A 54,664-nucleotide genomic window follows, 5' to 3' on the forward strand; every position below is an offset into this window, starting at 1 on the left:
AAAAAGCAGTAAAAGATTTTAAAACCGCATTAGCCCAACGTCCTGATGCACATGATTATGCCTGGTTAGCAGATGCATTGGATAAACTGCGTAAACCAGAAGAGGCCGCACAAGTTCGTCGCGAGGGATTAGTACTTACTTTAAAGCGTGAGAGTAATGTAGTGAAGAGTGATTTAGCTAATAACAATAGTGTCAGCTAACACTGTAACCTCTCACCCATCGCCATCCTTATTAGCAAGTCTTCATGCCGCTGATTAAAAATGCCCCACACGGGGCATTTTTCTAACCATATTTTCTAGCAAAATCTTCATCGGAAGTGCAAAGATAAATAATAAATTCAATAAATGAGATAAGTGCCGGGATAAATGTCCAACAAAATAGCAGATATAAAATCCCCATACCGATTTTGCCCAGATAAAATTTATGGGCGCCAAAGGAGCCAAGAAAAAACGCCAAAAGTGCAGCAACAATTCGGTTTTTACTACCAGAAGAATAAACCTTTATCATCGCGCCACAATGTGGGCATGATTGTGCAGACTCATGCAACATTCGACCACAACCAAAGCATCCAATCATTTTTGACATCAATATTCCCCTTAAGATAAGTTTAAGAATGAAAATAAGTAGCTAAATTAATTTTATATTAAAAAAACTAACCATCATATTTTCAGTTCTGCTTATATTAGATAGTAATATCTAAACAGTATATAAACCTACCAGATATATCTCTTAGGAATAAAAAAAACACCTACCTTATAAAACAAAGATAGGTGTACAAATACAATCAGGTCTACAGACGGATAGTGCCTCACTCAACGTTGAGTCCGGTCGGCGATGAAAAGAAGGTTATATCTTACTCATCTGTGACATGGACAATAGGCACCGATAATCGGCTCTGCATCATCCCTGGGTTTATGAAGCATAGGCAATCATAAGAAATAGGATGAGCATCTACGTTTGTAATAATGCATTTAGTGTGCCAACTTTTATTCAAATGAAAGCTGCCTCGCTTCATCAGCTATTTCTCTATTTATTACAACAAGAAATCGAATCATCACAAAATCCATTTTATACACTGTCTCTTATTTGAGACAAAACATAAGGTATTTATTATTTTCATTACAATTCAACTTGTTATAAGTCTCTTATTTGAGACAGTTAATATATCAATTGTCGTCAAAATACAAAAATAAAAAATTTACATATAAAACAAATAGTTATTTTAAAAAAACAATCCCCTAAATCTGAATCAACAGAACACAACTTGAAGGTATATGGATAGAAAAGGAAATAAAAAGTCAGGGGGAACAAAAAAGGATAAAGCGCAAAAAACCCTGCATTGCAGGGTTCTTTTAGAATTTGGTCGGCGAGAGAGGATTCGAACCTCCGACCCACTGGTCCCAAACCAGTTGCGCTACCAAGCTGCGCTACTCGCCGAAATTTTCCATTCTTTCTTTTCTCTTTTTTATGGTGCGAAAGGGGGGACTTGAACCCCCACGTCCGTAAGGACACTAACACCTGAAGCTAGCGCGTCTACCAATTCCGCCACCCTCGCGTGTCATAAAAAAGATGGGGTGGCTAATGGGACTCGAACCCACGACAACTGGAATCACAATCCAGGGCTCTACCAACTGAGCTATAGCCACCATAACAACTATTTACTACTAAACACTTAACTACCAACAGCGTAATACATCACCGCAGCTCTTGCACGCAAATAATGGCGCACCCGACAGGATTCGAACCTGAGACCTCTGCCTCCGGAGGGCAGCGCTCTATCCAGCTGAGCTACGGGCGCTTAACGCCGTTGCGGATGGGGATAGTACGGATTTAATGATCTACTGTCCAGTGCTTTTTTAAAGAAATGATGCGTTTGATTACACCTTGTTCATTTCGTAGATAAAGCCAGCCCTCAATTTCCCTACTCATTACCACCCTGATAGTAAATCAGTCGATCAAGCTTTGAGTTTCTTACCGTTCAAAAGCTTCACCAACCAATAAATCAACGACACTATCAACAAAAATCCCCCACCTACCAGCAATGAGAAACGGGTATCTGGGTTAATTGCCATACCTATCAACACACAACATAAAAATGCCAATGTCAGATAATTTACATAGGGGAACAGGATAGATTTAAAACCATGTTGTTTCAGTGCTTGTTGGTGATACTGACGAAAACGCAATTGGCTTATCAGAATAACAAACCACGGCACCATTCCTGGCAATACACTGGCACTGTAAACATAAACAAAAACCGCCTGCGGATTTGGGATCAAGTAATTCAAGCTAGAGCCCACCGTCAGGCACAGGATTGTAATGGCAATACAGAGTACCGGTACCCCATTCTTTGACAATTTAGTCAGGGATGAAGGTAACTGATTGTTTTTCGCCAACGCATAAAGCATCCGCCCACCACTGTACATACCACTGTTACAGCCGGAAAGTGCAGCCGTCAATACAACAAAATTAATCACGGCTGCCGCTGAGGTGATCCCCACTTTGGTAAATGTCATGACAAACGGGCTGCCCTGTGAACCCACTTCTGTCCACGGAAATAATGTAACTACAATAAAGATCGCACCCACGTAGAAAATCAGAATACGCCAGAGAATATTGTTAATCGCTTTTTTCAATGTCACCTGAGGGTTCTTCGCTTCCCCCGCAGTGATACCAACCAACTCCACCCCTTGATAAGATGCAACCACAATACAGAGCGCAAATAAGAACCCTTGCCAATCACCCGCAAAAAAACCGCCATGCGCAGTCAGGTTATCCAACCCAATAGGCTGCCATTGATTACCAATACCGAAAAATATCAATCCCAAGCCAATCAGGATCATGACGATAATTGTGGTCACCTTAATCATCGCAAACCAAAATTCCAGCTCACCATAAAGACGCACCGCCGCAAGGTTAGCCAAAGCGACCAATGCCACCGCAATCAATGCTGATACCCACTGAGGAAGTCCAGGGAACCAGAACTCAGCATAAACCCCGATAGCCGTTATTTCTGATATTCCTACCGCCACCCACATAAACCAATAGCCCCAAGCGGTGAGGCATCCCCAGTATGGGCTGAGATATTTATGACCAAAAGAAGCGAAAGAACCCGTAACAGGTTCAAGAAACAACATTTCTCCCATCGATCGCATAATGAAGAAAACAAAAATTCCGGCAATGATGTAAGCCAGCAAGACGGAAGGACCAGCCCACTTCAATGTACTGGCCGAGCCCATAAACAGGCCGACACCAATTGTGCCGCCTAATGCGATCAGCTCTATATGACGGGCTTCTAACCCCCGTTGCAAGCTATGTTGTTGATCTGCCATAAATTCCCTGTCCATTGTTATATTGTTGTAATGTGTAATAGTAAAAACATACAAGACTGATGTTGATCAGCCATAAAAAGGTCAGGGATCAAAACATGTTTTTCCACTGAGTGGAATAAAAAATTATCCAATAATTAACTACAAATAGTGAAAATCCGGCAGGATCAAACTGTTAGATAAATATTGTGGAATAAATTCATTATATCTACTGACGAAAGTGTCGCCTGTCGAAAATTCACACGACAGGCAAGAAGCGGGTTTACAGACGGCCACTGTAATAATATCCAAGAAATTTCAGTAAATTGAACTGGCGACGAATACGGCTTGGTTGTGATAACAGGCGATAAAGCCATTCAAGCCCCAAATTCTGCCATGCTTTTGGCGCACGTTTTACATGGCCGGTAAATACGTCATAAGTACCGCCAACCCCCATATACAACGCATCCGAATGAATTTTTCGACAATCACGCATAAAAACTTCCTGTTTAGGCGATCCCATTGCAACTGTCACAATCGCCGCACCGCTAGCATGAATCCGTTCAAAAACAGTATTACGTTCTTCTGGTGTGAAATAACCGTTCTGACTGCCAACAATATTGACGTTCCACTGAGCCCGCAGTTTACTTTCCGTCTGTTCCAATATCTCTGGTTTACCACCAACTAGAAAAACAGGTGTGCCTTCTTTGCCAGCACGCTCCATGATGGCTTCCCATAAATCAGCACCTGCTACACGGGAAACTTCAGCAGCAGGGTATTTACGGCGAATAGCTCTTACAATGCTGATACCATCAGCATACAGATATTCTGCATCACTCAGCAGTGTACTTAAATCTTGGTTTTCCTCTGCCGTTAGAACTTTTTCCGCATTAATCGCAACCAGAGTACCTGTTTTTACCTGTCCACGTTGAAAAATATGGTCAAGAAAATGCGCCATATCGCGGAAGCCCCAAATATTCAGACCACGAATACTGTATTTAGGAATATTATTTAGCTCCATTTTCTTTCCTTACATTGCAGCGGACGTTTTTGTGATACAACCAGGTTGCTAGTCAGATACTTTTTAATCAGCCCTGTACTCTCAAATAGCCAGTACAACAACTTAGCCATTACCAGACATAAGCCAAAAATAATACAGAAAAACACCACACGGGACACAAATGAATCCACGCCTTCGCGAGCTAACACAATCATGTTGAAGATCGCGCCAAAGCAAAACGCCTGCAAAATAGCGGCTTTATAACGATTAGTCTCCTGTTTCCCTAATTCATAAATCCAGTCAAACCACTTAATTATCAACCCAACTACAATCGCGCCAACCGGGATAAACAGCACGCCCCCCATCACAACCAAAGAACCTATCAAAGTTGGGGAGATTGCCAGACCAGAGTGGTTATCCAGTACTTCCCAGGTAAAATAATTCGCAGAATTCAACACAGCATCAGGGCGTCCCGGCCAAAGCCAGCTTGGAATAAAGACATAGAAATCACGGATAATAGGCGCCAACCCCTGAAAATCAATTTTGTCGTAGTTATTCAGCAGTAACGCAAGATTTTCCCACGGGGAGAAAGTATCCCTTGTAAGGTAGAGAAAAGTATAAAACGCTTCTGCACCACTGACATCCAAACTATAGCGTTTGAGCGCCAGCCAAAACATGCCGACAATCCCTATTGCGCCCGCCGTTACCAACATCCACAAGGTTATCCAGCCACGCACAATGCCAATAAACAGAAACAACGCAAATGCAATGATAATATTAGCCCGTGTTCCACCAACAATGACATAAGTCAGTATCCCAAAAGCCACTGTGCTCATCAGAAAAAACAACCAGCGTAACTGTGTCGGCTTCAAGAAATAAACCACCAACATGGCAGGAATAAAGAAATAAAAGAATCGCTTTAGAGCAACACCAGAAACCTGACTGGAAAAAATTTGACTGTACGACTGTAACTTAAATAGTAGAAAACCGTTTTGCATAAAGAACAGCCCTACTGTCACCACCGCAACTGATGCCAGTAGTAACCATGTCAAGTTAGTTTCTACCCGGTTCATGGTAAATACCGGAACTTTAGGCTGCATAGACGACTTTCTTAGCCGCGTTTTATAACTAACGTAATAAATACTATAAAAACAGGTCGAAGCCAGTAGAGCGTGTAGTAAGGCGTCTACAGGCACCACTTCAACATCAAATTGGAAAACCAACAAACACGTCAGTGGAAAGCCAAAATAGAATGTCAGCAAATAAAGCAATGAGAAGAATATATTAAAATTAAAACGTACACGCCGAAATTCCTGATAGGTCAACGTCAGGATGAAAACCAGCGATATCAAGTAAACAGCAAATAATCCGCCAAACTGCGTTAAAGTCATTGCTGCTCTCCCGCCGCTTTAGCCAGCGCCTGACGCCAGCCATCAATAAAGTTCGGGCTAAAGAAAGCTATCGCATTTCTGTCTAGAGAGAGCATCTGCCGTTGTGCTTCCATAATCAGTTGGTTATCTAAAGGATCACCAGAGAAAAATACCGGCACTTGCTGTTCTGTCAAATCCTGCCAAAAAAGATTCTGACGACTAAGTACAAATGGCACCCCAAATTGTATCAACAGACAAATTGTTCCAATCCCCTGCTGGCGATTAAACATAAAATACCCTAAATCACAACGGCGCAGTAATGCCAGATAATCATCAAACGCCATATTTTGCTTAATAATGTTCAAATTTTCTGGCCGGAACAGCGATAAAGCAGCCTGTTCGACCTGATTAATATAAACCTGATTATTTTCAGGATAACCCATTGGAATAATGATTCGCACCTTATCGCTAAACTGCTTATGAATCGTTTTCAATGCCGTAATATGGCGGTTCGATCGATCACCAGAATTCCCCAACAAAATTGTCATTTTGTCATCTTTAACAGGTATTCTTTCTGCAATTGTCAAAGCAGGTTCCATTCTAGTTGGAAAATAGAGCAATGATGTTGGTACGTTTGGATGATGTTGAGAATAAAAATAGAGATCTCCACGAACTGCAAACACATGCCCTACCCGACGCTGCGCCAGACGACGCAAGAAATAGAATAGACGGAATTTTAACTGATTGGAGTCTTCATACAGATCAGCTCCCCAGGCATGCCACCAAAACTGATTACGTTTGATTTTTCCTGACAACAGCGCCAACCACAAACTCACATTAAATTGGCCGTGAAAAAAAAATCGACAATCTCTATCTGAACGCGCTTGAGCAATAACAGCCTGCGCCAGAGATTTTTTACTGTCGAAAAATGCCATATCCAATGCCGGGCAATCATCCAATAAAGCGCGATTTCTGGTCACCACCATAAACTTCGGTTTGGCTAAAAACCCCACTTTTTGTGCTAAGACGTCATTAAAAAAGCGCAATATTGTTCGATTATGATGTGGGATATCAGATCCCAAAACGTGAATGAGGGTTGTCATGCTCGCCTACGATAAATAAGAAATGCACCACAACAAAGGGTGAAATAAATAATGTAAGTTGCCATATAGGATTGCGCTGCACCTAACGCCCCATTTACAGGAATAAGCCAGTGGGCAAAACCAGTAAGCAATAAAAACTGACTCACTTCTGTCAACACATAAAAACGCAACGCAGCCTTGGCAATCACCAGATAACCAAAAACATAAGCGCCCACTTTTAGAACATCCCCCACCAACTGCCAAGCAAATAAATCACGCATAGCAGTAAATTTGTCAGAAAACAGTAACCAAATGGCAAAATCACGCAGCAGCCATACAATAAAACTTGCAACAGCCACAGCAGGCAAAACAAATTTCAGCGCTTTAATTATCTCATTTGATATTTCGCTCTTACCCTGCAACCGTGAAAGCGTTGGCAACAGATAAACAGTAAAAGATGCCGTGATAAATTGCAGGTAAGCATCGGAAATACTGCTTACACCTTGCCAAATACCCACATCATGCCAACTATAATGCGCTGCCAGCAGATTTCGCATCATAATGTAGGCAACCGGTAAGGTAATAGAAGTCAGCAGCGCCATAAGGGTAAATTTGCCAAGCTGACTAGCCAGTACCTTATCCCACATGGGCTTAAAACTTGAAATCGATACCGCTTTGAGACGACAAACCATCAATCCCGCGGGAAATATGATTAACGCTGGCACTAAAGCCAAACCCGCCAAAGCACCTTCATACCCACCAAGGATAAAGCAGAGATAATAGGCCATCACGCCAATCACGCTACCAAAAATAATCGCCAGCGCATTCCTCTGCGCATCTCGGTATCCTTTCAAAATAGCTAAAAAATAGTTGGCAAAAGCAATCCCCATTTGAATAAAGGCGAGTGCCTGCACAACTGGCTCATAATCTTGATGACCAAATAACCCAATACTGATAGACCCGCTAAACAGCAAAAAAATTACTGCCAACAGCGTGGAAAACCCCAGGATAATGGCAGAAGATGTTCCCAGTACCGCACGCAATCTTTCCGGCTGCTGCTGGTACTCAGCAATATATTTAGTCACACCATTAAAAATACCGGCGCCAGCCAACACCCCAAGTACAGTGATAAGCTGACGGAAATTACCCGCCTGCCCAACCCCACTGGGACCAAAAGCAACTGCTAGTAATTTAACGATTAAAAGCCCCACACCGATTTTTATCAGTGTGGAGCCCGCAGTCCATATTGATGCTTTAGCCAACGACATATCAGGCGAAGTATTCTCGAATATGTTTAATGACGATCTGCTGTTCAGCGTCTGTTATGTTGTAAAACATCGGCAAACGCACTAGACGATCACTTTCACAGGTAGTAAAACGGTCTTCTCCGTGAAAACGGCCAAATTTTTCACCACCGGGGCTGGTGTGCAGAGAAACATAATGGAATACCGCCAATACACCCGCGTCCTTCATATAGCTATTGAATGCTGAGCGTTCTTCAACATCTTTCAGCTTGATATAGAACATATGAGCATTATGCTCCAGCCCTTCCGGTATAACAGGCAATGTCAGGAGACCAGCATCAGCCAGCGGTTTTAATGCTTGATAATAGGTATTCCACAAGGCAAGACGACGCTCATTGATTTTTTCAGCTTCTTCCAATTGCGCCCACAAATAAGCAGCCTGAAGCTCCGACATCAGATAACTCGAACCGATATCGCGCCAAGTATATTTATCAACCTGACCACGGAAAAACTGGCTACGATTAGTCCCTTTTTCGCGAACAATTTCCGCACGGGAAATCAGTGATTGATCATTGATAAGCGCTGCGCCACCTTCACCACCAGAGGAGTAGTTTTTGGTTTCGTGGAAACTGTAGCAACCAATGTGTCCGATAGTTCCCAGTGTACGCCCTTTATAAGTAGACATTACCCCCTGTGCAGCATCTTCCACGACAAACAGGTTATATTTCTCGGCCAGTGCCATAATGGTATCCATTTCACAGGCCACGCCAGCGTAATGCACTGGAACAATCACGCGTGTTTTCGCTGTAATTGCTGCTTCAATTTTGGTTTCATCAATATTCATGGTATCCGGGCGAATATCCACGAATACAATGGTTGCCCCACGCAATACAAACGCGTTAGAACTGGAAACGAAAGTGAAGCTCGGCATAATAACTTCATCACCGGGTTGAATATTCAGCAAAATAGCTGCCATTTCCAGTGAAGCTGTACAGGATGGCGTCAATAGAACTTTCGGGCAATTGAAATGTTGTTCCATCCACTCTTCACAACGTTTGGTGAAACCACCATCCCCGCAAAGCTTACCGCTCTCCATTGCTTGCTTCATGTAATCTAATTCAGTGCCAACGACTGGTGGTCTGTTAAATGGAATCATTTCATCCCCTATATAACCAATAAGCAGTGCTTTCAACAAACGCACCACTGCGTGTATAAAGGCGCAAAGCAGCAATGTTGCTGGTTTGTGTCGCAATTCTTAACTGATGTATTTGATGGTGCTGACACCACTGCTGCGCCGCCAATATTAATTTTGAACCAATCCCACGGCCAATATTTCCTGGGAATACGGCTAACAAACCTATACGAGCCTCTCCTGCTCCTATATCCCGTAAGGTAACAAATCCTGCGGGTTGCCTATTATCTCCATTTACCAGTAAACACTGATGATCAAATGTCCCCAGTACCGCTTTTTCAACCCAAGTAGCGTAGAAACGACCACTATCCTGCGGTTGATACCACGGGGTTCGGAAACGACTCAAAGGAAATACGTTGGAAGCTACCTCCTTCAACATCGGGATATCTCGCCGCTCAGCCGACAGTAGCTTACTCTCCGAGTTGTCATCATTAGCATTTTTTATGCCAATCATTAAGGAAAGGTCTACTTCTCCTTCCACTAGCGAAAAGCCCAATGCGGATAATCCATCAATAAGGTCCAATCGCTGCGTAGGTACTTTAGCTTGCACTAAAGCATGCTGATCTAACTGAGATGAGGTTAGCAAACTGGCATCAGGTGTGAAATTAAGGCGAGCGGTGGACAGCCCAAAATAGTGGCTATCCCACTCTAATGGTTCAATATTGGCGCGCACGGACATGGAGCAGATCCAGCAGATATTGACCATAGCCAGTTTTTGACAAGGATTTTACTGTTTCTCTTAACTGTACATCATCCAGCCAACCATTACGCCAGGCGATCTCTTCAAGACAGGCAATCTTGAAGCCTTGACGTTTCTCAACGGTCTGCACAAAAGTGCTGGCCTCAATTAAACTGTCATGAGTGCCAGTATCCAACCAGGCAAAACCACGCCCTAACAACTCAATATTTAGTTCGCCACGTTCTAAATACATCTGGTTAATACTAGTAATTTCCAGTTCACCCCTGGCAGAAGGCTTGACCTGCTTGGCAAAATCTACTACTTGATTATCGTAGAAATAGAGACCTGTTACCGCCCAGTTAGATTTTGGCTTTTCTGGTTTTTCCTCAATGGAAAGAACACGGAATGCGTCATCGAACTCCACCACCCCAAATCGTTCAGGATCCATCACTTGATAACCAAAAACAGTCGCCCCTTTTCCGCGGGAAACCACATTCCTCAGTTTCGGGCTGAACCCTTGTCCAAAGTAAATATTGTCTCCCAATACCAAACAGCAAGGCCCGCCGTTGATGAACTCCTCACCAATCAAAAATGCCTGAGCTAAACCATCCGGTGATGGCTGTTCTTTATAACTTAAGTGAATACCAAATCGACTACCGTCCCCCAACAACCGACGAAAAGAAGGTAAATCTTCTGGTGTAGAGATAATCAGAATATCACGTATCCCTGCTAGCATCAGTACTGACAAAGGATAGTAAATCATTGGTTTATCATAAATTGGCAGTAATTGCTTGGAAACACCCTGTGTTATCGGATGCAACCGGGTTCCTGATCCACCTGCCAGAATGATCCCTTTCATCTTTACTGCCCCCATCGTCATTCAGTTTTTACCTAATCCAAGGCGCTCACCGGCATAAGAGCCGTCTTGAACTTTACGCCACCAGTTTTCATTTTCCAAATACCATTGAACTGTTTTACGAATACCTGATTCAAATGTCTCTTGCGGTTTCCAGCCTAGTTCACGCTCAACTTTCGCCGCATCAATGGCATAGCGCATATCATGGCCCGGGCGATCCGCAACATAAGTAATCAAGTCTCGATAATAAGCAATTCCCACTGGTTTCTCAGGACAAAATTCTTCCAGCAATTCACAAATCGCACAAACCACATCAATATTTTTGCGTTCATTATGACCGCCAATATTGTAGGTTTTGCCCGGTTCAGCTTTTGTCACAACCAAATAGAGTGCTCTGGCATGGTCTTCCACATACAACCAATCGCGAATTTGTTTCCCTTCACCATATACCGGTAAAGATTTTCCTGCTAATGCATTTAAGATCATCAGTGGGATCAGTTTTTCCGGGAAATGGTAAGGACCATAGTTATTTGAACAATTGGTGATAATGACCGGTAAACCATAAGTCCGGTGCCATGCTCTTACCAAATGATCGCTGGATGCTTTGGACGCCGAATACGGGCTACTTGGCGCATAAGGTGTTGTTTCGGTAAAGAAGCCCTCTTCATCATGTAAATCACCATACACTTCATCTGTTGAAATATGGTGAAAACGGAAAACAGACTGTTTCTCTTCACTGAGTTTCTGCCAGAAAGTACGCGCAGCTTCCAACAAAGTATAAGTCCCCACAATGTTGGTTTCGATAAATGCAGCAGGACCATCAATAGAGCGATCCACATGACTTTCTGCCGCCAAATGCATCACACAATTCGGCTGATATTGTTCAAAAACTCGATCCAGTGCTCCACGTTGACAGATATCAACCTGTTCAAACGCATAACGAGGGCTATCCGCAACCGGGGTAAGAGACGCCAGATTACCGGCATAAGTCAGGCTATCAACCACAACTACGCTGTCTTCTGTATTATCAATGATATGCCGCACAACCGCGGAACCAATAAAACCTGCACCACCTGTGATTAGAATACGTCTCAACGCCAGACTCCTTTTGTATCCACAATCCACTTCTGTTTAATTTCATGACTGTTTACAGCTTTAAACTGATGATGATCCACCAGCATCAACAGGATATCTGCTTCTTCCAGCGCCTTTTCCAGATTAACTAATCGAGTTATTTCCTTCAAGGAAGCAGGTAATTCATGAACATGAGGTTCTACAGCCAGCGTTTCACCTGCATGCCATTGCGCAATCATATCGGTGATATGTACCGCTGGGCTCTCACGCAAATCGTCAATATTTGGTTTAAATGCCAGACCAAAACAGGCAATTTTCACTTCGCTTGCACGTTTTCCACTTTCAGCCAAACAATCCGCAACAGCCGCTTTTACTTTATCCACAACCCACAATGGTTTGTCATCATTAACCCTACGTGCTGTATGAATAAGACGTGATTGTTTCGGGTTTTGAGAAACAATGAACCACGGATCAACAGCAATACAGTGACCACCCACACCAGGACCCGGCTGGAGAATATTTACGCGTGGATGACGATTTGCCAAACTGATCAGTTCCCACACATTGATACCTTGATCAGCACAAATCAAGGAAAGTTCGTTGGCAAATGCAATGTTTACATCTCGGAAACTGTTTTCTGTCAGCTTACACATTTCTGCTGTCCTTGAATTAGTAACAACACATTCACCTTCAAGGAAAATTTTATACAGCTCGCTCGCTCTGGCCGAAGATTTTGACGTCATACCGCCAACAACGCGGTCATTCTTAATTAATTCAACCATAACTTGTCCTGGCAACACACGTTCAGGACAGTAAGCGATATCAATATCAGACTCTTCTCCAACCTGCTGTGGGAAAGTTAAATCAGGGCGAGCTGCTGCTAGCCATTCCGCCATCTGCTCTGTCGCACCTACTGGTGAGGTAGATTCCAGAATAACCAGATCACCTTTTTTCAGCACCGGCGCCACAGATTCGGCTGCGGAACGGACGTATGCCATATCCGGCTCATGATCGCCTTTAAAAGGCGTCGGAACAGCTATCAAAAAAGCATCTGCTGGTAACGGAGCAATCACTGCTTTCAGGTAACCGCCTTCTACGGCAACTTTCACCACTTTGTCTAGATCTGGTTCTACAATATGAATTGCACCACGGTTGATGGTTTCTACTGCACACGGATTAACATCCACACCAATGACTTTCTTATTACGGGATGCAAACGCTGCCGCCGTTGGCAAACCAATATAACCAAGACCAATAACAGAAATAGTTTCAAAGCTCATAGTGTCACCTGATTTTTTTCAAAGCGTCGAGAATACGTTGACAGGCATCGCCATCGCCGTAAGGATTATGAGCGCGGCTCATTTGCTGATAGGCAGCATCGTCTGTCAACAATCGAGTCACCTCTTCCACGATAGTTTTTGTTTCTGTCCCTACCAGACGCACCGTTCCAGCATCAACCGCCTCTGGCCGTTCAGTCGTATTACGCATTACCAATACCGGTTTTCCTAAAGAAGGAGCTTCTTCTTGAATGCCGCCGGAATCGGTCAGGATCATATAGGCATGGTTCATTAGATAAACAAATGGTAAATAATCCTGGGGTTCAATGAGAATAACGTTATCAATATTATGCAAAATGCGCTTTACTGGTTCACTGACATTCGGGTTTAGATGAACCGGATAGACTACTTGCACATCTGGATGAGCACGGGCTATCTGTGCCAAAGCTTCACAAATTCGCTCAAATCCGCCGCCAAAACTTTCACGACGATGCCCCGTCACCAGAATCATTTTTTTATTAGTATCAATAAATGGATAGCGTTTCGCTAGCTTACTCCGCATAGCCTCATCATTCATTATTCGATCACGTACCCACAGCAACGCATCAATCACTGTATTTCCGGTAACAAAAACCCGATTATCTGCAATGGATTCTTTCAATAAATTATTGTGGGAGTTTTCTGTCGGAGCAAAATGATACATTGCCAGATGCCCAGCAATCTTACGGTTTGCCTCTTCCGGCCAAGGAGAATAAAGATCTCCCGTTCTTAATCCAGCTTCAATGTGACCAACAGGGATACGCTGATAGAACGCAGCCAAACTGGTTGCCATCGTTGTGGTAGTATCCCCGTGAACCAATACAACATCAGGCTTAAATTCTGCTAAAACGGGCTTTAATCCTGCCAAAATACGACAGGTAATATCCGTTAGATCTTGCCCTGATTTCATAATATTGAGATCAAAATCGGGAGTGATCTCAAAAAGGTGTAACACCTGATCCAACATTTCCCGATGTTGGGCAGTAACACATACTTTCGCTTCGAAGGCTTCATCCCTTGCCAATGCGTGTACTAGCGGAGCCATCTTGATGGCCTCCGGCCGAGTACCAAACACAGTCAACACTTTCACAGTGACTCTCTTATAGTCAGTAACTTGCAGATTTTCCTGCAAACAATACTCTCAATGCTATTTACTCCTGCTGCTAGAGTTGCAGAAGAGATCCCTTAGAAGCCGTTATTCCTAAAATTATCTGATTATTTACGCGAACATCTAACCAATGCCACGCCGGCCCCCACTAAAGCACCAACGGCCCCCCACATGATCATCAAAAACATTCTGCGAGGGCTGTCTCTGGCAACAGGCTCCTCTGGTGTTCTCAAATAGCGGTAAGACTGAAATTGATCCTGTAATGTCGGGTGAACATTCAATGCTGCTAACATTGCAATATTCTGGTCATAGTCCACATCATACTTAGGCCCTGTTGCTTCTAAAGTCTCAAGTTGAGCCTGTAACAACGGCGCCCCTAACATAAACATTTTTGAATCGGGCAACTGATCCACCGGCGTATCCGTTTGGTTGCGCCGAATCCCTTGTTTTTCCGCAATTTTCAGAGATTGCTGTAATACATTCATTTCACGGTTATAAACCGCTTTAGCGACCATTTCCTGGCGTTTAACCAGTGCATTCATAGATTGGGCACGGGTAACCCATGCGCCTTCCACTTCATCATTTAAATGAGTACTAGCACGACTATTGGCAAAAGCAATGTACTGACGCAGGAGTTGATTTGCTTGTCCAGAAGACTCTGCGGTCAGTTTAATACTGTCATTTAGTACTTTTTTATCATCATGAGGAATAAACTGAATATTATTGACTAATTCATCTAATAAAGCCGCATCGGCTCTGGTATCGCCCTCCTGATGCTGCTTGTAATAATCAGATTTCAACCAGAATTCACGGCGAGTATCATATGCAGCAACCTGAGTGATAAACTCCTTATAGGCTTCCTCTGGAATAGACGGTAACTGCGTTTCCGGTGAAATGTTAATGTGAGTATCCAGATTGCGCAAAAACTGCTGCTGAGAGTAATAACTTCCCAATTGATTAATCGTAGGCAGATCAGTGATTGCTGTGGCACTCCATTTCTGTTGCATCAGATAAGATGCCCCTAACGCCGCAGTTGCGAAAATTATTGCAAGAACAACAATCCATATCTTTCCACGCCATAGCGCACTGCACAAAGCTCTGATATCCAGTTCATGCTCCAGAGCTTGTTTATCCTGAATAGACTTCGTTTCTGATTTTATCACTGCACAGAACCTCTGCTGATAATCGATGTTTAATGGTTAGCTGAACGGCGCATACGACGCTTTTGCCGTTTGATAAAACGGGCTACCTTCCATACACGCTTGAGGCAATAGCCATACAACACAAATGCAAGCAAGAACAGTGCCAACATTACCCACTCGGGCACAAATTCCAGCCATTCTCCGGTAATGCCGATAGCGGCTAATAAAGCGGCGGCAACAGTGATTAAAATAAAAGCCTGACGTGATGAGAATCCAGACCGCATAACTAGATGGTGAATATGTTGCCTATCAGGAGAAAATGGACTCATCCCTTTCCGTAACCGGCGGTACATAATAGCAACCATATCCATTAATGGAATGGCAACAACCCATAACGCAGTCACTGGATTAACCGGATGCTCATTCCCCTGAGTAGACTCAATGAGCAGCCAGATAATGGTAAAACCAATCAGCGTACTGCCCGCATCTCCCATAAACACTTTGAAACGCTGGCTTAATAAACCAAGATTAAGAACAATATAAGGGATAATGGCGGCAATAAATGCAAAACACCATAATGCTAGCGCCGTATTGCCACTTTGATACAGTAAGATCCCCAAAGCACCGAAAGAGACACAGGATAATCCACCTAATAATCCATCTATCCCATCAACCATATTGAATGCATTGATAGCAGCCCAGACAGCAAATAATGTCACAACATAACTAAACGGTCCAAGTGTCATGTCCCAGGGGCCAAAAGCATAACCAAGACTATCTAATTTCAGACCGGCAAAATACATCATCGCAATACCAACCAAAGCTTGGATGGTTGCCCGGACCTTAACGCTGATATCAAAACGATCATCCAATGCGCCGACAAATACCAACACACCGGCACAAACTAAATATAACCACTTGTGAGGAATAAATTCTTTTGTAATAACAAAAGTAAAACATATCCCAACAAATATTGATATTCCTCCAACCAGAGGCACTAACCCCTGATGACACTTACGATAATTGGGCTTATCAACAAGGCCAACTTTCTTTGCTATTTTGCGTGCCATAAACAAAAACGCAAAAGAAAACAAAAAAACATAAAAAATTTCAATATTCATGCTAAGAATATTCACGATGATAACTCTCTGTAAAAAGTAAACACACCCTGGTCATTTATCAACCGAAAACATATGATTTTCTAGCCAGAATCTACCCTCACGAGCACCCTAACTTGCGAAAACACTGCTTATTATGAAAAAATTAATGGCCTTTATACTCTTACATCATTCTTTTAATACTTATTTCAAATATATGGCAGCATATACAGCCTGCAAAATACATGCCATATATATGCTATAACAGTACAGTAAATACAAAAAACGCCACGAAACTGTGGCGCTGATTAAAATGATCATGAACTGAGTTAAAACTACGAACGTTTCATCATGTCAAAGAAATCGTCGTTCGTTTTGCTCATAGCCAGTTTGTTGATAAGGAATTCCATCGCATCAATTTCTCCCATCGGGTGAATAATTTTGCGCAGAATCCACATTTTCTGTAGCTCTTCAGAGGTGGTGAGTAGCTCTTCTTTTCGTGTACCAGAACGGTTGTAATCGATGGCCGGGAAGACACGTTTTTCAGCAATTTTACGGGAGAGATGCAGCTCCATGTTACCAGTGCCTTTAAATTCCTCGTAAATCACTTCATCCATCTTAGAACCCGTATCCACCAACGCAGTCGCAATAATGGTCAGGCTGCCGCCCTCTTCCACATTACGCGCAGCGCCGAAGAAACGTTTCGGACGATGTAACGCGTTAGCGTCCACACCACCAGTCAATACCTTACCGGATGCAGGGACAACCGTGTTATAAGCACGTGCTAAGCGAGTAATGGAGTCAAGCAGGATAATCACGTCTTTTTTATGTTCAACCAGACGTTTTGCTTTCTCAATAACCATCTCTGCCACTTGAACGTGACGAGAAGCTGGCTCATCAAAAGTAGAAGCAATAACCTCACCTTTTACCAGACGTTGCATTTCAGTGACTTCCTCTGGACGTTCATCAATCAGAAGTACCATCAATACACAATCTGGATGATTGTGAGCAATGTTAGCAGCAATATTTTGCAGTAACATCGTTTTACCTGCTTTTGGCGGCGCAACGATCAGACCACGTTGTCCACGGCCAATCGGTGCTGCCAGATCCAGAACACGGGCAGTCAGATCCTCAGTGGAACCATTACCACGCTCCATACGCAGACGGTTGTTAGCATGCAGAGGTGTTAAGTTTTCAAAAAGAATTTTACTGCGAGCATTTTCTGGTTTGTCAAAATTAACTTCGTTAACCTTCAACAGGGCAAAATAGCGCTCACCTTCTTTAGGCGGACGAATTTTACCTGAAATTGTGTCACCGGTGCGGAGGTTAAAACGACGGATTTGGCTAGGAGAAACGTAGATATCATCGGGGCCGGCAAGGTAGGAACTGTCTGCTGAACGGAGGAATCCAAATCCATCCTGCAATATCTCCAGCACGCCATCACCGAAGATATCTTCTCCGCTTTTCGCATGCTGCTTAAGGATAGAGAAGATAATGTCTTGTTTACGCATACGGGCTAGATTTTCCAGCCCCATATTTTCGCCGAGTGTAATCAGTTCAGATACCGGCGTATTCTTTAATTCGGTAAGATTCATAATGGTGGGTTCTTAAACTCGGGGTATATCTCGAACTATGAACGTGAATAGTATGGCAGCGTCATCGATCGGTGCCTGTTTATTTTGTACAAAAAACAAATCAGACCTTTAATACATTACTCATATAAAAAGGTAATAATTTGAAGTACTAAGATTGAGCTCAAATAAGACTGACAGGCTGTCAAAAACGCTGTTGAGATAATGCTGAAACATTACTGATTTCTATAAAAACTATCTCAACGTAACGAGCTATACGCCAGATTATTCCCGTATAACCCATTGGATATTTTAGACTATCCAGAGATAACAGACTTATCAGACACTACAGATTATTCAGTATGCAACATACTTCTAACATGATGTATGTGATACAAGCAGTGGCGCTAACTTATCACGCTTCTTTACGGACGTCTAGCGGTCAATGAAATAAATAATAATATACGCTAAACGCCCGGTATTAATGTGAGCTAACTTCAATCAGAGATTAGTATCCAAAAATTCTTTCAATTGAGTTTTTGACAGTGCTCCCACTTTAGTAGCAGCAACCTGACCATCTTTAAACAACAACAGTGTAGGAATACCACGGATACCATACTTAGGAGCAGTTGCCGGGTTTTCATCAATGTTCAATTTAGCAATCGTCAATTTGCCTGAATATTCTGGGGCAATTTCATCTAAAATAGGCGCAATCATTTTGCATGGTCCACACCAGGCAGCCCAAAAATCGACAAGAACCGGACCTGCTGCGTTAAGAACGTCAGTATCAAAGCTAGCATCACTCAAATGAATAATTTTCTCGCTCATTTTTTACTCCAAAGAATAATTTTTTACCATGCTAGTGTAACATTACTGATATAAGGTTGCCTTTATTTCAGCGGATACACTTTCGTAAGACAATGGTTAACTGATATTCTACCGCACTATGAGTAAAACACACTTGACAGAAAAGAAGTTTTCCGACTTCGCCTTGCACCCCAAGGTTATAGAAGCTCTTGATAATAAGGGTTTTTCTAATTGTACACCGATACAAGCACTGACATTGCCTTTCACTGTCGAAGGTCGTGATGTCGCGGGGCAAGCGCAAACCGGTACGGGGAAGACGCTAGCATTTTTAGCGTCTGCTTTTCATTATTTACTGACTCATCCCGCAGCGGAGGAGCGTCAAACCAATCAGCCAAGAGCGCTGATTATGGCTCCTACCCGTGAACTTGCTGTACAGATTTACTCGGATGCAGAAGATCTGGCACAGGTAACAGGTTTAAAGATGGGTCTTGCCTACGGCGGCGATGGTTACGACAAGCAGCTAAAAGTACTGGAATCTGGTGTTGACATTGTTATTGGCACTACCGGACGTCTGATCGACTACATCAAACAGGGGCACATTAATCTGAGTGCGGTTCAAGTTGTGGTTCTTGATGAAGCTGATCGCATGTACGATCTCGGTTTTATCAAAGATATCCGCTGGCTATTCCGCCGGATGCCACCCGCCAACGAACGTATGAACCTACTGTTTTCTGCCACTCTCTCTTACCGAGTCCGAGAATTGGCATTTGAACAAATGAATCATGCAGAGTATGTCGAGGTGGAACCGTTACAGAAAACAGGACACCGTATCCGCGAAGAGCTGTTTTACCCTTCTAATGAAGAAAAGATGCGCCTGCTGCAAACGTTATTGGAAGAAGAGTGGCCTGATCGCTGCATCATTTTCGCCAATACAAAATATCGTTGTGAAGATATCTGGGCGCACCTGGCTGCTGACGGACATCGAGTTGGGTTACTAACCGGTGATGTAGCACAAAAAAAACGGTTACGCATTCTGGAAGAATTCAGCAACGGCAATATTGATATTCTGGTTGCAACTGATGTCGCAGCCCGTGGATTGCACATTCCTTCAGTCACTCATGTTTTTAATTATGACCTACCCGATGACTGCGAGGATTATGTCCACCGTATTGGCCGTACTGGTCGTGCAGGTGAAAGCGGCCACTCGATCAGCCTGGCCTGTGAAGAATATGCCCTAAACCTGCCAGCGATTGAAAATTATATTCAACACGCTATCCCGGTCAGCAAATATAACAGTCAAGCCTTGCTGATAGATTTACCGGCTCCTAAACGCCGCCACCGTTCACGTTCAGGAAACCATCAGCGCCGTAACAATTTGTCGCATCGTAATAATACACCACGTAATAACCGTAAACGTTCAGGCTGAATAATGATGCTGAGTTCTTCTTCGCTCTATGCGGCTATCGACCTGGGTTCAAACAGTTTTCATATGCTGGTTGTGCGCGAAATATCCGGCAGTATGCAGATACTGGCACGAATCAAGCGTAAAGTCAGGCTGGCCGCCGGATTAGATAAAAATAACCGCTTATCTCAACAGGCAATGGAGAGAGGCTGGCAATGTCTCAGGATTTTTTCTGAACGCTTACAGGATATACCACCATCACAAATCCGCGTTGTTGCTACGGCAACTTTACGTATCGCTGAAAATTCAGACGAATTTGTGAAAAAAGCATCAGAAATCCTTGATTGTCCGGTTAAGGTAATCAGTGGCGAAGATGAAGCTCGGCTTATTTATCAAGGCGTTGCCCATACAACCGGCGGCCCTGAAAAACGCCTGGTTGTCGATATTGGCGGCGCAAGTACAGAGCTGGTTACGGGGAATGGAGCAAAAGCCACTCAGTTATCCAGCCTAAGTATGGGCTGTGTTACCTGGCTTGAAGGCTACTTTAATGACCGTAGCCTGACGGAAGAAAATTTCGCCAAAGCCGAAGCTGCCGCACATGAAACGTTGAAACCCATTGCTCCAAAGCTGATCGAACAAGGCTGGCAGATTTGTGTAGGCGCTTCCGGCACCGTTCAGGCTCTGCAAGAAATCATGATTGCTCAGGGTATGGACGAGCTGATCACTTTACCAAAACTTCAAGAGCTCAAACATAAAGCGATTGAGTGCGGTAAGCTGGAAGAATTGGAAATAGAAGGATTGACGCTGGAACGGGCTTTAGTTTTCCCAAGTGGTCTGGCTATCCTGATAGCAATTTTCCAAGCATTAAATATTGAAAGTATGATCCTTGCGGGCGGCGCCTTACGGGAAGGTCTTGTTTACGGCATGCTGGATTTACCAATAGAGCCAGATATTCGTACTAGAACATTACGTAATATACAGCGCCGTTTTCAGTTAGACGTTGAACAGTCTCAACGGGTTAAACAATTAGCTGAACACTTCCTACCACAAATTGCTAAACCTTGGGAGCTTGATAACCGATGTCATGAATTATTACAAAGTGCCTGTCTGATACATGAAATTGGCCTGAGCATTGATTTCCACCAAGCTCCATCACATGCAGCCTATCTTATCAATTATCTCGCTCTCCCCGGCTATACGCCCGCACAGAAAAAACTCTTAGCCACATTACTAAAGAACCAAAGTGGCCCGATTGATTTGTTTTCCTGTAATCAACAAAACGCCTTACCTCTGATACAAGCTCAACGTTTATGTCGTCTGTTGCGGTTAGCTATCATCTTCGCCAATCGCCGCCGGGATGACACACTCCCTGCTCTACATTTAAAAGTGAGTGGTGAAACGTTAACAATAACGTTACCTCATGGCTGGCTAATGCAACATCCTCTACGGGCAGAATCTTTACAGCAGGAAATTCAGTGGCAAAACCATGCTCAATGGCCGCTTATTTTAGACGAGCAGAACACTTAAAGCTGACTTAAACCATTTTTCCTGTATCGCTGTGATACAGGGAGTTTTCGATATAATTTACGACTTATTTTTTTGTCCAAGCCCTAAACGCGATCTGATATCCGCGATACGCGATTGCCCTTTTTGCATTCTTTCTTCAGCAGTCACTATTTTTTTATCTTGCGGCCAATGTAAGTCATCCTGCGGCAACTCATACAAAAAACGACTGGGTTCTGGACGGATTAACTCGCCATATTGACGACGCTCTTTACATAAAGTAAAGAATAACTCCCGTTGAGCACGGGTGATCCCTACATAAGCCAATCGGCGCTCTTCATCAATATTTTCTTCATCAATACTGCTCTGATGAGGCAATAGCCCTTCTTCCATGCCGACCAAGAATACATAGGGAAACTCCAACCCTTTGGAAGCATGTAGAGTCATCAATTGCACCTGATCAAACTCCTCACCATCCTCGTCTCGCTCCAGCATATCCCGTAATGTGAAACGCGCGACCACCTGAGATAAAGTCATTGCTTCGTTCAGTTCATCACCTTCCAGCATTTCACTCATCCAAGTGAACAACTGATTAATATTTTTCATCCGCATCTCAGCCGCTTTTGGACTCGGTGATGTTTCGTACAACCAACTTTCATAATCCATAGCATGTAGCAGATCACGCACAGCTAGCAAAGGATCTCGTTCAACTTGACGAGTTATCTCATCCATCCAGTGAGTAAAACGCTGTAGTGCCGCCAAACCACGGCCGGTTAGATGTTGTTCCAGACCAAGATCAAAACTAGCCTGATAGAGACTTTTATTGCGCTGATTCGCCCATTCACCTAGTTTTTGAATGGTAACCGCACCAATTTCACGTCTTGGCGTATTAACAATTCTTAGAAATGCGCTGTCATCTTCAGGATTAGTCAGCACCCGCAGATAAGCTAGCAAATCCTTAATTTCAGGGCGGGCAAAAAAAGAAGTGCCACCAGAAATCCGGTAAGGAATGCGGTTTTGCATCAGCATCTTTTCAAACACCCGGGATTGATGATTTCCTCGGTAGAGAATGGCGTAATCTTTATATTGAGTCTTATTGATAAAGTGATGCGCCATCAGCTCCCCAATAACCCTTTCCGCCTCATGCTCTTCATTATTAGCGGTAATCACTTTCAACGGATCACCATACCCCAATTCAGAAAAAAGCCGCTTTTCAAACACGTGAGGGTTATTGGCGATCAAAATATTGGCTGCTTTCAGAATACAGCCAGAGGAACGATAGTTCTGTTCCAGTTTAATCACATTAAGCTTTGGGAAATCCTCTTTCAGTAACACCAAATTTTGTGGTCTTGCGCCGCGCCATGAATAGATCGACTGGTCATCATCGCCCACCACAGTAAAACGAGCCCTTTGTCCCACCAACAACTTAACCAGTTGATATTGACTGGTATTAGTGTCCTGATATTCATCTACCAACAGATAACGGATACGGTTTTGCCAACGTTCCCTGACTTCTTCATCATGCTGCATCAGCAAAGTTGGTTTGGTAATCAGATCGTCAAAATCCAATACATTACAGCTCGCCAGATGTAAATCATAACGGCGATAACATTCAGCAAACTGATGCTCCTGAGCAGAACGGGCCAATGCCAAAGCTTGCTGTGGAGAAAGCAGATCATTTTTCCAGTTTGAAATGGCAGAGATCAATTTTTGCAATAGATCTTTATCTTCCTCCAGTAAATCGGCTGTTAAATCTTTCAACAGAGCCATCTGATCCTGCTCATCAAACAACGAGAAATTGCTTTTCATTCCTAACGCTTTGTACTCGCGCTTAATAATTTCCAATCCTAACGTGTGGAAAGTCGAAATCATCAGCCCCCTAGCCTCTTTGCGCCCTAGAGTTTGAGCTACACGCTCTTTCATTTCCCGCGCAGCTTTATTCGTAAACGTCACAGCGGCGATATGACGAGGCTGATAGTCACAAGTACGGATAAGATGAGCAATTTTATTGGTGATCACTCTAGTTTTACCAGAACCTGCCCCCGCCAAGACCAGACAAGGACCGGTAACAAATTCAACTGCTTGCTGTTGGCTAGGATTTAATCGCATGATGTTTAATAAGCTATATCAGGACAGTATCTCAGAGGATGGAATTGTAACAGAAAGGGGGGAAAGGAAACGCCGTTTTCTTTATGAAGGAAAAACACTTAATTGGTTGGTAAATCGTGACTTATCCTTCAAGGCTTTAGCAAACGGTCTCAACAACCATTTCATTGGATTCAAAGAGGGAGGATTTCTCCCCCTTATCTTTATCAACATCAACCGCCAACAGCAATACGTTTCATATCTGTCATGTAACCACGTAATACGCGGCCAACAACTTCAATTGGGTGGTTACGAATAGCCTCGTTTACATCGCGTAATTGGGCGTTATCAATACCGTTATCTGCAACGGACTTACCTAAATCACCCGCCTGTAGCGAACCCATAAACTTCTCTTTCAGCAACGGAACCGCAACATGAGAGAACAAATAGTTACCATATTCTGCGGTATCAGAAATAACGACATTCATTTCGTACAGGCGTTTACGAGAGATAGTATTCGCAATCAGCGGTAATTCATGCAGAGATTCATAATAGGCAGATTCAGCAATAATACCGGTATCAACCATAATTTCGAATGCCAGTTCAACCCCGGCTTTCACCATAGCAACCATTAAAACGGCGTGATCAAAGTATTCCTGTTCACTGATTTTGCTATCATATTCAGGTGAATTCTCAAACGAAGAGTTACCCGTTTCCTCACGCCAGCCTAACAGCTTTTTATCATCATTGGCCCAGTCAGCCATCATCCCGGAGGAAAATTCACCAGAAATGATATCATCCATATGTTTCTGGAACAGCGGCGTCATAATTTCTTTCAACTGCTCAGACAGCGCATACGCTCGCAATTTTGCCGGGTTAGACAGACGGTCCATCATCAAGGTGATACCACCTTGTTTCAGTGCCTCTGTGATGGTTTCCCAGCCAAACTGGATCAATTTTCCTGCATAACCCGGCTCAGCGCCATCTGCCACCAATTTGTCATAACACAGCAGAGAACCAGCCTGTAACATACCGCACAGAATAGTTTGCTCACCCATCAGGTCAGATTTCACTTCAGCCACGAAAGAAGATTCCAGAACACCAGCGCGATGCGCTCCCGTTGCCGCAGCCCATGCCTTAGCGATTGCCATGCCTTCACCTTTCGGATCGTTTTCCGGGTGAACTGCGATCAAAGTAGGCACACCAAAACCCCGTTTATATTCTTCACGCACTTCAGTACCAGGACACTTAGGCGCAACCATCACCACAGTGATGTCTTTACGGATTTGTTCACCTACTTCAACAATGTTTAAACCGTGAGAATAACCCAGCGCAGCGCCTTCTTTCATCAACGGTTGAACTGCGTGAACAACAGAAGAGTGTTGCTTATCCGGCGTCAGGTTAATGACCAAATCAGCCTGCGGTATCAACTCTTCATAAGTGCCGACTTGAAAACCACTTTCCGTCGCTTTACGCCATGAAGCACGTTTTTCTTCAATGGCCTCTTTACGCAGGGCATAAGCGATATCCAGACCGGAGTCACGCATATTCAGGCCCTGATTCAGCCCCTGCGCTCCGCAACCGACGATAACCACTTTTTTACCTTTTAAATACCCTGCTTCATCAACAAACTCTTCCCGCGCCATAAAACGACATTTACCTAACTGCGCCAACTGCTGACGCAAATTCAGCGTATTAAAATAATTAGCCATTAGTGACTCCGTTATCATGTTGTGCTCAGCAATGAAGTGCTGCGACTGTTTTTTAGATTTCCCCACCCTGTGAGGCGGTTATATATTTTCAATATATGACATGAAAGCCATTGCTTAAATTGATATATTAACAATACTACATTGCACTTTATGCAATACAGATTATTAGACAGGAAAAGGAGAATAGGCTATGGATATACGCGATCTCAAACTGTTTCTACATCTGGCTGAAAGCTGTCATTTTGGCCGTACAGCAAAAGCAATGCATGTCAGTCCATCCACATTATCTCGCCAGATTCAGCGTATTGAAGATATTTTGGGGCATCCATTATTTTTACGGGATAATCGCACCGTAAAACTGACCTTTGCCGGCGAGCAATTTAAACAATTCGCCCAACAGACATTGTTACAATACCAGCAACTAAAACACTCACTGAATCAACAAAGCCCATCTCTAAGCGGCGAATTACGTCTGTTTTGTTCAGTCACCGCGGCCTACAGTCACTTACCACAGATCCTAGACCGTTTTCGTGCAGAACATCCTATGGTTGAAATCAAACTCATCACGGGTGATGCCGCAGATGCAGTCAATAAGATACAGTCTAATGATGCCGATTTAGGCATCGCCGGTAAGCCGGAAAAACTTCCAGATAATGTCAGCTTCACCAAAATCGGTGAAGTCCCACTGGTACTGATCGCGCCTTCCCTTCCCTGCTCTGTACGTGCGCTTGTCATACAAGAGCACCCTGACTGGAATAACATTCCCTTTATTTTGCCGGAACATGGCCCTTCGCGTAAGCGCATTGAATATTGGTTCCGCCGCCATAAAATTAACAACCCTTTGATTTACGCTACTGTGTCCGGTCATGAAGCTATTGTTTCTATGGTTGCATTGGGTTGTGGAGTAGCATTAATTCCCAATGTCGTTGTAGAAAACAGCCCTGAACCGGTACGCAATCGCATATCTTTATTAGACAATATTTCCCTAGTAGAGCCGTTTGAGTTGGGTATATGTGTACAGAGAAAACGGCTCAATGAACCCCTGATTAAAGCATTTTGGGGATTGTTATAACAAACTGCGCTAACAGGTCTTTTTATTCATTACAAGCCTGATGCAACTTATTCTTGGTATTATGCCAATATACGTATACCCGTCATCTTTCAAGTTGCCTCTTTGTTGGCTGCACTCACTCACCCCGGTCACATAGTTCTCTATGCTCCCGGAGATTCGCTCCCTTGCCGTCGCGATGCAGCTTGAAATCCATAGGGTATATAATTTATGTGGCCTAATTCACAAAGAACATAAAAATATAACCATATTGTTCTCATGATAATATGTTTAATATAAGTTATAACCAATCAAAATAATTATATGGAAATATTGGCCCCGCATTAAATTTTTGGTCATTAATTATGTTACAAAAGAAAATACTTTTAATTATATCAAGCAGATAATAGCTATTTAACATTAAATAATTTAGATATTGTTAAGATTGGCTAGCAAAAATTGAATATTCCACCAGCAGAAAACAGAGTGGAAAATAATTCTTTACGCCATGCCATAACAATATTTTCCAATAATGAGATTATTTTTCCCTAGATACCAAAGGAGGCAACTTCATAATAATAATTTAATAATATTGCGATGACATAATAACTAATATTAATTATTTAACGAGTTAATATAGTTTAATTAAAAAATAACACCAAGGATTTATAATAATTAAATAAAATAATTAATTAAAATACACACAACAATTTAATAAAGGACACCATCATGTTACACAAAATAGACAAATCACCGTATTTTATTAAATTCTATAAATTCCATCTACAAGATCTGGTTTTCTCTTACAATATGCAAACAGAATGGCATCATCATCCTTGTATCCAATTAAGTGTATCACCACATAATTCACTCATGAGGATTGATACCGAAAATGAATCGAGGCAAGTACATGGATTCATTATTTCCTCTAATATTAGACACAAATTACACTCAGAAGGGCAACTCTGTTTTAATTTACTGATAGACTTAGCCAACCCGCTATGTCATTTATTACTACATCAAATGAGAGGTTCAGACATAATATATTTAAACCAAGAATCATCTGGCTTGATAGCAAACTATTTTAGTCACTGTTTACAATCAGAAACCTCTCCAGATATTTTCATCTTAAATAACCTTTTAGGTAAAATAGAAGATTGCCATTGTTATCAGGATAAACGAATCATGAAAGCAGCCTCTCTTATTACTGAATTACCGGTTAAATGTATATCTTCTCGTGAAATATCAAATCAACTCTACTTATCCGAAAGTCGATTCTTGCATCTATTTAGAGAAAAAATGGGCACTAATTTCCGTAGTTATCTATTATGGAAACGTCTGCATCATGCTATTGATGAGATACATTCATCAGATTCACTAACTTTATTAGCTTGTAATAGCGGATTTTCCGATGGCGCACATTTCAGTCGTACCTGTATGACGCTATATGGATTAAGGCCCTCTGAATTAAAACATGCCAGTAAGAACAGAATCCAACAAGCACAACAAAAATATTTCAATTTATCATCAACATTAACAGGTCTAAATTCTACAAAGCAAAATATCTGTGTTATGAATAAATAGCATTTTTGATAAATTACCTAAAATAAATAATTTATATTTATAACCGTTATTATCAAAGTCAGTATGTTAGAGATTCTGTATCATTTTATTCCTAATAGCACATTTAGTACCTATCCCAATAGGCGTAATTGTTGCAGGCAGTTTGAACACGGACAGCGCGGAAAAACCGGAGCGTACACGTAGTACGTGAGGATTTTGAGCACTGCCCAGGTTCAAAATGGCAAATAAAATAGCCCTATTGGGATAGGTAGTTACTATATTATGCACTTTTAATAATGATACAGAATTCAGAATAATGCCATAACAATACTACCGAATAAATCATCAATCCACGACAAATAAAACATACAGAGTAAAATATCACTATTCTGTATTAATAATTCATTTTAATGATATACCCTTCATCTTTCAAGCTGCTGCTTTGTTGGCTGCTTTCACTCACCCCAGTCACATAGTTATCTATGCTCCTGGGGATTCGTTCACTTGCCGCCGCGCTGCAACTCGAAATCTATTAGGTATACATGCCCTTTCAGATAATTTTCTACCCATTTAGCGACGCGACAAGTGTCTTTATAAGCCCCTAACATCAGTTCAGAACCACGGCTACTCAACCATTTCCGCCCAACGATAAATAACCCAGGATAAGGGGTTTTCCCACCTTCCGCATGGCCATTTTTACAAACGAATCCATTAGCATCCGCAGCGCCGGGAAGCGTTAACCATGCCGTATCATCTTTATATCCCAAACACCAGATAACGGTATCCACCTCATATTGATTGCCAGACAAATCACATAATTTATTGTCTTTTATATCAACTAACCTATTTGCTATTTTTATATCCAAAGCGGCTAACCGATGGTTTTTCAGATCGCCACAAGGGATAGGATTACGCCGCCGCATGATTTTCCCTACCAAACTGTCATAATTGGCAAATAACAGACCACTTTTGCTTAACCACCAAAAGATATCTTTGCCCAGTATTCTATTAGGTAAGAGAGGACGGGAAGAACCGCAAAATAACGTCACCTTCGTCGTTGCCGCTAAATCCTTAGCAATCTGACGGCCACTCGCACCATCACCAATGATAGCGACTCGGCTGCCCGCTTTAATTTGCTTAGGCTCACGATATTGATCTGCTGCGATTTGCTGTATATCGGTAGAAAGCTGTTCAGCAAACGCCGGAATATCAGCTAATTGATTAGCCCCTGTTGCATTAACTAGACAAGGCGCATGAAATACTTTTCCGTCTTTTGTTTTAACGCGATAGCCATTTGTATCATGCTTCACTTCAACCACTTCGGTTTGCGTATATATCGCAAGGTTATGATGTGAAGCATAGCGCTCAAGGTAATCAGCAACCTCATTTTTATCTGGATAGCCTTCTTTAATTCCAGGAAACGGTAAGCCATGAAGTTGAGTCATACCGCGTGAAGTGAATAATAGCATATTATCTGGACGCCTACGCCACACATCACCAATACGCGCCTCTCGCTCTAATATACAGACATTAATATTCTTAGCCGCTAACATAGCCGCTAGGCTTAATCCAGCTTGGCCGGCACCTACAATTAAGCAATCCATATTCATTATGCGTACTCATTTTTTAATTTGATATTTATCAATATTTTTTATCATCATCGAAATCTTAGGACAATGAAAAACTTTACAAAAGAACATCTAATAGATCAAAAAACAACGAACATCACAAAAATATAAAAGACAATTAAAAAATTTACTTGAATTAACTGGTCATATTCGCACTAAAGTGAACATTTTGAATAAATCAGCTATTTTTAGCATAATTTTAACAATATTGACAAATCCATATAATAATCAAAGCAATAATATAGCCAATTTATTCAATAAAAATAAATTATTAATGACTATCCTTTTTGCCTACATAACTTATGCTTTATTGCTATAACTTATAATAAACAAAGATTAATTTATCTACTCATTACCCTACCGGAGATAAAAAAATGGAAAATATCAAAAATATATACAACGGTATAAAATCTCGTGGCGGAAATCCGCTGAAATGGTTAATAGCCGATGTCGATCTGCTCTATAAGCTGTCTAAAGAAGAGCAACAGGAATTAAAAGCCTGTTTGCTCAAAGACGCTTTTCATTTCCATTATCACAATAATCCTTACTATAGAGATATTTGTGAAAAACAAGGTATTAAACCAGAAGACATCCAGAATTATAATGATTTAGTTCGCATCCCACTGATACCTGTTGCAACTTATAAATCAGCCGAAAGCCATCGTTTATTAAGCAAGCCATTATCTGAAATCGAACATGAAATGCGCTCAACGGGTACCAGTGGAATTCCTAGCGTTTATCGTCGTTGCCACGATACGATGGATCATACCGTATTGGCTGTCTATTCTAATTATCGCAGTATATTCAAAGTATCTGGTGGTGCCGGCCTATGTTTATGCCCATCAACAGAAGATATTCCAGAAATGGCGCTGGTTAAAATCTTTAATTTCCTGACAGGTTTGCTCGATACCCGACGCTATATGATTAATCAGGACCGCTTCTCCCCAGAAGATGCACTGAATCAATTAATCCAGTGGAAAGGCAAATTCACCCGGCATTTAATTGGCCCTCCATTCATGATCCATCGTTTTATCACGTTCCTAAAAGAGAATAATACCAAGCTCACTTTAGATCGCGATAGCATGGTCATTACTATGGGCGGCTGGAAACGTTTTACCGGGGATATGATCTCCCGCGGCGAATTAAATGCAGATATCGAAGAATGGATGGGCATTCCAGCTTCCCGGACACGTGATATGTATGGTCTGGTCGAAGCAAACGTTCTTGCTATCGAAGATGAATATAATCATAAGCATGTTCCTCCTTATATTCATTTCTCCGTTCGTGATCCTAATGATTTAACACGTGAGCTACCTGATGGTGAAACCGGGCAATTAGTGATTTTAGATCCACTTTCCGTTTCCACTCCCGGCATGTTACTAACAGAAGATTTGGTCTACTTGCGTACCGATCCTAACAAATCCTGGCGTAATTCTCAGCGAGTTCAGTTTGTTATGCGTACCGCTGCTGCTAAAGAGTTTGGTTGCTGCGCAGTCAACCTTGAGAGAAAAATGTCAGACGATGAAAGTACCCCTGTGACACCCGCTGTATAAATAGCAAGGTGGAATTATGTTTAACAACATCATTATTGACAACTTTTGCAATCCTGACTGCCAGGGGTCGTTATCCGCCCCCACCATTAAATTGGCATTAGGTAACCCGGTATGCGGTGACAAGGTTGATATCGACCTAGCACTGGATAACCAAGGGCGAGTAGATAATGCCTGTTTTCGTGCATGGGGATGTACCGCCTCCCTGGCAATGTCTAACCAATTTTGTCGCCATGCTAAGGGTAAGACTCTCGAAGAATTGAATGCATTATCACCTGAGGGCATTGATGCGTTATTAGGCGAGTTAGAACCCGCACAACAACACTGCCTTGATATGCTGCATAAGCTATTTGAGCAGCTAAAGGGAAAAATATGACAAGCCTATACTTCGACTACAACGCCACAACACCGCTAAGTGTTAAAGCGCAGTTGGCGATTAAAGATGCAATGTCTATTTTTGCTAATCCGTCCAGCCACTACAGCTTAAGCGGCATGGCTAAAAAGTTGCTCACTGACGCTAGAAGATCGATGGCTTCATTAATGGGCACAGTGCCAGAGCAAATCCTATTTACATCAGGAGGAACCGAAAGTAATAACCAAGCCTTATCCAGCTTGTTAGCAACGCTTCCCGGTTCGGATCTGTCTGCCCATCATGTTATTAGCTCTTCCATTGAGCATCCGTCTGTTCTGGCGCCGTTACTCTGGTATCAGCAACGCGGGCTTCAGCTAACGCTGATCAATCCCGATAATCAAGGGCGGATAAGTGTACAAAGTATCCAGGAAAACCTACGGCCGCAAACCCGTTTGATCACCTTGATGGCGATTAACAACGAAACCGGTGTGATCCAACCCTATGAAGCTGTCGCCTCTTTAGCAAAAGAGGCCGGTGTTTACCTGCATATTGATGCAGTACAGGCTATTGGTAAGCTTCCTTTCAACTGTGACACCCTTTCCGGCGTAACGACAGTATCTTTCTCCGGCCATAAATTTAACGGCCCGAAAGGTATCGGCGGGCTCTACCATGCACCAGGGATTCAATTAAATCCTTTGCTACATGGCGGAGGGCAAGAACAAGGAGTACGTAGCGGCACTGAGAACACCTTAGGCCTTGCAGGACTAGCGGCGGCAGCTAAAGAATCACTGAACGGCTTGCAAGAACGCTTCAATACTTACAAAACGCTCAGAACAACCTTGCTATCTCAGCTAGATAAGCACCATGTTAATTACCTGATTAACGGCAATACCAATCCAGCGTTTCAGGCGCCTTGGACACTCAATTTAAGTTTCCCAGGTCTTCGCGCTGAATCATTAGCCAGCAGGCTAGATTTACGTCACGGCATCTCTTTATCTCTAGGATCAGCCTGTAGCAATAACAAATCAACACAACGTTCTCACGTTCTGGCTGCTATGGGGTTACCCGATGATCGTATTGATAGCGCAATACGCATCAGCTTCGGATATACCACAAGCCAAGATGATATTGAGATACTGGCTAACGCCATTAAACAAGAAACGTATAACTTACTTAAAATTTCAGGGAAATCTTTAATTACCCAGGAATAATAGCAAAACGACATTTAAAAGACGGTGTGGCAGGAATAACACATTTATTAATTGATACCTATATTCCTGCACCTAAGCTCCGCCAATATTATTTAAACTTTTAGGGGACATTAATATGAAACTGTTTGAATTACTTCAATCTCAAATTACTGAATTAACTGATATCGAACCAGAAGATATTACTCTTGATACCCTACTTGACGATATTCATTTGGTAAGTCTGGATTTCGTCTCTATTCAGGTTGCTTTAAAAAGAGAAATGGGAATTCAACTGAATTTCGATAAGTTCCAGCGAGACGACACGACGACAATTGGTGATTTTGTCAATTATGTCAGTGAATTAGCAAAATAATCACCACCAATACACTGGGATGTTAGCTGTCTATGACAATATCACAACACAGCTAACATTCATTTTTATGATGCTTTTATCTGCCAATCCTATTATTTGGTTGTATTAAAAAACAAAGCATGTCACCAGGAAATGAATTTTGGAGATAATGTTTCATGAATATTCAAACGGGCTATCGTCGCGTTGCCGTCACAGGCTATGGTTCTATCTGTTCTCTTGGGCAAAATACCCAAGAAATTTGGGATGCAATCCTAAACTATCGTGTAGGCTACAAAAAAGAAGCCCACCCAGACGCTTCTGTTGTAGCTAAATTTTTCGGCAATATCCCTTTCTCTCCTGATGTATCTCGGTTTTCCAAAAAGTTATTAAAGAACCTGCCCAAATTCAGCAAACTTGGGCTGATTGCGGCGGATGAAGCAATCAAAATGGCATTTGGTAACGACAAAGCCGCTCTTGACGAAAATTACTCCCCTTTTGAACGCGGCGTCATTTTTGGTACGGGTTGGGGTGGAGAAGATGCAACCGTTGAAAACAGTCACTCCTATGCTGATCAAGGCATTGCCTCGCCTATGACCAATATCATGTCTATGCACAGCGTAGGGACAGCGGCGATTTCAATGAACTGGAATTTACGGGGATATCAAAATACCCCGGTTGCAGCTTGCGCAACCGGCAGTATGGCGATAGGTGATGCGTTTGAACTTATCCGCAGCGGACGCGCTAAAATGATGTTGGCAGGCGGCGGCGAAAGTATCAGAGATCCATTCATCGTCTGGAGTATCGACATTCTTGGGGCACTGAGTAAAGAACAGGAATCTGTCGAAAAAGCCTGCTGCCCATTTAGTCAAGATCGCAGTGGTTTTGTTATGTCAGAGGGCGCCGCAATATTATGTCTTGAAGACTATGACAGCGCTGTTGCCAGAGGCGCCAAAATATTGGCGGAAGTGATTGGCTATGGTAATTACTCTGATGCGTCAGATATGACCGCCCCGGCGCCAGATTGCAAAGGGCGGGTCATGGCGATTCAGATGGCGCTGGAACAAGCCAAACTCTCCATCTCAGATATTCACTACATTAATGCTCATGGGACATCAACCCCACTCAACGACATTAACGAAACCGATGTTCTAAAAATGAGTCTGGGCACGCACGCTTATCGTATTCCTATTTCCAGTACAAAATCCTATACAGGCCATCTTATTGCCGGAGCAGGAGCAATTGAATCTATTTTCTGTATCAAAGCGATAGAGACAGCAACGATTCCTGCAACTATGCACTTGAATAATCCTGATCCGCTATGCGATCTGGATTACGTCCCCAACATCCACCGGACTCACCAAGTTATCGACACTGCTTTAAATGTTAACTATGGCTTCGGTGGTACAAACTGTGCGCTTATTTTTAGGAAAGCCGACAGATGAACGTTCAATTCAGCAAAGAAGATCTCAGTCAATGGGCTAAATTCTCTGGAGACTACAATCCTATCCATTTTGATGAAAAAATCGCAAGAGAAGTCGGGTTGGGTGGTATTGCAGTACATGGCATGCTGGCAATGATCCCGCTCAAAAGCGGATACGATTATCTGTCACAACCAAATGGGGAAATGGGCAGACAGTGGCACGTTAATTTACGCAATCCCGTACCTCTGGATGCCTGCTATTGTGTCAAAACTAAGCACACTGACCGAAACGGGAAAACAACTTTTAATCTGCAAGACGAAACAACTAACCTGAAACCTCTGGTTGGTCACTATAGTTGTTTCGATTTTTCACAAAAAACTAGCTTTCCCGAAAAACCACGTTGCCAAGTTGCCATACAAGAGACAATAAGAAAATCCGTCGAATTCAAACATACCTTCCCGGAAGTCAATGAGTTCTGGATCTTTCTCGATGCGCTGATGTTTTATCTTTTTATGCAGCAAAGTGCCAAAACTGCGCTAGCAACAGAATTTAAAACCTATTTTGGCAAACAAGAACATGACGAAACATGCCTCAAAGACCTTATTGTCTTACATGTTATGCATACAGTGAGTTTTTCTCCAACGCTGCTCAATCGCCAAATCCCAGATGAAATGCCGAATATCGAATATACCATCCTGCCAAAAGATACATTCGACGTTGATGGCTCGTTATACGGTACGTTAGAAATCCCGATCTGGCTGAATGGAGAAATCTCTTTAGTTGTTGAGATGAGCCTGATGGGCACAACGAAAAGAAAGCAGATTGCCAACTAAGGTTTGATGAATACGGTATTGGCAGACGGATGGCAAAAATTTAGAGGAATAACTTAATGAGTATCAGCACACCTTGGGTTTTTATTTCAGGAGGATCACGTGGTATCGGCAAAGGCATAGTAAAAATGCTGGCAGCTCAGAACTATCACGTGGTTTTCACCTATAAATCAAGTACAAATGAAGCTCAAACATTGTGTCAGGAAATTGAACAGCAAGGTTATCGCTGTGAAGGCTATCAATGTGATGTCTCAAACGCTGAAGAAGTCAAAACATTGTCAACAGAGCTTATCTCACGATATGACGCTCCCTATGCCATCATCAATAACGCCGGAATTACACAAGATGCACTGCTGATAAATATGAAAGAAGAAGAGTGGCACAATGTAATTTCTACCAATCTTTCTTCTGTTTATTTAATCAATCACGCTTTTCTCCCTGAAATGATTACCGCAGGAGAAGGCTGCATTATCCATATGAGTTCAGTTACTGCGTTTAAAGCTAATTCAGGGCAAGTTAACTACGCTGCAACCAAAGCCGCTATGATCGGTATTACCCGCTCGTTAGCAGTCGAAGTCGGCCGATTTAATGTTCGAGTCAATACCGTTGCGCCAGGCTTGATTGATACTGAAATGTTAGATCATATCCCTGCATCACACAGGAAAAAACTATTATCTAACATCCCATTAGGCCGTTTAGGTTCAGTGGAAGATATTGCTCTGGCAATCAATTTCCTGCTCAGCCCCGGAGGACGCTACATCACCGGGCAAACACTCGTTATTGATGGAGGAATGACTGCCTGAGTCAGTTAAATAATTAACATCAATGGCTTCGTCTTCCTATTCTGTGATTATTTGTACCCAGATAAATGTTCTGGGTACTGACACAAAATACCGTTAATCATTGCCAGATAGACAATCCAGCCTATTTGATAAATGTTAATAACAATAATAAATAATTTTAATATTAAACCATGCTTTTAGCGTTAAGTGCTAAATATTAGCAATTTTCATTTTATCAGATGAGAAGGGCTTGACCTTGTAGTGGACTCCAAGGTGTTTAATCAAATATAAGCACATTAATTAAGACAAATTTATTTTTAATCACTGTGATGGGAGAGTACACATGGCTGGAGAAATACAATCACCTCCGCTTAATGAGAAAAAGTCAAAGCGTAAGTTAGCACTGATCCTCGCAACTCTCTTATTTGTTTTTGCCGGGTCAGGTTACTTCGCTTATTGGCTTATTTCATTACGTCATTATCAAGCGACTGATGATGCCTACGTTGTGGGTAATCAGGTACAAGTGATGGCCCAGATCACCGGTAGCGTAACCGCTATCTATGCTGATAATACCGACTTCGTTCAACAAGGCGACATTCTGCTACGTTTAGATTCTATTGATGCGGAACATGCTTTTGAACGAGCAAAAAATACATTGGCTAGTAATGTCAGACAAACTCACCAAACCATTATTGATAACGAAAAACTATTGGCAAATATTGAGCTCAAAAAAACGGCATTACAACAGGCTCAAGATGATTTAAAACGACGTGAACATCTGGGACTCACAGGCGCTATCGCCAAAGAAAATCTGATTCATTCCCGCAATAGCGTGCAAACAGCAAAATCTGAGCTGAATGTTGCCCGACAACAATATTATGCCAATCAAGCATTAGTTATAGATACCCCATTAGATCAACAACCTGCGATTAAGCTGGCTGCTTCTCAGCTCCGCGATGCATGGTTAACCTTACAACGTACCCAGATTGTAGCGCCGGTAACAGGCTACGTTTCCCGCCGCAGCGTTCAAGTAGGCTCACAAGTAAAAAGCGGCGCTCCGCTGATGGTTATCGTACCCGCTGACCAGCTTTGGGTAGAAGCTAACTTCAAAGAAGTCCAACTCGCCAATGTCCGTATTGGTCAACCCGTAACACTGATTAGCGATTTCTATGGCAATGATGTCATTTATAAAGGCCGGATTGTTGGTCTTGATATGGGAACGGGTAGTGCATTTTCTTTATTGCCGGCACAAAACGCCACCGGTAACTGGATCAAAGTGGTTCAACGTTTACCTGTCCGTATTGAACTAGAAGCACAACAGCTTATTGATCATCCTTTACGCATCGGTTTATCCATTCACGCCACGGTTGATACCCGAAATCGGGATGGTCTAGTACTTGCCAATACGCCTCGTAACGGCATGGTTTACGAAACCAACGTCTTGTCTTACAACACAGGAGAAATTGAACGCCTAATTAACGAAATCATTCAAGCCAATATCAGTAAAAATGAGTGAGGTTAACATGCTAAAAGAGCCACTATCAGGAGCCAAACTCGGCTGGCTAACCCTGGCTTTAGCATTAGCCGCTTTTTTACAAATATTGGATCTGACTATTGCTAACGTTGCCATATCGACCATTGCCGGAGACTTGGGTTCATCAGTGTCGCAGGGTACCTGGGTTATTACTTCATTCGCTGTTGCTAATGCGATCTCTATCCCATTAACTGGCTGGTTAGCAAAACGGTTCGGAGAAGTCCGGGTTTTCTTAATTTCAATGATCTTGTTTGTGATCACTTCCTGGTTATGTGGTATTGCCAATAGCCTGGAAATGTTGATCATTTCCCGCGTTCTGCAAGGTATCTCAGCCGGGCCAATTATGCCCCTTTCGCAAAGTTTGCTACTCAACAACTATCCTCCGCTAAAACGCAATATGGCATTGGCGTTGTGGTCAATGACTATCGTTATCGCTCCGGTTTGTGGTCCGATACTCGGCGGTTGGATCAGCGACAATTACCATTGGGGCTGGATCTTTCTCATCAACGTTCCGGTTGGCTTTGCTGCCATTGCTATCACCTGGATGCTGTTAAAAGACCGGGAAACTGAAACAACGGCCAGATCAATTGATGTGGTAGGGCTGGTTTTATTGATCATCGGTGTTGGTTGCTTTCAGCTATTACTTGATAGAGGAAAAGAGCTTGATTGGTTCAACTCAACAGAAATTATTGTATTAGCCATTACCGCCGTCATTGCCATAACTTTCCTGATCATTTGGGAACTCACCGATGATGATCCGATCATTGATTTATCGCTATTTAAATCTCGTAATTTTACCATCGGTACTTTATGTATCAGTTTGGCTTTTTTACTCCATATAGGCACTCTGGTTTTGCAGCCTCAACTATTGCAAATGGTGTTTGGTTATACCGCTACTTGGGCAGGATTGGTAATGGCTCCATTAGGGCTAGTGCCGATAATGCTGGTTCCACTCATTGGTCGTTTTAGTTCAAAGATTGATATGCGTTATTTAGTTATGTTCAGCTTTATCATTTTTGCACTCTGTTTCTTTTGGAGAACGAATACTTTTGAGCTATCAATGGACTTTACCACCGCTGCCTGGCCACAATTTATTCAAGGCTTTGCGATCGCTTGCCTGATTATGCCACTAACAGCCATCATATTATCTGATGTTGAACCCGCTAAAATCGCCTCTGCGGGTAGCTTGTTTAACTTTTTACGCACGCTGGCAACATCTGTGGGCACTTCAATCACCACTACCATGTGGTCCCGTCGCGAAGCTGTCCACCATGTTCAATTAACTGAATCAATAACTCCCCATAATCCTATTGCCCAACAAGCCTATGAGAAAATGGAACAATTAGGGATGTCACAAGCCCAAGCCAGTTACTCTCTGGCACGCGAAATCACTAATCAGGGATTAATTATTGCTGCTAACGAGATTTATTGGCTATTTGGCTTTATTTTTCTGATTTTATTGCTCTTTATTTGGTTGGCAAAACCCACTGTTGGAGAAAAGAAATAACACAATAATCAAAGAATTTATTATTGAGTTCTTTCCAGCGGAACATCAGCGAATATTAAATTTTGTCAAAATAGCGCCTTTGTTCAAAACGCTATTTTGACATTTTGTAGAACATATTTTTTCATTACCAAGACACCGATCAACCTCCGGCCGTTTTAGATGCCTGGCACATCAAAAAGAATTTAAACGCGGGAGTATCCGTCTCATCGTGATACGCATAGCCTAATGCATCAAGGTGACGCTTAAAACGTACTTCCGTTCCTGACAATTCAAATGCGGCTATCACCCGGCCATAATCTGTACCATAATTGCGATAATGAAATAACGTAATATTCCAGTGAGTTCCCAAAGTTTGTAGGAACTTTAGCAAAGCTCCCGGCGATTCAGGAAATTCAAAACTAAACAAGCGCTCTTTCAATGGCTTAGATGGACGACCGCCGATCATATAACGAACATGTAATTTCGCCATTTCATCATCTGAAAGATCAGCAACCTGATACCCTGCGGTACGCAATTCCTTAATAATTTCCCGTCGTTCTACCTCACCACGACTCAGGCGAACACCAACGAAAAGACAAGCCTGATCAGGATCTGCATCCGTATAACGATAATTAAACTCTGTTACCACCCGATCGCCTAATTTCTGACAAAAGCTCAGAAAACTCCCTTTATGCTCGGGAATAGTCACTGCCAGCAATGCTTCGCGCTGCTCGCCCAATTCACAACGCTCAGAGACATAACGCAACCCGTGGAAGCTTACGTTAGCGCCAGAAAGAATATGCGCCAATCGTTCACCTTTAAGCTGATGCTGCTGAACATACTTCTTCAAGCCAGCTAGCGCCAATGCACCGGATGGCTCAGCAATCGCACGTACATCCTCGAACAGATCTTTCACCGCAGCGCAAATAGCATCACTGTCTACCGTGATAACATCATCCACATATTGCTGACACAAACGAAATGTTTCATCACCGATACGCTTAACAGCAACACCTTCAGCAAATAAGCCAACTCGTGGTAAATCTACCGGATGTCCAGCTTCCATTGCCGCTTTCAGGCAAGCTGAATCTTCCGCTTCTACCCCAATGATTTTGATTTCTGGCATCAGTTGCTTAATCAACACTGCCACTCCAGCAATCAAGCCGCCACCACCAACAGGTACAAAGATTCGATCCAAACGCACATCCTGTTGCAAAAGTTCCATCGCCAACGTTGCCTGACCTGCGATTACTGCGGGATGATCAAACGGAGGAATAAAGGTATAGCCCTCCTGTTGCGCCATTTCTATCGCTTTAGCTTTAGCTTCATCAAAATTAGCACCATACAACAGAGCTTTACCGCCGAAACTACGGACTGCATCGACTTTAATATCCGCGGTAGTAACCGGCATAACAATCAGAGATTTAATTCCCAAACGATTGGCAGAAAGTGCAACCCCCTGAGCATGGTTACCGGCTGATGCGGTAATCACGCCTCGATTTTTTTGTTCCTCAGTCAAACCCGCAATCATGGCATACGCACCACGGAGCTTGAAACTGTGAACAGGTTGCCGATCTTCCCGCTTTACCAAAATAGTATTTCCTAAGCGGGCAGAAATTTTCTCCATTTCCTGCAAAGGAGTCACCTGAGCAACTTCATAAACCGGCGCGCTTAATGCCGCTTTCAAATACTCTGCACCACTTGGTGCGGAAGTTAAGGGAAGAAATGCAGCCATGCAATTATCCCCCTAACTTAGATTTATCACGGACAGCGCCTTTATCCGCACTGGTCGCCAATGAAGCATAGGCTCTCAAGGCAAACGATACCTGACGTTCACGAGCCTTCGGCGTCCACGCTTTATCACCGCGGGCCAATTCCGCTTCTTGACGGGCAGCAAGTGTCCTTTCATCTACATCAAGTTGAATTTTCCGCAGTGGAATATCAATATCAATAATATCGCCATCTTGAACCAAACCGATTAGCCCGCCATTAGCCGCTTCTGGAGAAACGTGGCCGATCGATAAACCCGAGGTGCCACCAGAAAAACGGCCATCGGTAATCAATGCACAGCTTTTACCTAGCCCCATTGATTTTAGATAAGTCGTCGGATACAACATTTCCTGCATGCCAGGCCCACCTTTTGGCCCTTCATAGCGAATTACCACCACATCACCAGCAACGACTTTTCCACCCAGGATCGCATCAACCGCATCTTCCTGACTTTCGTAAACTTTGGCTGGCCCACGGAACGTCAGACTACCCTTATCAACCCCTGCGGTTTTTACAATGCAACCATCTATAGCCAAATTACCAAATAGAACGGCAAGACCACCATCCCGGCTATAAGCATGCTCAATATTGCGAATACACCCTTCTACACGGTCAGTATCCAACGAGGGCCAGCGACAATCCTGTGAAAATGCCTGAGTAGTACGGATACCCGCAGGACCTGCCGAGTACATCTCCTTCACCGATTCCTCTACCGTCTGCATCACATCGTACTGATTAAGCGTTTGTAATAAATCCAGACCCAAGACATTTTTAACCTGGCGATTCAACAAACCCGCTCTATCCAGCTCACCTAAAATACCGATCACGCCACCAGCACGATGAACATCTTCCATATGATATTTTTGTGTACTTGGCGCAACTTTACATAGATGAGGGATCTGACGAGACAAACGGTCAATATCCGCCATCGTAAAATCAATTTCCCCTTCCTGCGCCGCTGCCAGTAAGTGAAGTACAGTATTCGTCGAGCCACCCATTGCAATATCCAACATCATTGCATTTTCAAATGCGGCTTTCGTTGCGATACTACGCGGCAGAGCACTATCATCATTTTGTTCATAATAGCGCTTAGTCAACTCAACAATGCGTTTACCTGCATTCAGAAACAACACTTTGCGATCCGCATGAGTCGCCAGTAATGAACCATTCCCCGGCTGAGACAGTCCCAGTGCTTCGGTCAAACAATTCATAGAGTTAGCTGTAAACATGCCTGAGCAAGAACCACAAGTTGGGCAAGCTGAACGTTCAATCTGGCTGCTATCCTCATCACTGACATTCGGATTCGCACCTTGGATCATGGCATCGATCAGATCCAACTTGATGATCTGATCTGATAATTTAGTTTTACCCGCCTCCATAGGACCACCGGAAACAAAAATCGCCGGAATATTCAGACGTAGTGCCGCCATCAGCATGCCTGGCGTGATTTTGTCACAATTGGAAATACACACCATAGCGTCCGCACAATGTGCATTCACCATATATTCAACAGAGTCAGCAATTAATTCACGTGACGGCAGAGAATAGAGCATACCACCATGCCCCATTGCGATACCGTCATCCACCGCTATGGTATTGAACTCTTTTGCAACACCGCCTGATGCTTCAATCTGCTCAGCGACCAGTTTACCTAAGTCCCGCAAATGGACATGCCCGGGAACAAACTGAGTAAATGAGTTAACTACTGCAATAATCGGTTTACCAAAATCTGCATCGGTCATCCCTGTCGCACGCCATAAAGCGCGAGCTCCAGCCATATTACGGCCATGAGTCGTAGTGGCAGAACGGTACTTAGGCATTATCTTCACTCCCGTGTTATCAATACAGGCGGGGAACGAACCGCCTGTTAAATTATTTATAGTTCTATTGAGGATTGACTGGATCTAACCAGCCCCATTTATCGTCTGTCGTGCCATTAAACAAGCCAAAGAAGGCTTGCTGAATTTTCTTAGTAACAGGCCCACATCTACCGATACCAACCTGAATATCATCAACACTGCGAACGGGTGTGATTTCAGCCGCTGTACCAGACATAAAAACTTCATCAGCCAGGTACAGAGATTCGCGCGACAATACCTGCTCACGCACTTCCAGCCCCAAATCTTTCGCTAATTTGATAATGGCATCACGGGTAATTCCTGGTAATGCAGATGAAGTAAATGGCGGCGTGAATAATATGCCATCTTTTACTTCAAATAGATTTTCACCCGCACCTTCAGAGATATAACCATAAACATCCAGCGCAATACCTTCTTGATATCCACGACGACGGGCTTCACTACCCACCAAAAGTGAAGACAGGTAGTTACCACCTGCTTTGGCCGCAGTTGGTATTGTATTTGGCGCCGCACGATTCCATGAAGAAACCATCGCATCAATTCCCTGCTCGAGTGCTTCTTCTCCCAGATAAGCTCCCCAAGGAAAAGCGGCAATAATGACATCCGTTTTATAGCCAGCCGGCGGATTAACTCCCATGCCAACATCACCGATAAAGACTAGCGGACGTATATAAGCACTGACTAAATTATTTTTACGAAGGGTTGCCCGACATGCTTCCATTAATTCATCGACACTCTGGCTCAACGGCATGCGATAAATCTTTGCAGAGTCATGTAAACGCTGCATATGCTCCCGATGGCGGAAAACCACAGGCCCTCTATGAGAGTCATAGCAGCGAATTCCCTCAAAAACAGAGGTACCGTAATGTAAAGCATGGGACATTACGTGAACTTTAGCATCTGCCCAAGGAACCATCTCACCATTGAACCAAATGTAATCGGATTGCTTCGTCATTCGTCTTATTCCTTTATTTCTACGTTATGCACGTATGAGTTGTGATTTTTGTTGCAGGATCTTGACGCCAGCGACATCCACTAATTTAGCCAGTTGTGAAGACAACAAATTAACCGGTTTTTGGCTGGCAACAATTAATTCGATATTAACATTATCGCCATCCATTGTTTGATCCATATTCATTGAACATATCTGAAATCCACGATGACGCGTTACCCGTAAGATACGCTCTAATATTTCAGGACGGAAACGAGCATGGATTGCAAGTTGATGTTGCATCATAATGATTTCTCCAACATAGTTTCATTGCTTGCACCGGGAGGAACCAACGGCCAAACGTTCTCTAATTCTTCAATAGATACCTGTAATAAATAGGGGCCTTTACTGGTGAATAATGCATTCAGCGCTTCATCAATCTGTGATTTATCAGTGATATGTTGCCCAGGAATATCAAAAGCTTTTGCTAATGTGACAAAATCAGGGTTATCTGTTAATGTCGTTTCGCTATATCGCTTATCAAAAAACAGCTCCTGCCATTGCCGCACCATTCCCAACCGCTGGTTATCCAACAATAAAATTTTTACGGGTAATTGCTTGCGTTTAATTGTCCCCAATTCCTGAACATTCATCATGAAAGAACCATCTCCAGATACACAGATCACCATATCCTCCGGTCTAGCAATCTGAGCACCTATCGCAGCAGGGATACCAAATCCCATCGAACCCAACCCACTAGATGTAATGAAATTTTCAGGTCCATCAAAAGTCATATGCTGAGCTGTCCACATTTGATGCTGTCCAACATCGGTAGTAATAACCGTATTAAATGCTTTACGATCTGAAACCTGCTTCAATAACCAAGGAGCATAGATACTCTCTCCCTGATGGTCATAACACCAAGGATATTCAGCTTTCAGATCTTTCACTTCCTGTTGCCAGGGCACAATTGACAATGGCTGCTGCAAACGAGGCAATAATCCCTTCACATCCCCCAGTAACGATACATGAGCCTGACGTAATTTCCCCAACTCTGCCGGATCAATATCCAAATGAATAACCTTTGCGCGTGGAGCAAAGGTATTAAGTTTGCCAGTCACACGATCATCAAAACGAGCACCTACAGCAATCAGCAAATCACATGACTGAACAGCAAGATTGGCCGCTTTCGAACCATGCATTCCAAGCATTCCCAGATAACATGGATGTTCTGAATCAGCAGCTCCCAAACCTTTCAACGTAGAAACAACCGGCATACCGGTTTCCACAACAAAATCACGCAGAACAGAAACTGCTTGAGACATCCCAACTCCACCACCGACATACAACACTGGCTTCGCCGCAACCGCAATCATCTTCTGGGCTTGTTCTAATTCACTTTCCGAGCAGGACGCCTTTTGCTCAACCGGTACCAAATGTGGTACCAAATTCCCCTCTTTCAGCTGAATATCTTTAGGAATATCAATCAAAACTGGACCCGGTCGACCGCTAGTGGCAATCGAAAAGGCTTCCGCCATAATTTGAGGCAAATTTTCCAGTGAATCCACTAAGAAACTGTGTTTGGTACAAGCAAGGGAGAGACCTAAAACATCGACTTCTTGAAAAGCATCAGTGCCAATCAATGCAGAACCAACCTGACCAGTGATAGCAACAACAGGAACAGAATCTAACAACGCATCGGCTAATCCAGTGATTAAGTTTGTCGCTCCCGGTCCCGATGTAGCGATACAAACTCCCGGCTTACCACTGGCTCTCGCATAACCGATTGCAGCCATAACTGCACCCTGTTCATGCCGACAAAGCAAATGCTCCACACCACCATCGTACAAAGCATCATAAACCGGCATGATCGCACCACCAGGGTAGCCGAAGACCTTATCAACACCCTGCGTTCGTAATGCTTTTACAACCCACTGCGCCCCGTTCATTTTTCTATCCCCTGTGTTTACCCTGTGAGACAAGATGTTGTTCTGTTGTATGTTTCCGTCTCTATCTGATTTTGCTTGTCGAAAAAAAACCCCCGCGCCTTTCGGTGCGGGGGTCTTCGAGAGATTTGGCTGTTCTTCTAAGCCTTTCTTCGTCCAAGTGCAGCCCCGCACGGTGGGATAATAATCACCACCACGCTGACAATAATTAGGCTAATCACTAGGACAAATGTGTTCATAATCTTAATCGTTTAATTCGTTTGTTTAATCTATATTTAAGAGTTATCACGTTCTTCATAGCTTGACAACATTTATTTTGTTTTATTACTCAATATGAAAAAATATTGTTTATTTTCAATTAAATACTTTCAATTCAGATTATTTTATCCAGTAAATATCAGAATTTAAGTGATAAAAACTAACTAATTAGATATAAACAAAACAACACATAAAGCAGTAACATAAAAAACAGATCATTCAACTATAACCAAAAGTAAAGATCTTATTATTAATCACCTAGGTGATAAAACCTCCTCATTAAAAATAAAGCAGAATGATATAACACACTAAATTTATTCACTGTGAAAAATATATAAATTTGAATTTCAAATAAGTTATTTCAATAAAGACAATCTAAAAATACGATTTAAATGAAACCTCATAATAAGAATACAAAAATAATCAATTTTATAATCAAAAGAAAAATAAACCATAAAAATCAATTAAATAAAATATAAATTACTTAATAATAATTTTAAAAAAATCTTTAGCGTTGCTTCGCAAAATATTTATTAGAGCCGCTTCGCAAAAAAATAATAGAAAACTATTTATTATCTAATTTCAGTCCATCATATGCCCTTTCTTACGAAGGAGAATAGGATGGCCCTCGCTGTTATTTATACCAGAGCGACTATAGGTATTCATGCCCCAATTGTTACTGTTGAAGCGCATATTAGTAATGGTTTACCTGGATTAACTCTAGTTGGTTTACCTGAAACAGCCGTAAAAGAAGCAAGAGATCGTGTCAGAAGCGCATTGATCAACAGTGGGTTTACCTACCCGCCTAAAAGAATCACTGTCAATCTTGCGCCCGCAGATCTTCCCAAAGAAGGTGGCCGTTATGACTTGCCGATCGCTATCGCTATTCTAGCCGCTTCGGAACAAATACCGACCAATAAATTAAGTCATTATGAATTTCTTGGCGAACTCGCTCTGTCCGGGGGTTTACGGAAAGTTAACGGCGCAATCCCAGCCGCACTCAGCGCGGGAGAAGCGGGAAGGCAACTTATTCTGCCAATAGAAAACGCAATGGAGCTGGCAATTTTATCTCAGAATGAAGCATTAATGGCAGAACACCTCTTGCATATCTGCCACTTCCTTCAGGGAGAAAAACAGCTGCTGACAGCACCAATCCAACATAAACCTCCAACAGAACCATCACAGCCAGATCTTCAAGATATTATTGGTCAGGAACAAGCAAAACGCGCACTGGAAATCACAGCAGCAGGCGGGCATAACCTTTTGCTACTTGGCCCACCAGGGACAGGAAAAACAATGCTAGCAAGTCGCCTATGTAGTTTATTACCGCCATTAACAAACAAAGAAGCCCTTGAAGTTGCCGCTATCAATAGCCTAGTGGATACCTACCTTCCACCTGAACAATGGCATACACGCCCATTCAGAGCGCCTCATCATAGTTCTTCAATGGCAGCACTGGTCGGCGGTGGCGGACTTCCAAAACCTGGTGAAATTTCACTTGCTCACAATGGTGTGTTATTTCTAGATGAATTACCTGAATTTGAACGCAGAGTCCTTGATGCTCTCAGAGAACCGCTAGAATCAGGGGAAATAATTATCTCCCGGGCCAGAGCAAAAGTTTGCTTTCCTGCTCAAGTTCAATTGATAGCAGCAATGAATCCTAGCCCGACAGGCTACCATCAGGGAATTCACAATCGAAGTAACCCTCAGCAAATACTTCGATACCTAGCAAAACTTTCTGGACCTTTTTTGGATCGTTTTGATCTCTCAATTGAAGTTCCTCTGTTACCCATTGGAACATTGAGTAGTCCTGTTAGAGCAAGCGAAAGCAGCAAAAATGTAAGATTAAGAGTGCTGGCAGCGCGAGAAATACAACTGAAACGCTGCGGAAAAATTAATGCTCATCTGAATAGCAAAGAGACAGAGACATTTTGTAAGCTCAAACCTAACGATGCTGTATTTCTAGAACAAACGTTAATAAAACTAGGGCTTTCAATCCGAGCATGGCATCGAATTCTGAAAACATCCCGGACACTTGCCGACTTAGAAGAAAAAAAAGAGATAGAAAAACCACATATCATGGAAGCCTTAAGCTACCGCAGTATGGACAGATTATTAATACAATTACAAAAACAATCGGGTTAGAAATGAAAAAGGGGCAAAGCCCCTATATTCACAATTTGTGATGATATTAATCATCAGTGTCGGTATAGTCATCAGAAGCATCGACCTGAGGCTTACCGCCTGAAAGAGTATGAAAACGTTTTGGACGACTAATTCTTGCAAGATATTTGGTCCATACTTTTTCTTCCATTGTCACAGGCTGCCGCTCACCCCGGCAAACAGCAACAAACAGCTCTTCTACTTCGGTTTGAGGCTCGCGTTTACCAAGATCTAACTCATTGAACGCATAACCATGGCGCTCTAGCAATTGCGCCTCTTTAATGGTGAAATCCCCGTGGCGGGAGAACCCGCGAGGGTAGTTTTTGTTATCAAAAAAACGATTAGTCGTGATGAAGCTTTCGGCCATCTGACACACTCCTAATTCTAGTACTGTTACTATCATGCCAATTATGGCGCGGAGTATTAGATAGGCCTGGCGTTCTGTAAAACAAAAAATTTAAATCTTAACGATAAATATTATTGGAGATATATGTGGACACTGAATTACTGAAAACCTTCTTGGAAGTCAGTAAAACTCGTCACTTTGGGAGAGCAGCCGAATCACTGTACCTGACTCAATCAGCAGTTAGCTTTCGCATACGACAACTAGAAAATCAATTAGGTACCCATCTTTTCACTCGCCACCGCAATAATATCCGTCTTACAGCCGCGGGTGAACGCCTTGTTCCCTACGCAGAATCACTGATGAGTACCTGGCAATTGGCTAAAAAGGAGATAATGCATGCTTCTCAACACACTGAATTAACAATTGGTGCTACCGCATCACTATGGGAAGCATATTTAGCTCCCTGGTTACAAGATTTTTATAAAAAACATCAGGAATTAAGATTGGAATCTCGGGTTTCTACACGACAATCCCTTGTTAAACAACTTCATTCACGTGAATTAGATCTGTTAATCACTACCGAACCGCCTAAAATGGATGAGTTCCAAAGCCTATTATTAGGGAATATTTGTTTGAAGTTATTAACAACAGAAGAAAATCTAAAATGCCAAATTAAAAATTACATCAAACTAGAATGGGGAGCTGATTTTCATCATCAGGAACAACAGATTTTAAAAAGTGAGCAGTTACCCATCATCACAACCACCTCAGCACATATAGCCCGCCAACTGCTCAATAGCGTAAGAGGAGTCACCTTCTTACCAATACACTGGCAAAATGAATATTCAGAACTAGTTTCTTATCCAAATACTGAACTAATTGAACGTCCATTGTATGCCATATGGCTACAAAAAAATGATCAGCAAGCATTCATTCAACAGCTATTAAAAATACCTATCATACATACTTCTACAAGAGGTTAAGGGACTTTCATATAAGTCATTCAATTAGTAAGTATATGTTCTGCAAAATTTATGGATAGCAATACTATACGAAAACAGGAATGAAAATAGTAAGGGAGAAACAAGTCTTAGATCGAGCATAAAGTGGGATTACTTTCGCCATCTTCCCACATATAGCTCTCTATTTACCAAGTAGCCTTTACGTATAATTTGAAACTATGACTTAAATTAGACGTAGCGTTCCTACCTTATCGCTTTAGGTATCCTTTCCTTTAATTCAAGCCTTTCTTAAGAAAGAAAATTTCATAATCAAGATATTAGCTAAAATTCTTTCGCACCTATCTTCTAGACACCTGTTCATAAGGACTTTAACTAGTATGGAGATTGCCAGAAAGTCTAAAAGGTTACCTATAAGAATTCACTTCGATAATAGATAATCAGAAAGAAAGATTTTATTGCTACAAGATCGAATAATATTGAGAAAAAACTATTTAGCTGAAAGTGTATAATAGTATCGATGATGAATTAGAATCGATGGTAGCATGGGTTTTACGAACCAGACGATATCTGAAAATAAGTTCTCCAAGTAAGATCATTTCTAGGGAAAAAGCTCGCATAACGGGATTTTTAGTGTAACGGCAAATCCATTTTTCTTACAAAGTTTCATAGAAAAAGGCGCTGACCAAAAAGCCAGCGCCTTATCGATAATCTTATCTAAGCAGCATATATGGGTAAGCAATACTACAAACTACCTTAGTTGCTACTGAGCTTATAATTGGCAGGGGCGGAGAGACTCGAACTCCCAACACCCGGTTTTGGAGACCGGTGCTCTACCAATTGAACTACGCCCCTAAATTAAGGTGGCGGTGCGGACGGGGCTCGAACCCGCGACCCCCGGCGTGACAGGCCGGTATTCTAACCAACTGAACTACCGCACCACCGAATTCTTTTTGGGTTACGCCGCTAATGCGACATAAAACTTAAACATCAACTATATCAATTTTATCAGCTTACAAACGGCTTTCCTCCGTTTGCCCTTCGGACCGTCGCGACTCTCAACGTTCAAATCCGTTCCCGACGGATGTGTCCTACTCTCTGCTAGCAATGCCCTATGTCATCGTCTTATCCCGACATAAAGCTTAATTAAAGCCTGGCAGTTCCCTACTCTCACATGGGGAGACCCCACACTACCATCGGCGCTACGGCGTTTCACTGCTGAGTTCGGCATGGGGTCAGGTGGGACCGCCGCGCTATCGCCGCCAGGCATATTCCGTTTTATCCCGGCCGTTGCTTCTCCACAACCGCCCGAATCAATCTCTGAACAAGCTGAAATTCATCTCTCTTCCGTCTTCTGACCGCTGTCCGCTGTCTTCTGACACCAAAACACCTTCGGCGTTGTAAGGTTAAGCCTCTCGGTTCATTAGTACTGGTCAGCTCAATGCATCGCTGCACTTACACACCCAGCCTATCCACGTCTTCGTCTTAAACGTTCCTTCCGTGACCTCAAGTCAAGGGAAGACTCATCTCAAGGCAAGTTTCCCGCTTAGATGCTTTCAGCGGTTATCTCTCCCGCACTTAGCTACCGGGCTATGCCATTGGCATGACAACCCGTACACCAGCGGTGCGTCCACTCCGGTCCTCTCGTACTAGGAGCAGCCCCTTTCAATCTTCCTGCGCCCACGGCAGATAGGGACCGAACTGTCTCACGACGTTCTAAACCCAGCTCGCGTACCACTTTAAATGGCGAACAGCCATACCCTTGGGACCTACTTCAGCCCCAGGATGTGATGAGCCGACATCGAGGTGCCAAACACCGCCGTCGATATGAACTCTTGGGCGGTATCAGCCTGTTATCCCCGGAGTACCTTTTATCCGTTGAGCGATGGCCCTTCCATGCAGAACCACCGGATCACTAAGACCTACTTTCGTACCTGCTCGAGCCGTCACTCTCGCAGTTAAGCTGGCTTATGCCTTTGCACTAACCTCACGATGTCCGACCGTGATTAGCCAACCTTCGTGCTCCTCCGTTACGCTTTGGGAGGAGACCGCCCCAGTCAAACTACCCGCCAGACACTGTCCTCAGCCCGGATGACGGGCCTAAGTGAGAACATCGAGCATTCAAGGGTGGTATTTCAAGGATGGCTCCATGCAGACTGGCGTCCGCACTTCCAAGCCTCCCACCTATCCTACACATCAAGGCTCCATGTTCAGTGTCAAGCTATAGTAAAGGTTCACGGGGTCTTTCCGTCTTGCCGCGGGTACACTGCATCTTCACAGCGAGTTCAATTTCACTGAGTCTCGGGTGGAGACAGCCTGGCCATCATTACGCCATTCGTGCAGGTCGGAACTTACCCGACAAGGAATTTCGCTACCTTAGGACCGTTATAGTTACGGCCGCCGTTTACTGGGGCTTCGATCAAGAGCGTCGCCTTAACGGCTAACCCCATCAATTAACCTTCCAGCACCGGGCAGGCGTCACACCGTATACGTCCACTTACGTGTTGGCACAGTGCTGTGTTTTTAATAAACAGTTGCAGCCAGCTGGTCTCTGCGACTGGCTTCGGCTCCGGGGGCAAACCCCTTCACCTAACGCCAGCGTGCCTTCTCCCGAAGTTACGGCACCATTTTGCCTAGTTCCTTCACCCGAGTTCTCTCAAGCGCCTGAGTATTCTCTACCTGACCACCTGTGTCGGTTTGGGGTACGATTCAATGTCACCTGATGCTTAGAGGCTTTTCCTGGAAGCCGGGCATCAACCACTTCACCGCCGTAGCGGCTCGTCATCACGCCTCAGTGTTAAAAGAAGAGCGGATTTGCCTGCTCCTCCCACCTACACGCTTAAACCGGGACGACCGTCGCCCGGATGGCCTAGCCTTCTCCGTCCCCCCTTCGCAGTCACATTCAGTACAGGAATATTAACCTGTTTCCCATCAGCTACGCCGTTCGGCCTCGCCTTAGGGGTCGACTCACCCTGCCCCGATTAACGTTGGACAGGAACCCTTGGTCTTCCGGCGAGCGGGTTTTTCACCCGCTTTATCGTTACTTATGTCAGCATTCGCACTTCTGATACCTCCAGCAGGCCTCACGGCGCCGCCTTCAACGGCTTACAGAACGCTCCCCTACCCATTCAGAGAACAGACGTCAGAATACAGCTTACAGACGCCGCCCCAGTCCAGTCAGCATTTTCGCTATCTCTTCATAGCCATCGCGCCATTCCTGCCACTGAACCCGATTGATATAGCCCAAATCCAGACAATATCTTAACCATACACGCATCTCATCGGCACTGCCTAAGGCTATACTAATGAAACGCCTGAACTCGGGTTTGGAATAATGCTGCTTACCAAAGCCCTCGGCAAGGTTGGCGCAAATGCCCTTACTTGCCCGCCCGACCTGGTCCGCTAATCCATATTGTTCGTACTGAGGAAATGTCAAACTCACCTGATGAATTTCTAACGAAATTCGATAAGCTTTCTTAAACACGTCCAATTGCTCGAATCCATATGACATCATTCCGTCCTCTGTCTTCTGAAATCTGTCCTCTGAATGCCGCAGCTTCGGCGCATGGTTTAGCCCCGTTACATCTTCCGCGCAGGCCGACTCGACCAGTGAGCTATTACGCTTTCTTTCAATGATGGCTGCTTCTAAGCCAACATCCTGGCTGTCTGGGCCTTCCCACATCGTTTCCCACTTAACCATGACTTCGGGACCTTAGCTGGCGGTCTGGGTTGTTTCCCTCTTCACGACGGACGTTAGCACCCGCCGTGTGTCTCCCGTGATGACATTCTTCGGTATTCGCAGTTTGCATCGGGTTGGTAAGCCGGGATGGCCCCCTAGCCGAAACAGTGCTCTACCCCGAAGATGAACTCACGAGGCGCTACCTAAATAGCTTTCGGGGAGAACCAGCTATCTCCCGGTTTGATTGGCCTTTCACCCCCAGCCACAAGTCATCCGCTAATTTTTCAACATTAGTCGGTTCGGTCCTCCAGTTAGTGTTACCCAACCTTCAACCTGCCCATGGCTAGCTCACCGGGTTTCGGGTCTATACCCTGCAACTCATTTCGCCCAGTTAAGACTCGGTTTCCCTGCGGCTCCCCTATTCGGTTAACCTTGCTACAGAATATAAGTCGCTGACCCATTATACAAAAGGTACGCAGTCACCCTGATTCATCAAGGCTCCCACTGCTTGTACGTACACGGTTTCAGGTTCTCTTTCACTCCCCTCGCCGGGGTTCTTTTCGCCTTTCCCTCACGGTACTGGTTCACTATCGGTCAGTCAGGAGTATTTAGCCTTGGAGGATGGTCCCCCCTTCTTCAGACAGGATTTCTCGTGTCCCGCCTTACTCATCGAACTCACAACCACGCCATCTTCGAGTACGGGGCTGTCACCCTCTCTCGCCGGCCTTTCCAGACCGTTCCTCTGATGCTGTGGCTGATGCAGGTTCTGGGCTCCTCCCCGTTCGCTCGCCGCTACTGGGGGAATCTCGGTTGATTTCTTTTCCTCGGGTACTGAGATGTTTCAGTTCCCCCGGTTCGCCTCATTAACCTATGGATTCAGTTAATGATAGTGCAACGCATTGCACTGGGTTTCCCCATTCGGACATCGCCGGCTTATAACGCTTCATATCAGCTTACCGACGCTTTTCGCAGATTAGCGCGTCCTTCATCGCCTCTGACTGCCTAGGCATCCACCGTGTACGCTTAATTGCTTAACCTCACAACCCGAAACTGTCTCGGATTGTTCAGCTTGAGAGACTCGTCAATCACACCGCAACCGGTATCATTGACTGTTTCAATTTTTCAGCTTGTTCCAGATTGTTAAAGAGCTTATATCGCTAAACCGATTCCGAAAATCCGCTTAAAGATACCTTAACGACAACGCCTTTCACCCGTCATCTTCGCAAGCTGGCGTCCCCTAGGGGATTCGAACCCCTGTTACCGCCGTGAAAGGGCGGTGTCCTAGGCCTCTAGACGAAGGGGACCCGATGGTCAGCTTCGCAGACGCGCTTGCACTTTACTTCATCAGACAATCTGTGTGAGCACTGCACTCAACCTATCTCAGGTAAGGAGGTGATCCAACCGCAGGTTCCCCTACGGTTACCTTGTTACGACTTCACCCAGTCATGAGCCACAAAGTGGTCAGCGCC

General features: G+C 43.4%; 42 protein-coding genes, 7 tRNA genes and 3 rRNA genes (1 of these 52 running past the window's edge). 16 read left to right on the forward strand and 36 right to left on the reverse strand.

What is annotated here, in order from left to right; genetic code table 11:
* On the forward strand, positions 1-200 hold the final stretch of the coding sequence (gene hemY / locus TI10_RS21755) for a protoheme IX biogenesis protein HemY (protein WP_049585415.1). Its footprint begins 1,033 nt before the window's first position; the window shows 200 of its 1,233 coding nt (coding positions 1,034-1,233); its start codon lies beyond the left edge, outside the window; its stop codon occupies positions 198-200.
* Positions 201-282: 82 nt separating this feature from the next.
* Here the strand turns inward: hemY and TI10_RS21760 are convergent, their stop codons facing one another.
* From TI10_RS21760 to trxA, 20 genes are all read right to left on the reverse strand, one after another.
* Positions 283-585, reverse strand: a complete 303-nt coding sequence (locus TI10_RS21760; protein ID WP_049585416.1) for an NINE protein — start codon at positions 583-585, stop codon at positions 283-285.
* Between the two features lie 775 nt (positions 586-1,360).
* Positions 1,361-1,437, reverse strand: a tRNA-Pro gene (locus tag TI10_RS21765).
* Positions 1,438-1,468: 31 nt separating this feature from the next.
* Positions 1,469-1,555: transfer RNA gene (locus tag TI10_RS21770), tRNA-Leu, on the reverse strand.
* Between the two features lie 15 nt (positions 1,556-1,570).
* Positions 1,571-1,646: transfer RNA gene (locus TI10_RS21775), tRNA-His, on the reverse strand.
* Positions 1,647-1,721: 75 nt separating this feature from the next.
* Positions 1,722-1,798, reverse strand: a tRNA-Arg gene (locus tag TI10_RS21780).
* A gap of 157 nt (positions 1,799-1,955) precedes the next feature.
* On the reverse strand, positions 1,956-3,332 hold the full coding sequence (thrP, locus tag TI10_RS21785) for a bifunctional threonine/serine APC transporter ThrP (RefSeq protein WP_049585417.1): 1,377 nt from the start codon (positions 3,330-3,332) through the stop codon (positions 1,956-1,958).
* Positions 3,333-3,591: 259 nt separating this feature from the next.
* A complete protein-coding gene (gene wecG, locus TI10_RS21790; protein ID WP_049585418.1) occupies positions 3,592-4,329 on the reverse strand; it encodes a lipopolysaccharide N-acetylmannosaminouronosyltransferase in 738 nt (245 codons plus the stop codon).
* The gene (gene wzyE, locus TI10_RS21795; RefSeq protein ID WP_049585419.1) at positions 4,320-5,699 is read right to left on the reverse strand and encodes an ECA oligosaccharide polymerase; all 1,380 of its coding nucleotides are present in this window, start codon (positions 5,697-5,699) and stop codon (positions 4,320-4,322) included. The genes wecG and wzyE overlap by 10 nt, the downstream gene beginning before the upstream one ends.
* On the reverse strand, positions 5,696-6,781 hold the full coding sequence (locus TI10_RS21800; protein WP_049585421.1) for a TDP-N-acetylfucosamine:lipid II N-acetylfucosaminyltransferase: 1,086 nt from the start codon (positions 6,779-6,781) through the stop codon (positions 5,696-5,698). Before TI10_RS21800 ends, wzyE begins: the two co-directional genes overlap by 4 nt.
* Positions 6,778-8,028, reverse strand: a complete 1,251-nt coding sequence (gene wzxE, locus TI10_RS21805; RefSeq protein WP_049585422.1) for a lipid III flippase WzxE — start codon at positions 8,026-8,028, stop codon at positions 6,778-6,780. Before wzxE ends, TI10_RS21800 begins: the two co-directional genes overlap by 4 nt.
* Before the next feature lies 1 nt (position 8,029).
* Entirely contained in the window at positions 8,030-9,160 is a 1,131-nt protein-coding gene (rffA, locus tag TI10_RS21810; protein WP_049585424.1) for a dTDP-4-amino-4,6-dideoxygalactose transaminase, read from the reverse strand.
* Position 9,161: 1 nt separating this feature from the next.
* Positions 9,162-9,875, reverse strand: a complete 714-nt coding sequence (gene rffC, locus TI10_RS21815; RefSeq protein WP_049585425.1) for a dTDP-4-amino-4,6-dideoxy-D-galactose acyltransferase — start codon at positions 9,873-9,875, stop codon at positions 9,162-9,164.
* Positions 9,853-10,734: a glucose-1-phosphate thymidylyltransferase RfbA gene (gene rfbA / locus TI10_RS21820; protein ID WP_049585481.1), complete on the reverse strand. Its 882-nt coding sequence runs from the start codon at positions 10,732-10,734 to the stop codon at positions 9,853-9,855. Before rfbA ends, rffC begins: the two co-directional genes overlap by 23 nt.
* A gap of 21 nt (positions 10,735-10,755) precedes the next feature.
* A complete protein-coding gene (rffG, locus tag TI10_RS21825; RefSeq protein ID WP_049585426.1) occupies positions 10,756-11,826 on the reverse strand; it encodes a dTDP-glucose 4,6-dehydratase in 1,071 nt (356 codons plus the stop codon).
* The gene (gene wecC / locus TI10_RS21830; protein ID WP_049585428.1) at positions 11,823-13,085 is read right to left on the reverse strand and encodes a UDP-N-acetyl-D-mannosamine dehydrogenase; all 1,263 of its coding nucleotides are present in this window, start codon (positions 13,083-13,085) and stop codon (positions 11,823-11,825) included. Before wecC ends, rffG begins: the two co-directional genes overlap by 4 nt.
* A gap of 4 nt (positions 13,086-13,089) precedes the next feature.
* Complete coding sequence (wecB, locus tag TI10_RS21835) at positions 13,090-14,211, reverse strand: non-hydrolyzing UDP-N-acetylglucosamine 2-epimerase (RefSeq protein ID WP_049585431.1); 1,122 nt, start codon at positions 14,209-14,211, stop codon at positions 13,090-13,092.
* 125 nt (positions 14,212-14,336) lie between these two features.
* Positions 14,337-15,392: an ECA polysaccharide chain length modulation protein gene (gene wzzE / locus TI10_RS21840; protein WP_049585433.1), complete on the reverse strand. Its 1,056-nt coding sequence runs from the start codon at positions 15,390-15,392 to the stop codon at positions 14,337-14,339.
* 29 nt (positions 15,393-15,421) lie between these two features.
* Positions 15,422-16,507, reverse strand: coding sequence for a UDP-N-acetylglucosamine--undecaprenyl-phosphate N-acetylglucosaminephosphotransferase (gene wecA, locus TI10_RS21845; RefSeq protein ID WP_049585434.1), 1,086 nt, complete (start codon positions 16,505-16,507; stop codon positions 15,422-15,424).
* Between the two features lie 296 nt (positions 16,508-16,803).
* Positions 16,804-18,063, reverse strand: coding sequence for a transcription termination factor Rho (gene rho, locus TI10_RS21850; RefSeq protein WP_015836218.1), 1,260 nt, complete (start codon positions 18,061-18,063; stop codon positions 16,804-16,806).
* 477 nt (positions 18,064-18,540) lie between these two features.
* A complete protein-coding gene (trxA, locus tag TI10_RS21855) occupies positions 18,541-18,867 on the reverse strand; it encodes a thioredoxin TrxA (RefSeq protein ID WP_049585435.1) in 327 nt (108 codons plus the stop codon).
* 118 nt (positions 18,868-18,985) lie between these two features.
* On the opposite strand from trxA, the gene rhlB reads away from it, so the two are divergent.
* Positions 18,986-20,272, forward strand: a complete 1,287-nt coding sequence (gene rhlB / locus TI10_RS21860; protein WP_049585437.1) for an ATP-dependent RNA helicase RhlB — start codon at positions 18,986-18,988, stop codon at positions 20,270-20,272.
* A 6-nt stretch (positions 20,273-20,278) separates the two neighbouring features.
* Positions 20,279-21,775 (forward strand): guanosine-5'-triphosphate,3'-diphosphate diphosphatase, encoded by a 1,497-nt coding sequence (gppA, locus tag TI10_RS21865; protein ID WP_049585483.1) that lies wholly within the window; start codon positions 20,279-20,281, stop codon positions 21,773-21,775.
* Positions 21,776-21,832: 57 nt separating this feature from the next.
* Here the strand turns inward: gppA and rep are convergent, their stop codons facing one another.
* Positions 21,833-23,860 carry a DNA helicase Rep gene (rep, locus tag TI10_RS21870; protein ID WP_049585439.1) on the reverse strand — a complete coding sequence of 676 codons (2,028 nt, stop codon included), beginning with the start codon at positions 23,858-23,860 and terminating at the stop codon, positions 21,833-21,835.
* A 209-nt stretch (positions 23,861-24,069) separates the two neighbouring features.
* Positions 24,070-25,548 (reverse strand): ketol-acid reductoisomerase, encoded by a 1,479-nt coding sequence (ilvC, locus tag TI10_RS21875; RefSeq protein WP_049585441.1) that lies wholly within the window; start codon positions 25,546-25,548, stop codon positions 24,070-24,072.
* Positions 25,549-25,738: 190 nt separating this feature from the next.
* On the opposite strand from ilvC, the gene ilvY reads away from it, so the two are divergent.
* Complete coding sequence (gene ilvY / locus TI10_RS21880) at positions 25,739-26,620, forward strand: HTH-type transcriptional activator IlvY (protein ID WP_049585443.1); 882 nt, start codon at positions 25,739-25,741, stop codon at positions 26,618-26,620.
* 705 nt (positions 26,621-27,325) lie between these two features.
* On the forward strand, positions 27,326-28,180 hold the full coding sequence (locus TI10_RS21885; RefSeq protein ID WP_049585444.1) for an AraC family transcriptional regulator: 855 nt from the start codon (positions 27,326-27,328) through the stop codon (positions 28,178-28,180).
* A gap of 479 nt (positions 28,181-28,659) precedes the next feature.
* Here the strand turns inward: TI10_RS21885 and TI10_RS21890 are convergent, their stop codons facing one another.
* A complete protein-coding gene (locus tag TI10_RS21890) occupies positions 28,660-29,769 on the reverse strand; it encodes a flavin-containing monooxygenase (RefSeq protein ID WP_244161686.1) in 1,110 nt (369 codons plus the stop codon).
* A gap of 392 nt (positions 29,770-30,161) precedes the next feature.
* Between TI10_RS21890 and TI10_RS21895 the strand changes: the two genes are divergently transcribed.
* From TI10_RS21895 to TI10_RS21935, 9 genes are all read left to right on the forward strand, one after another.
* Complete coding sequence (locus TI10_RS21895) at positions 30,162-31,340, forward strand: LuxE/PaaK family acyltransferase (protein ID WP_049585446.1); 1,179 nt, start codon at positions 30,162-30,164, stop codon at positions 31,338-31,340.
* A gap of 16 nt (positions 31,341-31,356) precedes the next feature.
* The gene (locus tag TI10_RS21900; protein WP_049585448.1) at positions 31,357-31,713 is read left to right on the forward strand and encodes an iron-sulfur cluster assembly scaffold protein; all 357 of its coding nucleotides are present in this window, start codon (positions 31,357-31,359) and stop codon (positions 31,711-31,713) included.
* On the forward strand, positions 31,710-32,900 hold the full coding sequence (locus TI10_RS21905; RefSeq protein ID WP_049585450.1) for a cysteine desulfurase family protein: 1,191 nt from the start codon (positions 31,710-31,712) through the stop codon (positions 32,898-32,900). Before TI10_RS21900 ends, TI10_RS21905 begins: the two co-directional genes overlap by 4 nt.
* A gap of 115 nt (positions 32,901-33,015) precedes the next feature.
* Positions 33,016-33,252 (forward strand): acyl carrier protein, encoded by a 237-nt coding sequence (locus tag TI10_RS21910; protein ID WP_049585451.1) that lies wholly within the window; start codon positions 33,016-33,018, stop codon positions 33,250-33,252.
* Positions 33,253-33,407: 155 nt separating this feature from the next.
* Positions 33,408-34,673, forward strand: a complete 1,266-nt coding sequence (locus TI10_RS21915) for a beta-ketoacyl-[acyl-carrier-protein] synthase family protein (RefSeq protein WP_049585453.1) — start codon at positions 33,408-33,410, stop codon at positions 34,671-34,673.
* Positions 34,670-35,485, forward strand: a complete 816-nt coding sequence (locus TI10_RS21920) for a MaoC/PaaZ C-terminal domain-containing protein (RefSeq protein ID WP_049585455.1) — start codon at positions 34,670-34,672, stop codon at positions 35,483-35,485. Before TI10_RS21915 ends, TI10_RS21920 begins: the two co-directional genes overlap by 4 nt.
* Before the next feature lie 56 nt (positions 35,486-35,541).
* A complete protein-coding gene (gene fabG / locus TI10_RS21925) occupies positions 35,542-36,285 on the forward strand; it encodes a 3-oxoacyl-ACP reductase FabG (RefSeq protein ID WP_049585457.1) in 744 nt (247 codons plus the stop codon).
* A gap of 322 nt (positions 36,286-36,607) precedes the next feature.
* On the forward strand, positions 36,608-37,780 hold the full coding sequence (emrA, locus tag TI10_RS21930) for a multidrug efflux MFS transporter periplasmic adaptor subunit EmrA (protein ID WP_049585459.1): 1,173 nt from the start codon (positions 36,608-36,610) through the stop codon (positions 37,778-37,780).
* Positions 37,781-37,787: 7 nt separating this feature from the next.
* Positions 37,788-39,305, forward strand: a complete 1,518-nt coding sequence (locus TI10_RS21935; RefSeq protein WP_049585460.1) for a DHA2 family efflux MFS transporter permease subunit — start codon at positions 37,788-37,790, stop codon at positions 39,303-39,305.
* Between the two features lie 139 nt (positions 39,306-39,444).
* Here the strand turns inward: TI10_RS21935 and ilvA are convergent, their stop codons facing one another.
* The 6 genes from ilvA to ilvL all read right to left on the reverse strand — a co-directional run bounded on the left by ilvA (position 39,445) and on the right by ilvL (position 46,029).
* Positions 39,445-41,019 carry a threonine ammonia-lyase, biosynthetic gene (gene ilvA / locus TI10_RS21940; RefSeq protein ID WP_049585462.1) on the reverse strand — a complete coding sequence of 525 codons (1,575 nt, stop codon included), beginning with the start codon at positions 41,017-41,019 and terminating at the stop codon, positions 39,445-39,447.
* 4 nt (positions 41,020-41,023) lie between these two features.
* Complete coding sequence (ilvD, locus tag TI10_RS21945; RefSeq protein WP_049585464.1) at positions 41,024-42,874, reverse strand: dihydroxy-acid dehydratase; 1,851 nt, start codon at positions 42,872-42,874, stop codon at positions 41,024-41,026.
* Positions 42,875-42,938: 64 nt separating this feature from the next.
* Positions 42,939-43,868 (reverse strand): branched-chain amino acid transaminase, encoded by a 930-nt coding sequence (locus TI10_RS21950; protein WP_049585466.1) that lies wholly within the window; start codon positions 43,866-43,868, stop codon positions 42,939-42,941.
* A gap of 24 nt (positions 43,869-43,892) precedes the next feature.
* Positions 43,893-44,150 carry an acetolactate synthase 2 small subunit gene (gene ilvM, locus TI10_RS21955; RefSeq protein WP_036779619.1) on the reverse strand — a complete coding sequence of 86 codons (258 nt, stop codon included), beginning with the start codon at positions 44,148-44,150 and terminating at the stop codon, positions 43,893-43,895.
* The gene (ilvG, locus tag TI10_RS21960; protein ID WP_049585468.1) at positions 44,147-45,793 is read right to left on the reverse strand and encodes an acetolactate synthase 2 catalytic subunit; all 1,647 of its coding nucleotides are present in this window, start codon (positions 45,791-45,793) and stop codon (positions 44,147-44,149) included. Before ilvG ends, ilvM begins: the two co-directional genes overlap by 4 nt.
* Before the next feature lie 137 nt (positions 45,794-45,930).
* Positions 45,931-46,029, reverse strand: a complete 99-nt coding sequence (gene ilvL, locus TI10_RS24310; RefSeq protein WP_071647081.1) for an ilv operon leader peptide — start codon at positions 46,027-46,029, stop codon at positions 45,931-45,933.
* 640 nt (positions 46,030-46,669) lie between these two features.
* Here ilvL and TI10_RS21965 point away from each other — a divergent pair.
* Positions 46,670-48,193, forward strand: coding sequence for a YifB family Mg chelatase-like AAA ATPase (locus TI10_RS21965; protein ID WP_049585470.1), 1,524 nt, complete (start codon positions 46,670-46,672; stop codon positions 48,191-48,193).
* Positions 48,194-48,239: 46 nt separating this feature from the next.
* On the opposite strand, the gene TI10_RS21970 is transcribed toward TI10_RS21965, so the two are convergent.
* Positions 48,240-48,578, reverse strand: coding sequence for a DUF413 domain-containing protein (locus tag TI10_RS21970; protein ID WP_049585471.1), 339 nt, complete (start codon positions 48,576-48,578; stop codon positions 48,240-48,242).
* Positions 48,579-48,703: 125 nt separating this feature from the next.
* On the opposite strand from TI10_RS21970, the gene hdfR reads away from it, so the two are divergent.
* Positions 48,704-49,540 (forward strand): HTH-type transcriptional regulator HdfR, encoded by an 837-nt coding sequence (gene hdfR / locus TI10_RS21975; RefSeq protein ID WP_049585474.1) that lies wholly within the window; start codon positions 48,704-48,706, stop codon positions 49,538-49,540.
* A gap of 755 nt (positions 49,541-50,295) precedes the next feature.
* Here hdfR and TI10_RS21980 read toward each other — a convergent pair.
* From TI10_RS21980 to TI10_RS22005, 6 genes are all read right to left on the reverse strand, one after another.
* A tRNA-Trp gene (locus tag TI10_RS21980) sits at positions 50,296-50,371 on the reverse strand.
* 9 nt (positions 50,372-50,380) lie between these two features.
* A tRNA-Asp gene (locus tag TI10_RS21985) sits at positions 50,381-50,457 on the reverse strand.
* A gap of 210 nt (positions 50,458-50,667) precedes the next feature.
* Positions 50,668-50,783 (reverse strand): 5S ribosomal RNA (rrf, locus tag TI10_RS21990).
* A gap of 135 nt (positions 50,784-50,918) precedes the next feature.
* Positions 50,919-54,232 (reverse strand): 23S ribosomal RNA (locus TI10_RS21995).
* A 191-nt stretch (positions 54,233-54,423) separates the two neighbouring features.
* A tRNA-Glu gene (locus TI10_RS22000) sits at positions 54,424-54,499 on the reverse strand.
* Between the two features lie 81 nt (positions 54,500-54,580).
* A 16S ribosomal RNA gene (locus TI10_RS22005) occupies positions 54,581-54,664 on the reverse strand; the annotation flags it as partial.

This window comes from Photorhabdus luminescens subsp. luminescens (assembly GCF_001083805.1).
GTDB classification, from domain to species: domain Bacteria; phylum Pseudomonadota; class Gammaproteobacteria; order Enterobacterales; family Enterobacteriaceae; genus Photorhabdus; species Photorhabdus luminescens.

What these genes read in the sequence shown, in the direction of transcription:
- TI10_RS21760 (WP_049585416.1), bottom strand. Translation starts at nt 585, where the DNA reads ATGTCAAAAATGATTGGATGCTTTGGTTGTGGTCGAATGTTGCATGAG.
- thrP (WP_049585417.1), bottom strand. Translation starts at nt 3,332, where the DNA reads ATGGCAGATCAACAACATAGCTTGCAACGGGGGTTAGAAGCCCGTCAT.
- wecG (WP_049585418.1), bottom strand. Translation starts at nt 4,329, where the DNA reads ATGGAGCTAAATAATATTCCTAAATACAGTATTCGTGGTCTGAATATT.
- wzyE (WP_049585419.1), bottom strand. Translation starts at nt 5,699, where the DNA reads ATGACTTTAACGCAGTTTGGCGGATTATTTGCTGTTTACTTGATATCG.
- TI10_RS21800 (WP_049585421.1), bottom strand. Translation starts at nt 6,781, where the DNA reads ATGACAACCCTCATTCACGTTTTGGGATCTGATATCCCACATCATAAT.
- wzxE (WP_049585422.1), bottom strand. Translation starts at nt 8,028, where the DNA reads ATGTCGTTGGCTAAAGCATCAATATGGACTGCGGGCTCCACACTGATA.
- rffA (WP_049585424.1), bottom strand. Translation starts at nt 9,160, where the DNA reads ATGATTCCATTTAACAGACCACCAGTCGTTGGCACTGAATTAGATTAC.
- rffC (WP_049585425.1), bottom strand. Translation starts at nt 9,875, where the DNA reads ATGTCCGTGCGCGCCAATATTGAACCATTAGAGTGGGATAGCCACTAT.
- rfbA (WP_049585481.1), bottom strand. Translation starts at nt 10,734, where the DNA reads ATGAAAGGGATCATTCTGGCAGGTGGATCAGGAACCCGGTTGCATCCG.
- wecC (WP_049585428.1), bottom strand. Translation starts at nt 13,085, where the DNA reads ATGAGCTTTGAAACTATTTCTGTTATTGGTCTTGGTTATATTGGTTTG.
- rho (WP_015836218.1), bottom strand. Translation starts at nt 18,063, where the DNA reads ATGAATCTTACCGAATTAAAGAATACGCCGGTATCTGAACTGATTACA.
- trxA (WP_049585435.1), bottom strand. Translation starts at nt 18,867, where the DNA reads ATGAGCGAGAAAATTATTCATTTGAGTGATGCTAGCTTTGATACTGAC.
- rhlB (WP_049585437.1), top strand. Translation starts at nt 18,986, where the DNA reads ATGAGTAAAACACACTTGACAGAAAAGAAGTTTTCCGACTTCGCCTTG.
- gppA (WP_049585483.1), top strand. Translation starts at nt 20,279, where the DNA reads ATGCTGAGTTCTTCTTCGCTCTATGCGGCTATCGACCTGGGTTCAAAC.
- rep (WP_049585439.1), bottom strand. Translation starts at nt 23,860, where the DNA reads ATGCGATTAAATCCTAGCCAACAGCAAGCAGTTGAATTTGTTACCGGT.
- ilvC (WP_049585441.1), bottom strand. Translation starts at nt 25,548, where the DNA reads ATGGCTAATTATTTTAATACGCTGAATTTGCGTCAGCAGTTGGCGCAG.
- ilvY (WP_049585443.1), top strand. Translation starts at nt 25,739, where the DNA reads ATGGATATACGCGATCTCAAACTGTTTCTACATCTGGCTGAAAGCTGT.
- TI10_RS21885 (WP_049585444.1), top strand. Translation starts at nt 27,326, where the DNA reads ATGTTACACAAAATAGACAAATCACCGTATTTTATTAAATTCTATAAA.
- TI10_RS21890 (WP_244161686.1), bottom strand. Translation starts at nt 29,769, where the DNA reads ATGAATATGGATTGCTTAATTGTAGGTGCCGGCCAAGCTGGATTAAGC.
- TI10_RS21895 (WP_049585446.1), top strand. Translation starts at nt 30,162, where the DNA reads ATGGAAAATATCAAAAATATATACAACGGTATAAAATCTCGTGGCGGA.
- TI10_RS21900 (WP_049585448.1), top strand. Translation starts at nt 31,357, where the DNA reads ATGTTTAACAACATCATTATTGACAACTTTTGCAATCCTGACTGCCAG.
- TI10_RS21905 (WP_049585450.1), top strand. Translation starts at nt 31,710, where the DNA reads ATGACAAGCCTATACTTCGACTACAACGCCACAACACCGCTAAGTGTT.
- TI10_RS21910 (WP_049585451.1), top strand. Translation starts at nt 33,016, where the DNA reads ATGAAACTGTTTGAATTACTTCAATCTCAAATTACTGAATTAACTGAT.
- TI10_RS21915 (WP_049585453.1), top strand. Translation starts at nt 33,408, where the DNA reads ATGAATATTCAAACGGGCTATCGTCGCGTTGCCGTCACAGGCTATGGT.
- TI10_RS21920 (WP_049585455.1), top strand. Translation starts at nt 34,670, where the DNA reads ATGAACGTTCAATTCAGCAAAGAAGATCTCAGTCAATGGGCTAAATTC.
- fabG (WP_049585457.1), top strand. Translation starts at nt 35,542, where the DNA reads ATGAGTATCAGCACACCTTGGGTTTTTATTTCAGGAGGATCACGTGGT.
- emrA (WP_049585459.1), top strand. Translation starts at nt 36,608, where the DNA reads ATGGCTGGAGAAATACAATCACCTCCGCTTAATGAGAAAAAGTCAAAG.
- TI10_RS21935 (WP_049585460.1), top strand. Translation starts at nt 37,788, where the DNA reads ATGCTAAAAGAGCCACTATCAGGAGCCAAACTCGGCTGGCTAACCCTG.
- ilvA (WP_049585462.1), bottom strand. Translation starts at nt 41,019, where the DNA reads ATGGCTGCATTTCTTCCCTTAACTTCCGCACCAAGTGGTGCAGAGTAT.
- ilvD (WP_049585464.1), bottom strand. Translation starts at nt 42,874, where the DNA reads ATGCCTAAGTACCGTTCTGCCACTACGACTCATGGCCGTAATATGGCT.
- TI10_RS21950 (WP_049585466.1), bottom strand. Translation starts at nt 43,868, where the DNA reads ATGACGAAGCAATCCGATTACATTTGGTTCAATGGTGAGATGGTTCCT.
- ilvM (WP_036779619.1), bottom strand. Translation starts at nt 44,150, where the DNA reads ATGATGCAACATCAACTTGCAATCCATGCTCGTTTCCGTCCTGAAATA.
- ilvG (WP_049585468.1), bottom strand. Translation starts at nt 45,793, where the DNA reads ATGAACGGGGCGCAGTGGGTTGTAAAAGCATTACGAACGCAGGGTGTT.
- ilvL (WP_071647081.1), bottom strand. Translation starts at nt 46,029, where the DNA reads ATGAACACATTTGTCCTAGTGATTAGCCTAATTATTGTCAGCGTGGTG.
- TI10_RS21965 (WP_049585470.1), top strand. Translation starts at nt 46,670, where the DNA reads ATGGCCCTCGCTGTTATTTATACCAGAGCGACTATAGGTATTCATGCC.
- TI10_RS21970 (WP_049585471.1), bottom strand. Translation starts at nt 48,578, where the DNA reads ATGGCCGAAAGCTTCATCACGACTAATCGTTTTTTTGATAACAAAAAC.